Genomic DNA, 57143 nt, shown 5'->3' with positions numbered 1-57143 from the left:
GAGGGCGCGGGCTCGCCAGCCGAGATCAACCTGCGGGCGAACGACATCGCCAACATGGGCCTGGCGCGGGCGGCGGACCTGCCGGTGCTGGTGGTCGGCGACATCGACCGCGGCGGCGTGTTCGCGCACCTGTTCGGCACCCTCGCCCTGCTCGACCCGGCCGACCAGGCGCTGGTCGGCGGGTTCGTGGTGAACAAGTTCCGCGGCGACCCGGAGCTGTTGCGGCCGGGCCTGGAGCAGCTGCGCGCCCTCACCGGGCGGCCCGTGCTCGGCGTGCTGCCGTGGCGCGAGGAGCTGTGGCTGGACGCCGAGGACTCCCTGTCCTACGCCGCCGACGGCGTCATCGGCCGCCCCGAGCCGCCGCGCGGCGACCAGTGGTTGCGGGTGGCCGTGGTCCGGCTGCCGCGGATCTCCAACGCGACCGACGTGGAGGCGCTGGCCTGCGAGCCGGGCGTGTCGGTGAGGTTCGTCACCGAGCCGTCCCGGCTGGCCGACGCGGACCTGGTGGTCGTGCCGGGCTCGAAGGCGACCGTGACGGACCTGGCCTGGCTGCGCGCCACGGGCCTGGCCGACGCGATCACCGCGCACCCCGGCCCGGTGCTCGGCGTCTGCGGCGGGTTCCAGATGCTCGGCGGGCGCGTGTCGGACGAGGTCGAGTCGGGGGCGGGCGACGTGCCCGGCCTGGGGCTGCTCGACGTGGACGTGCGGTTCGAGGCGGACAAGACCCTGGACCAGCCGCGCGGCACGGCGTTCGGCGAACCGGTGACCGGCTACGAGATCCACCACGGGCGGGTGGTCCGCAACGCGGAGGAAGGCCTGGTCACCCTCCCGGACGGCACGCCGGAGGGCGCGCTGCGCGGCCGGGTCGCCGGCACCCACTGGCACGGCCTGCTGGAGAACGACGCGTTCCGCCGGGCGTTCCTGCGGTGGGCCGCGGGCCACGCGGGCCGCACCGGTTTCACGCCCGCGCCGGACACCTGCTTCGCGGGTCGCCGGGAGGCGCAGCTCGACCTGCTCGGCGACCTGGTGGCGGACCACCTGGACGCGGACGCGGTGTCGGCGCTGCTGGAGCGCGGCGCGCCGGCGGGCCTGCCGGTCGTCCCACCGGCGGGCGCGCCACCCGTGTGACGGGACCCGGTGGTGTCGGGCGACCACCGATCCGGCTCAGCGAACCGCCGCGGGTTCGTCGACCACCGGGGCGGGGGTCGCGGGCGAGCGCCGCCGCACCGTGGCCGCGGCCATGCCCAGCACCACCAGGCCCGCGCCGGCCAACCGCGTCGCCGTGGTGGTCTCGCCGAGCAGCAGCCACCCGGACAGCATCCCGGCGACCGGCACCAGCAGCGCGAACGGCACCACCGCGCTCGCCTCGTACCGGCGCAGCAGGAGGTTCCACAGCCCGAAGCCGAGCAGCGTCGACACCCACGCGACGAACAGGACCGCGCCGACGCCCGTCCAGCTCAGCGCCCGCAGCGCGGCCAGGTCCGCCGCCGCGCCCTCGAACACCAGCGACAGGCCCAGCAGCGGCGGCACGGCCACCGCGCTCACCCACACGATGAAGTTCAGCTGGTCCGGCGGCTGGGCGCGGCGGGTGGCGACGTTCGCCAGGCCCCACGCCACCGCGCCCAGCACCACGAGCAGGAACGCCGACAGCGGGCCGCCCACGCCGTAGTCCAGGGCGATCACCACGATGCCCGACGCCGCCACGGCCATCCCCGCCAGCTGCGCGGGTCGGGGCCGCTCGCGCAGCAGCAGGGCCGCGAACAGCACGGTGAAGAACACCTGGCTCTGGAGCACCAGCGACGACAGGCCGGCGGGCATCCCGGCGGCCATGCCCAGGAACACCAGCCCGAACTTGGTCACGCCCAGCGCGAGCGCCACCGCGACGACCCACCGCCACGCCACCTTGGGCGGGCCGACGAACAGCAGCGCGGGCACGGCGGCGGCCAGGAACCGCAGCGCGGAGAAGAACAGCGGCGGGAAGTCGCGCAGCCCCACCTTGATGACGACGAAGTTGACGCCCCAGATGGTGGCGACGAGCACGGCGAGGGCGACGTGGCGTGGCTTCACGCGGACCACTCTCGACGCCACGACCGTTTAGCACTAGCAATTAGTTCTAAGGCTTTTGGTTTAGCATGGCTACATGTTGGATCTCGGTCGGCTGCGCGCCCTGCACGCCGTGGCCACCCACGGTTCGGTCGGCGCGGCGGCGGTCGCGCTCAACTGCACGCCCTCGGCGGTGTCCCAGCAGATCGCCAAGCTGGAGCGGGAGACCCGCACCGCGCTGCTGGAACGCCGGGGTCGCGGCGTCGCGCTCACCGACGCGGCGCACCTGCTGGCCGGCACCGCCGGGCAGGTGCTGGCGCTGGTCGAGCGCGCCGAGGTGGCGCTGGAGGAGCAGCGCGGCGAGGCGGTGGGCCGGCTGCGCGTCGGCGCGTTCGCCACGGCCGCGCGCGGCCTGCTGCCCGCCGCCCTGGTGTCGCTCGCCCGCGACCACCCGCGGCTGGACCTGCGCGTGGTCGAGCTGGACCCGCCGGACGGCCTGGAGGCGGTGGCGCGCGGCGAACTGGACCTGGCCGTCACGCACGACTGGGTCAACGCGCCGCTGCCCGTGCCCGAGCCGGTGTCGCGGACCCGCCTCGGCGAGGACGTCGCCGACGTGCTGCTGCCCGCGGCGCACCCGCTGGCCGACCGGTCGGCGGTGACGCCGGAGGACCTGGCCGGCGAGCGGTGGATCTGCCAGCCGGAGGGCACGATCTGCCACGACTGGCTGGTCAACACCTTCCGGGGCGCGGGCCGGGAACCCGACCTGGCGCACCGCGTCGCGGAGTACGAGACGCAGTTGGCGCTGCTGGCCCGGGGCATCGGGGTGGCGCTGCTGCCCCGGTTGGGCCGGGGCGCGCTGCCGGAGGCGGTGCGCGCGGTGCCGTTCGTGCCCACGCCGACCCGTCGCGTGTTCGCCGTCTGGCGCACCCAGGCGGGTCGCCGACCCGCTGTCACGGCCGCCCTCGCGGCCTTGCGCGGCTGCTGGGAGCAGCGCGAAACGGCCTGAGGCGACGGCGCGGCGCAGTGCCCTCCCGCCCCGCCCGCCCGGGGTGACCGCCCGTGGTGACCGCCGGGTGGAACGCCTGCTCCGGGGCGCCTGCCCGTGGAACGCCTGCCCGGGGCGGCCGCCGGGTGTGCCGACTCGCGGGTGGACCGAGTCACCGGGGGCCTCCCGCGACGACCGCCGCTGCGGGCCCCGTCCCGGTGTCAGCCCTTGTGGCGCTCCAGCAGGTCCTCCAGGAACCCGCCCGCCTCGGCGGCGGCGCGCGCGGGGTCGCGGTCGCGCACCGCGTCCAGCAGGCCGGTGTGCGACACGTGCTCGTCCTCGTGGTCGGTCTCCACGGTGGCCGTGATGCTGGCCCGGACCGCCTCGGTCAGGCCCTGGTACAGCTCGGCGAGCAGGGTGTTGTGCGAGCACTGCACCAGCAGCACGTGGAACGCGGTGTCGCGCTCGACCAGCCGGGCCCAGTCCTTCGCGACCAGCGCCTCGTCCCGCTGGTCCAGCAGCTCCGCCAGCCGGTGCAGCTCGTCGTCGGTGCGGTGGACGGCGGCCAGCCGCGCGCCCTCGACCTCCAGCGTCCGGCGGACCTGGAGCACCTCGCGCAGCTCGCTGCCGCACATCCGGCGGACCGCCCCGGACAGCTCGCTGGTGGCGCGGACGAAGGTGCCGTCGCCCTGGCGGACCTCCAGCAACCCGGCGTGGGAGAGCGCGCGCACCGCTTCCCGGACGGTGTTGCGGCCCACACCCAGGGCGGTGACCAGCTCTGGCTCCGGCGGGATGCGGCGACCCACCGGCCATTCACCGGCGGCGATCGCCCCCCTCATCTGGTCGATCACCTGGTCGACGAGCCCGGCCCGCCGAGTAGTGGCCAATGGCACAGGTCCATCCTTTCATCCGAACATCCCATGTCTGCGATAGTGGTGCGCGTGACGATCCAGCAGACCGAGCCCGACCCGTCACCGTCGATGGTCCACACTGCCACCGAAGCCGGTGCCAATGCGACGATCGCGGCCCATCCTGCTGGTGATGCTGCCGGTCCCGGAGGCCGGAGCAGGCAGGTTGCCCTGGTCGGCAGCACCCTGTTGGCGATCGGCGTAGCGCTGGCCGCCGCGAACCTCCGCCCCGCGGTCACGAGCCTGGCCTCCGTGCTCGGCGACGTGCGCGCCTCGCTCGGCGTCTCCGCGGCCTGGACCAGCCTGCTGACCGCCGTGCCGACGCTGTGCTTCGGCGTCGCCGCGTTCCTCGCGCCGTGGCTCGGCCGCCGCCTGGGCCTGGCCCGCGCGGTCGGCGCGTCGCTGGCCGTGCTGACCCTCGGCCTGCTGCTGCGCGTGGTCGACGGGCCGTCGACGGTGCTCGGCGGCACGTTCATCGCGTGCGCGGGCATCGCGGTCTGCAACGTGCTCATCCCGGTGGTGGTGAAGGAGTCGTTCCCGAACCGCGTGGGCCTGGTGACCGGCGTCTACACCGCCGCCCTCGCCGCCGGCGCGGCGGCCGGGGCCGCCCTCACCCCGGGCCTGGAGTCCCTGCTCGGCTCGTGGCGGCTCGCCGTGGGCGCCTGGGCGGTCCTGTCGCTGGCCGCCCTGCTGCTGTGGGCGGCGGGGGCCCGGCACGGGCGGGAGGTCCGCGCCACCGCCCGCCCGGCGCCGGTCGGCAGGTCCATGCTGCGCCGCCCGCTGGCGTGGGTGATCACGGTGTTCTTCGGCCTCCAGTCGCTGCTGGCCTACACCGTGATGGGGTGGCTGCCGCAGATCCTGGTCGACGCCGCCGGCGTGGACCGCGCCACGGCCGGCCTGCTGCTGGCCGTCACCATGGTGCTCGGCGTGCCGGTGAGCCTCGTCGTGCCGCCCCTGGCCGCCCGCCGACCCGGTCAGTCAGGTCTCGTCGCGGTGCTCGGCGCGCTGTCGGTGCTCGGCGTGCTCGGCCTCGCCCTGGCGCCGTCCGCCGCGCCCGCCCTGTGGGTGGTGCTGATCGGCGTCGGCATGGGCATCTTCCCGCTCGCGATCGTGATGATCTCGCTGCGCACCTCGTCCGGCGCGGACACCGCGCGCCTGTCCGCGATGGCCCAGAGCATCGGCTACCTGATCTCCGCGACGGGCCCGTTCGCGTTCGGGGTGCTGCGCGGCGCGACCGGCACGTGGACGGTCTCGATGCTCGCGCTGGCGGGTCTGCTGGTGCTGCTGACCGCCCTGGGCTGGATCGCGGGCCGACCCCGCACGGTCTAGGTGATAACACCTCACGCGGCCCACGCGATGTGCCGGTGGCGGAGGGAAGCGCAAAGCCCGGCCGTTCGAGGGGTTCGGCCGGGCTTCCGCGTCTCGCTCGTCAGTGGCGCCAGATCGTCGGCAGTGCTCGGTCGTCAGTACTCCAGCGGCAGGTTGAGCAGCGCGTTCTCGACCACCTCGGGCATACCGGGGTGGATCCAGTACTGGCCCTGGGCCATCGACTTCGCGTCCAGCCCGAAGCTCATCGCCTGGATCAGCGGCTGGATCACCGTCGGCGCCTGCGGCCCGATCACGTGCGCGCCCAGGATCTCCCCGGTGGCCGGGTCGGCCAGGACCTTCGCGAACCCGGTCGTGTCCTCCATCGCCCACCCGTACGCGATCGACGCGTAGGCCTGAGAGGCGACCACGTGCCGCACGCCGCGCTCGACGGCCTGCTCCTCGGTCAGCCCGACCGAGGCGATCTGCGGCGAGGTGAACACCGCGGCCGGCACGTGGCGGTGGTCGGCGGCGATCGGCTCGTCCGGGTGCAGCAGGTTGTGCCGCACGACCCGCGCCTCGTGGTTGGCGACGTGCTTGAGCTGGTGCTCGTTGCTGATGTCGCCCAGCGCGTAGACGCCCTCCACGGAGGTCCGCTGGTGCTCGTCGACGACCACCCGGCCGTCCGGGTGCAGCGCGACACCGGTGGCGGGCAGGTCGAGCAGGTCCGAGTTGGGCGTGCGGCCGACCGCGACCAGCAGCTCCTCCGCGTCCACGAACTCCGAGCCGTCCGGGCCCTCCAGGTGCAGCCGCACCACGCCGTCCACGCGCTCGGCCCGCACCGCCTTGCGGCTCAACCGCACGTCCCACTTCTCCGACGCGAGCCGCGTGAACCGCTCGGCGACCTCGCGGTCCTCGCGCCGCAGCAACAGGTCGGACCGCGCGACGAGCGTCACCGCGACGCCGAACGAGGAGAACACGTGCGCGAACTCCGCCGCCACGAAACCGCTGCCCAGGATGGTCAGCCGGGGCGGCAGCGCGTCGAGGCGCATGATCGTGTCGCTGGTGTGGTAGCCGACCGCGCCCAGGTCGGCGACGTCGGGCACCACCGGGCGGCTGCCGGCGGCCAGCACGAACCGGTCGGCCGTGATCGTCTCGCCGGTGCCCGTGTCGAGGACCTTCGGACCCACGAACCGGGCCGTGCCCTGGAACACGGCGACGTTGGCGTTCTCCTCCGCCCGCCACCGCCTGCCGCCCTCGGAGATCGGGTCGATGCGCCCGAAGATCCGGTCGCGCACGTCCGTCCAGCGCACGCCGTCCAGGTGCGCGTCGACACCGAGCCGCGCGCCGGAGGCGGGCGCGGCGGCCACGTCCGCGGTGTGCACGAACATCTTGGTGGGGATGCACCCGACGTTCAGGCACGTGCCGCCGAAGACGCCCTTCTCGACGATCGCGATCCGCTGGTCGGCGAACCTCTCGTCCACGATGGAGTTGCCGGAGCCGGTACCGATGATGACCAGGTCGAAGTGCCTCACGTCGTGCTCCAACCCGCGACGCGGGGCACTTGTTCCCGATACCTCAGTGCGCGTAGGTGGGCACGATGAGCGCCCGCGCCAGGGTGTGGAACGCCAGGTTGAAGCTCACCACGGCGGGCGAGGCGTCACAGTCGACGTCCAGCGCCTCCACGTCCACCGCGTGCACGACGAAGTAGTACCGGTGCGCCTGGTCGCCGGGCGGCGGCGCGGCGCCGCCGAACGCGCGCGTGCCGTAGTCGTTGCGCACGTGGAACGCGTCGCCGGGCAGCGTGTCGTCGGACGCGCCCGCGCCGGTGTCCAGGGACGTCACCGAAGCCGGGACGTTCACCGCGACCCAGTGCCAGAACCCGGACGGCGTCGGGGCGTCCGGGTCGAAGCAGGTGACCACGAAGCTCCTGGTCCCCTCCGGGAACCCCGTCCAGCTCAGCTGCGGCGAGGTGTCGCCGCCCTCGTGGACCTGCGCCTGCGGCAACGCCTGCCCGTCCTCGACGTCGGTCGAGGAGACGGTGAACGACGGCACCCGCGGCAGCAGCGAGTAGGGGTCGGGAGCGACGGGGCGCTCAAGGCTCATCGGGTCCTCCACACGTGATCACGCCGGACGCCACGACCCTATCCCCGCCCACCCCACCCCGCAGCCGGCAACCACCCCACCCCACCCCGCGTGTCCTCCACTCAGACATCGCGTGTCCTCCAGTCCGGCACGGCGTGTCCTCCAGTCCGGCATCGCGTGTCCTCCAGTCCGGCACGGCGTGTCCTCCAGTCCGGCATCGCGTGTCCTCCACTCCGGCACGGCGAGTTCAACGCCCAGGACCCCGAGCGTGGAACTCGGGGTCCTGGATGTGGGACACGCGGTGTCCGAGTGGAGGACACGCGATGCCTCAGTGGAGGACACGCGGTGCTTGAGTGGAGGACACGCGCGGGATTAGGCGGCGGTGGTGGTGGAGGAGGTGGTGGAGGAGGTAGAGGTGGCGGTGGTGGGTTCCAGGGCCAGGGAGAGGACCTCGCCGACGTCGCCGACCAGGTGGACGGTCAGGGCGTCGCGCACCTGCTCGGGCACGTCGTCCAGGTCCGGCTCGTTGCGCTGCGGCAGCAGCACCGTGGTGATGCCCGCCCGGTGCGCGGCCAGCAGCTTCTGCTTGACCCCGCCGATCGGCAGCACCCGGCCGGTGAGCGAGACCTCGCCGGTCATGGCCACGTCGGACCGGACCGGGCGGCCCGACAGCAGGGACGCCAGCGCCGTCGTCATGGTCACGCCGGCCGAGGGGCCGTCCTTCGGCACCGCGCCCGCCGGCACGTGGATGTGCACCCCGCGCTCGGCCAACGCCTCCGCGCCCGCGTCGTGCGACTTCAGGTACGACAGCGCGATCTGCGCCGACTCCTTCATCACGTCGCCCAGCTGCCCGGTCAACGTCACCCCGGCCGACCCGGTGCCCTTCGGGGCCAGCGACGCCTCCACGAACAGCACGTCACCGCCCGCGCCGGTCACCGCGAGCCCCGTGGCCACCCCCGGCACGGCGGTCCGCTCGGCCGACTCCGGCGTGTGCTTGGGCGAGCCCAGGTACCCGCGCAGGTCCGGCACGTCCACCGGCGTCGGCAGCTCGGCCTGGCCCAGCGCCACCCGGGCCGTCACCTTCCGCAGCACCCGCGCCAGCGAGCGCTCCAGCTGCCGCACGCCCGCCTCGCGGGTGTACTCGCCGGCCAGCTTCCGCAGCGCGGCCTCGCTGATCGACACGTCCTCCGGCGTCAGGCCGGCGCGCTCGACCTGCCGGGGCAGCAGGTGGTCGCGGGCGATGGTGACCTTCTCGTCCTCGGTGTACCCGTCGAGCCGGACCAGCTCCATGCGGTCCAGCAGCGGGCCGGGGATGGACTCCAGCACGTTGGCCGTGGCCAGGAACACCACGTCCGACAGGTCCAGCTCGACCTCCAGGTAGTGGTCCCGGAACGTGTGGTTCTGCGCCGGGTCCAGCACCTCCAGCAGCGCGGCGGTCGGGTCGCCCCGGTAGTCCGCGCCCACCTTGTCGATCTCGTCCAGCAGCACCACCGGGTTCATGGAGCCCGCCTCGGAGATGGCGCGCACGACCCGGCCGGGCAGCGCGCCCACGTAGGTGCGCCGGTGGCCGCGGATCTCGGCCTCGTCCCGCACGCCGCCCAGGGCGACCCGGACGAACTCGCGCCCCATGGCCCGCGCGACCGACTCGCCGAGCGAGGTCTTGCCGACACCGGGCGGACCCACCAGGGCCAGCACCGCGCCGGACCGCCGCCCGCCGACGACGCCCATGCCCCGGTCGGCTCGCCTGCGCCGCACGGCCAGGTACTCGACGATGCGCTCCTTCACGTCGTCCAGGCCCGCGTGGTCGGCGTCCAGCACGGCCCGCGCGCCCGCGATGTCGTAGGAGTCCTCGGTGCGGTTGTTCCACGGCACGTCCAGCACCGTGTCCAGCCACGTGCGGATCCAGCCGACCTCGGGCGACTGCTCGGCCGTCCGCTCCAGCTTGTCGACCTCGGTCAACGCGGCCTCGCGCACGTGCTCGGGCAGGTCGGCGCCCTCGACGCGCGCCCGGTAGTCCTGCTCCTCGGTGGCGGGCTTGCCGTCCAGCTCGGCCAGCTCCTTGCGGATGGCGGCCAGCTGCCGGCGCAGCAGGAACTCGCGCTGCTGCTTCTCCACGCCCTCCTTGACGTCCTTGCGGATCGTCTCGGCGACGTCCAGCTCGGTCAGGTGCTCCCGGCCCCACTCGATCAGCTTCTCCAGCCGCCGCGAGGTGTCGGGGGTCTCCAGCAGCCACACCTTCTGCTCGTCGTCCAGGTACGAGGCGTACCCGGCGAGGTCGGCCAGCGCCGACGGCTCGTCGACCTGCTTCACCGAGTCGACCACCTGCCACGCGCCGCGTTGCTGGAGGATCGACGTGACCAGCGCGCGGTACTCGCGGGCCAGCTCGTCGGTGCGCTCGTCGGCGGGCGGCACGTCGGCGATCGTCGCCTCGACCCACAGCGCCGCGCCGGGGCCGGTCGTGCCGGTGCCGATGCGCACCCGCTCGGTGCCGCGCACCACGGCCGCGCGCTCGCCGCCGGACAGCCTGCCGACCTGCTCGATCACGCCCAGCGTGCCGACCTTCGCGTACTTGCCGTCCAGTCGCGGCACCAGCAGCACCTTGGACTGACCACCGGCGGCGGTCGCGGCCTCGACGGCGGCGCGGGCCTCGGCGGTGGCGTCCGCGCCGCTGAGCCGGATCGGCACGACCATGCCCGGCAGCACGACGACGTCGTCCAGCGGCAGCACCGGCAGCGCCAACGTCTCGCCCATGATTCCTCCAAAGTTGAGTCTGATTGGCTCAACCAAGGTGAGCGGGAGATTGTTTCCGGTGGGTGTTCGCCCTGAGCGAGCAGCCCCGGGAGCTGCGGTGGAGGAGTCGCCGGTCGACGACCCCGCACCAGCCGGCGCGCCGAACCGGGGTTCCGCCCATCCGCTAGGTTGCGGCAAAACGGGCACGAGCGTCCGTTCGGGGGTTGTGCCGGGTTCGGCACGCCACCACGATCACGCCGTCGGCTGACTAGGAGATGTGCGCATGGAGCAGGCGAGCTGGGTCCCGTCCTCGGTGGACCTGGACCGGCCGAGCGCGGCCCGGATGTACGACTACTACCTGGGCGGCTCGCACAACTTCGCGGTCGACCGCGAAGCCGCGAAGTCCGTCGAGCAGATCTTCCCGGGGATGCCGGGCGCGGCGCGGGCCAACCGCTCGTTCCTGCGCCGGGCGGTGCGCTACCTGCTGGAGCAGGGCATCGACCAGTTCCTGGACCTGGGTTCGGGCATCCCGACCGTGGGCAACGTGCACGAGATCGCCCAGCAGGCCAACCCGTCGGCCAAGGTGGTCTACGCCGACGTGGAGCCGGTGGCGGTGGCGCACAGCACCGCGCTGCTCGCGGACAACCCGCTGGCCTGCGCGATCCAGGCCGACCTGCGCGACCCGGACTCCGTGCTGGGCAACGACGACGTCCGCCGGATGATCGACTTCGACCGGCCCGTCGGCCTGCTGATGGTCGCCGTGCTGCACTTCGTGCCGGAAGCCGACGAGCCGCACAAGGCCGTCGCGCGCTACCGGGAGGTCCTGTCGCCCGGCAGCTTCCTCGCCATCTCGCACGCCAGCTGGGACGGGATCTCGGCGGAGGGCATCGAGGGCGGCGAGCAGGTCAACGCGATCTACCGCAAGACCGACAGCCCGCTGGTGCTGCGCTCGGGCGAGGAGATCGCCGCCCTGTTCGCCGGGTTGGACGTGGTCGAGCCGGGCGTCGTGCCGCTGTCGGAGTGGCACCCGGACTCCGACGACGCCTACATCAGCGCGTACGCCGGGGTCGGCCGCAAGGCCTGAACGACGCCCCCGGCAACGACCCGGGCGCCCCCGGGCCCGGCCGCCGCCCCGTCACTCCGGCGGGGTCAGGCGGAGGTCCGGGTCGACCGGCGGCTCGCCGTCGAACGGGCCCGGCGGCAGGCCGCCCAGCGCGTCCAGGGTGATCGCGATCTCCCGGGCGTGCGGGTCGGTCCCGGTCGGCGGCACGGTGAACCACTCCCGCAGGTCCTCGGGGACGTCGTAGCGCTCGGCGAGGTCCCGGTAGAGCGCGCCGCGCTGCTCGGCCTGCTCGGCCAGCTGCTGGTACTCGCGCATGGCCAGCCGCATCCGGATCCACCGGTACCGGTCGGTCCTGTCGTCCCGGGTGAAGCGGGTGCGCAGCAGCCTGCCCGCCTCCTGGCCCCGCCGCGCCAGGGCGAGGATCGTCTCGGGCCGCATGAACAGGTTGGTGCCGCCCTCGTCCGGCCGGACGCGGACGTGCGCGATCCGGCCCCGGTAGCCGGGCAGGGCGGACTGCATGGTGTCGCGCCAGCCGAGCGCGGTGTCCAGGATCGCGGACGCGAAGTGCTGCGCGAGCCCGATGCCGCGCCACGGCGCGCCGCCGGTGGAGGCGTCCTGCTCGGGCAGCCACACGTCCCGGTCGTCGCCCGCCGGGTACGACTGGAGGCTCAGGCCGAACGTCGGCCAGCGCGGCAGCAGCTGGTCGAAGAAGTGGATGGGGAAGTTGCTGGTGATGCCGCCGTCGGAGAACCAGTGCACGCGGGGCTCCGGTTCGGCGCGCACCAGCGGCACGGCGGCGATCAGGCCGGGCAGCGGCATGCTCATCCGGACGGCGAGCGCGACGGGCAGGTCGCGCGGCAGGGCGTGGACCGGCTCGTCCGGGTGCAGCGGGCAGCGGTGCCCGGACGGGTCCGCGCCCAGGGATTCCACCGTCCGCCGGGGCAGCACCGCGCCCAGGCACGTGCGGCAGAACAGCCACGGGTCGACCGGCTCGGTGAACGGCAGCCGGTAGGGGCGGCCCTCGGAGAGGTCCGTGGTCATCAGCACCAGGTTGGCGTCCAGGTCGGAGAACGACAGGTTCGGCACGCCGGACAGGTCGTCGAGCCGGTCGGCGAGCCAGTCGCTCAGCGGCGGCACGCCGGTCGACGCCGGCACGCCGCAGCGGCGGTCCCAGAAGTTCGCCTCGAACCGGCCGGTGCCGGGCACCAGCCCGAAGTGGATGGTGGTGGCCATCCGGTCCAGGAATCGCTTGGCGCTCACGCCGTAGACGAGCGCGACGGTGCTGACGAGGGCGAAGCAGAGCACGAGCCACCACACCGCCGCGGTGGCCGCGCCCGCGAGGCTGCGCGCGTCCCACCGGGTGGCCGCCGCGACCGGCGCGAGCGGGATCAGGAGCAGCAGCGCGGTGCCGATGCGCCGCGGCCAGGAGTCCTTGCCCCGCGCCAGTAGCAGCACCAGGAGGACGGACACGCCGACCGCCACCGCGGCGGTGATCGCCACGAGCGCCCACCCCGGTGTCGCGCCCCACCGCACGAACCGGGACCACAGCGTCGGCCCGACCAGCCACAGGGCGAGCGCCAGGGCCAGGACCAGCCGCGCCCCCCGGCCGACCGCGCCGAACAGCGCGAGCAGCAGGCAGGTCAGCGGACTGCGCCCGGTGGTGTCGCGCCGCTGCATGGCGGCGGCGACGATGCGGAACAGCTTGCGGGTGTCCGCGCTGGGCTGGAAGAGCTGGGCCAGCCGCCAGCCCGGCGCGGCGAACCAGTCGACCAGGTCGTGGAGCTTGCGGAACCCGCCCTGCTCGCGCCCCCTCTGGGCGGCGGCGGTGAAGGCGGCGCCGATGGCGCCCGCGGACGCGCCGCCCAGCGACCGGAACCGGTAGTGCTCGGCCAGCTCCACCACCGCCCACGGGTACACCACGCCGCTCGTGGCGCCGCCCCGCATGGTCAGGTCGCAGTACCGGTCGTGCTCCTCGGCCATGCGCCCATGATCCACCAGCGGGGCGCCCGGTGCGCTAGACCGATCGGCTGGTCAGCACAGGCCGTGCTCGACGGCGACGCGCTCGACGTCGGACGGCGTGCCGGTCATGATCGTGCGGGTGTGCTCGGTGATCAGCCCGATCGGCCAGTCCCACCAGCGGGCGCGCAGCAGACGGGCCACGTCCTCGTCCGGGAAGCGCTGCTTCACCACGCGCGCGGGGTTGCCGCCGACCACCGAGTAGGGCGGCACGTCCGACACCACCACGGCCCCGGTGGCGATGATCGCGCCGTCGCCGATGGTGACCCCGGGCATGACGAGCGACTGGTAGCCGAACCACACGTCGTTGCCGACGACGGTGTCGCGGCCGGGCCCCGCGTCCGCGAACAGGTCGGCGGTGCGCTCCTGCCACTCGCCGCCGAAGATCGTGAACGGGAACGTGGACGCGCCGGTGGTGAGGTGGTTCGCGCCGGCCATGATGAACCGGGTGCCGGCGGCCAGGGCGCAGAACTTCCCGATGACGAGCTTCTCCGGCCCGAACCCGTAGAGCACGTTGCGCGCCTCGAACTCGGTGGCGTGCTCCGGGTCGTCGTAGTAGGTGTACTCGCCGACCTCGATCGTCGGCGCGGTGACCAGCGGCTTGAGCAGCACCACGCGGTCGGTGCGCGCCAGCGGGTGCAGGGCGGTCGGATCGGGGGTGAAGGTCAAGGAAAACTCCTTATCGCAACTCGTGTTGCGTTAGAGTGGCATGATCCTCCTGCTAAAGCAACTGGAGTTGCAATTGAGCACACGACCCGGTGGCCGGTCGGCCCGCGTGCGCGACGCCGTCCTCGAAGCCGTGCACGTCGAACTCGTCCACCGGGGCTACCTCGGCATGACCGTCGAGAACGTCGCCGACCGCGCGGGCGTCCACAAGACCACCGTCTACCGCCGCTGGGGCACCGTGGACGTGCTGATCGCCGACGCGCTCGACCGCGGTCGCGACGCCGGCTGGACCGCGCCCGACACCGGCTCGGCCGAGGGCGACCTGATCGCGCTCGCCCGCGAGGTCGTCGACACCTTCACCGACCCCGGGCGCAGCCGCGTGCCGATCGCCCTGGTCGCCGCCGCCCTCCAGTCCGGCCGCGCCCGGCAGGCCAAGCGCGACTACTACACCGCCCGGCACGAGGCCGCCGGCGTGATCGCGGAGCGGGCCGTCGAGCGCGGTGAGCTGCCACCCCAGGCCGACCCCGCCGAGCTGGCCCGGCAGACCTGCGCCCCGCTGTTCTACCGGGTGTTCGTGTCCGGCGAACCGCTCGACCACGCCACCGCGGACCGCGCGGCGCGGGCAGCGCTCGCGGCCGCCCGCGCCGGGCTCTTCTGACCGGTCACGCGGGTTCGCGCCCGGCTCTGCCGAGCGGTCACGCGGGTTTGCGCGCCAGCAGGGTCGAGCACGTCCACTTCGCCCTCCGGCTGGAGCACCCGCGCGGTGACCTCCAGGCCGAGTCCCTCCAGCAGCGCCACCACGTCGTCGGGCCGCCGCAACCACGCCTCGTAGGTCACCGGGTGCCCGTAGCCCCGCTCCGGCTTCAGGCGCCCGTCGCCGGCGTGGAACGAGAGCAGCAGGTGCCCGCCTGGCGCGAGCACCCGGTGGAACCCGGCGAACGCGCCCGGCAGGCCGCGCCCGACGGCGTCGGCGGCGAACCGGGGCTTGACGAACTCGTCGTAGGTCTCGGCGACGGTGTCGTGGGACTCGCGGGTGGTGATCAGGTGGGTGGCTTCGGTCATCCCCCGGACCGCAGGGCCGCGGCCCTGCGGGATCAGATCGAATCCAGGAACTCGTCCACCTCGGCCAGCGCCCGCCTGCGCACCGGCTCGGCCGACAGGAACAGGTCGTGCATCCCGTTCTCGACGGCCACCACCCGGACCCGACCGCCGATCTTCGGCGCCCACTTCCGCATGTGCGCCACGTCCAGCACGGTGTCCGCGGTCATCGCCTCGGGCGTCCACCGCTTGGCGCGCAGGTGGCTGCGGCTCGCGCACAGCAGCAGCACCGGCACGCGCACGTCCAGGCCGCGGTGCAGGCGGGCGTGGCCGCGACGCACCGCGCGCAGCCACCCGGCGTGCACCGGGAACGCCTCGATCGGCTTCCACGCCAGGTCGAAGTCCCACTCGCCGTGGTGGTCGCGGTGGACGCTGTGGCCGTACACCGGGCCGAGGCCGGGCCGGAGCACCGGCCGCGGCGCGATGCGGCCGACGCCCCGGACCAGCGCCGTGCCGACCGTGCGCAGCAACCACGACTCGGCCAGGTCGAGCCACGGGCTGTTGAGCACCAGGGCGTCGAGCACGTCGTCGTCCCGCCGCTCGTGCGCCCACAGGCTCGTGATCAGCCCGCCCGTGGAGTGGCCGACCACGACCAGGCGCCGGTGGCCGTCCTCCTCGCGGATCACCCGGACCGCGGCGTCGACCTCCTCGAAGTGCTTGGTGAGGTCGGTGACGAAGCCCGCCGCCTCGCCCGGTCGCAGCGAGCGGCCGTAGGCGCGCAGGTCCAGGGCGTAGAAGTCGAAGCCCCGGTCGGTGAAGTGCTCGGCCACGTGGGTCTGGAAGAAGTAGTCCGCGAACCCGTGCACGTACAGCACCGCGCCCCGGGTCGCGTGCTCCGCGCGGCGGCGCACCAGCACCGCGCCCAGGTCGCCGCCCAGCGGCAACCCGCGGGCGGAGTAGCCGCTGCCGAGCACGTCCGCCAGGTCGTCGGCCCTGCCACCGGTCTCGTCCACGCCGCCAGTGTGCCCCGCTGTTGCTCCGTTCGGGAACGCCGGCCCTCCCGACCGTGGCACCCTGGGTCCATGGGTGAGGAAATCGAGCGGTCGACCGCGCGCGTGCGCTTCCCCGGCATCAGCCCGCGGGCGTACGAGCACCCGGTGGACCGGGGGGCGTTGGCGGTGCTCAGGGCGGTGCCGGGCATCGGGCCGGTGCTCCAGGCGGTGGCGGGCGCGTTCACCGAGCGCGGTGAGCGGCTGGGCCACCTGGCGTCGAGCATCCGGGTGGGTCCGAAGCAGTACCCGGAGCTGGACCGGCTCCGGCTGGAGGCCGCGGCGACGCTGGACGTCGACCCGGTCCCGGAGCTGTTCGTGCGGCGCGACCCGGTGCCGCACGCGATGACGATCGGCATCGACAAGCCGTTCATCGTGCTCACCACGGGTCTCGTGGAGCTCCTCGACCAGGACGGCCTGCGGTTCACCATCGGCCACGAGATGGGGCACGTGCTGTCCGGGCACGCCCTGTACCGGACGATCCTCCAGCGCCTGATGCAGGTGCAGTACGGGATGGGCTGGATGCCCGTCGGGTACTGGGCGATCCGCGCGGTGATCGCGGCGCTGAGCGAGTGGTACCGCAAGACCGAGCTGTCCTGCGACCGCGCCGGCCTGCTGTGCGTGCAGGACCCGGCCGCCGGTCTGCGCGTCCACGTGGCGATGGCGGGCGGCATGGACCTCCGCCAGGTCGACACGGCCGAGTTCCTCAAGCAGGCCAGGGAGTACGAGCAGGTCGACGACGTGCGCGACTCGGTGCTCAAGCTGATCCGCACCTGGCCGCTGACCCACCCGCTGGCCGTGGTGCGCGCGGCCGAGTTGCAGAAGTGGGCGGCGAGCGAGGACTACCGGACCATCCTCACCGGCGACTACGCGCGCCGCGAGGACGACCGGCCGAGCGGGTCGTTCACCGAGGACGTCCGGGCGGCGGCCCGCTCCTACAAGGAGTCGGCGGCCCAGTCCGAGGACCCGCTGATGAAGATCTTCAACGAGCTCGGCGACGTGGTGGTGGGCACGGCGGACAAGGTGCGTAGCAAGTTCGGTGGAAATAAGGCCGAACAGAGCAACTGACTACGCCTTTGGAACTAGCTTCCCTCTTGGGTGTCATTCGACCAGGAGGAGGGGCGATGCGGCTTGCCGCGTTGTTGATGACGGTGGTGGTGGCGGTGACGACGGCCCTGGCGGGCGTCGCCGCGGCGGACGAGCGCGTGGTGGGCGGTGGCCGGGTGTCCATCGCGGACCACCCGTGGGTGGTGTACCTGACCGATTCGAGTGGTCGCCAGTTCTGCGGCGGCACCCTGGTGGCGCCGGACAAGGTGGTCACCGCGGCGCACTGCGCGGCGAGCACGACGGTGAGCGCCGGTCGGGTCGTGGTGGGCCGCGAGGACAAGCAGGGCAAGCAGGGTCGGGTCGTCCGGTTGAACGAGGTGTGGGTGCACCCGGACTACGTCGCGGCGGACCGGGGCGCGGACGTCGCGGTGCTGACCCTGCGCGAGCGGGTGCCCCAGCAACCGCTGCCGCTGGCGGGTCCGGAGGACGGGGAGCTGTACGCGCCGGGCACCGAGGCGCTGGTGCTGGGCTGGGGTCGCACGAGCGAGCAGGGCTCCCTGTCGCGGTACCTGCTGGCGGCGTCCGTGCCGGTGATGTCCGACAAGGACTGCTCGGCCGCCTACTTCCAGTACGACCCGTGGCACATGGTCTGCGCCGGTTACCCGGCCGGCGGGGTCGACACGTGCCAGGGCGACTCCGGCGGGCCCATGGTGGCGGGCGGCAAGCTGATCGGCGTCACGTCGTGGGGCGAGGGGTGCGCGCGCCGGGGCAAGCCCGGCGTCTACGGCCGGATCTCCTCCCACGCCGGTGCGCTGGCCGAGCAGGTGAACGGCACGGCGTAGCCCGGCGCGGGTGAACGGCGCGCCGGCCGGTCCCGGGGCAGGGGACCGGCCGGCGCGCCGGGGCGCGTCAGAGCACCAGGCCGATCGACATGGTCAGGAACACCGCCGCGCACACCGCGTCCAGCGCCGTGGTCACGCCGGGTCGGCGCAGCGAGCCCGCGACGCGCGCCGCGGCGACCACGATGGTCAGCTCCCACAGCGCGGCCAGGCCGAGGAACACCGCGGCGAGCAGGGTGAGCTGGGGCGCGGGGTCGCCCGAGCCGATGAACTGCGGCAGGAACGCCAGCGAGAACAGCAGCATCTTCGGGTTGGTGGTGTTGGTCAGGAACCCCTGCCGGAACGGCCGGGCGGCGACCGCCGGCGCCTCCTCGGGCGCGGGTCGCAGCAGGCCGCGCGTGATCGACGCGGCCAGGTAGAGCAGGTAGGCGGCGCCGACCCACCGCAGCGCGGTCAGCGCCGCGGGGTAGCGGGCGATCACCGCGCCGACGCCCGAGATCACCAGGGCGACCTGGAGGAGTGCCGCGGTGTGGATGCCCGCGAGCGCCAGCAGGCCGGCGCGCGTCCCGGAGCGCACCGAGGTGCGCAGCAGGAGGAAGGCGTCCACGCCCGGCGTCAGGACCACCACCGCGCACGCGAGGAGGAACGCCGGCAGTTGGGTGAGATCCAGGTTCATGGGAACCTCCCTCATGTTCCGGACAGATGCTCGTGATCTGTCTCACTGACCGTTAAATCTTCGGTGCCAACGGATCCTAACAAGAGATTTTCCGGTTTCCATACCCGGATGATGGCGGTGTGCGCGCTCCGCTACGGTCTGTGCCCGTTCACCCACGCGACGTAGGGGAGTGGTCCATGCGCATCAGCGCGCCGGTCTTCGCCGTGCTCGTCCTGCTCTTCTCCGGGCTCCCCGCGGACGCGGTCGTCGGCGGCCGGGAGGCGCCGCCCGCGCCGTGGGTGGTCGCCCTGTTCGACCGGGCGGGCAACTTCTTCTGCGGCGGCGCGCTGGTGGCGCCGGACAAGGTCGTCACCGCCGCGCACTGCACGGTCGAGCGCTCCGCCCTCGGCAGGCGCGACCGGCGGGCGGAGGAGCTGACCGCCGTCGCGGGCCGCGCCGACCTGGACAGCCGGGCGGGCCGCGCGAGCGGGGTCGCGGAGATCCGGCGGCACCCCGACTTCACCGCCGTCACCTCGGGCGACGACGTGGCGGTCCTCGCCCTGGCCGAACCGCTGCCGTACGAGCCGGTCCGGGTCGCCGAGCCGCGCACCGGGCCCGCCCTGGTCCACGGCTGGGGCCGCACCGGCGAGCTGCGACCGCCGAGCCGCGTCCTGCGCGAGGCCGACGTGCCGATCCGGACCGACGTCGAGTGCGCGGACCTGGTGCCCGCCTACCGGGCGGGCGCGATGCTGTGCGCGGGCTACCCGGAGGGCGGCAAGGACGCGTGCGAGGGCGACTCGGGCGGCCCGCTCACCGTGGCCGGCGAGCTGGTCGGCGTGGTGTCCTTCGGCCACGGCTGCGCGCGCCCGGACCACCCCGGCGTCTACACCGCGCTGAGCCGCTACCGGGCGTGGCTCTGAGACCGTGTGGTACGACGGTGCCGTGCGTTCACCCCAGTACCCGGCGACCCTGCGCCGGCAGTGGTCGGCCGACCTGACCCCCGACCGGCTCTACCGCCTGCTCAAGCTGCGCTGCGACGTGTTCGTGGTGGAGCAGAGGGCCGCGTACCAGGACCTGGACGGCCGTGACCTGGAGCCGGGCACCCGGCACCTCTGGCTGGAGGAGGACGGCTCACCGGAGCCCGTCGCCTACCTGAGGCTGCTGGAGGAACCCGGCGGCGGGTTCCGCGTCGGCCGGGTGTGCACGGCCCGCGCCGCCCGCGGCCGCGGCTACAGCCGCCGGCTGGTGGAGGCGGCGCTCGCCGAGGTCGGGCGGGCCGACTGCGTGCTGGACGCGCAGACCTACGTGGCCGACTTCTACGCCTCGTTCGGCTTCGAGCCGCAGGGCGCGGAGTTCACGGACGAGGACGGGATACCGCACCTGCGGATGCGCCGGTCTCCGTGATCACCCGCACGGCCCGCTCGACGTCGGCCCCGGTGAGGTCGGCGCGGGCGGTCAGCCGCAGCCGGGAGATCCCGTCCGGCACCGACGGCGGCCGGAAGCAGCCCACGACCACGCCCCGGGCCCGGCACGCCTCGGCCCAGTCGAACGCCGCCTCGGCCGAGGGCGCCTGCACCGACACCACGGCCGCGGTCGGCGCGCTGACCCGCAGGCCCGCCTCGCGCAGCCGGGACGCCAGGTCCCGGGCCACGTCCAGGGCCCGCGCGGGCCGGTCCGGCTCCTCCCGCAGCACCTTCAGCGCGGCCAGCGCCGCCGCCGTGCTCGACGGGGCGAGGCCGGTGTCGAAGATGAACGTGCGCGCGGTGTCCACCAGGTGCCTGATCACCCGGCTCGGCCCGAGCACCGCGCCGCCCTGCGCGCCGAGCGACTTGGACAGGGTCAGCGTGGCCACCACGTCCGGCGCCTTGGCCAGGCCCGCGGCGTGCACCGCGCCGCGCCCGCCGTCGCCGAGCACGCCCAGGCCGTGCGCGTCGTCCACGACCAGCGCCGCCTCGTGCTCGCGGCAGGCGGCGGCCAGCTCGGCCAGCGGCGCGAGGTCGCCGTCGACGGAGAACACCGAGTCGGTCACCACCAGCGCCCGCCGCTTGCCGCGGGTGGCCAGCGCGTGGGTCACCTTCGGCACGTCGCAGTGCCCGGCGACCACCACGTCGGCCTTGGACAGCCGCGTGCCGTCGATCAGCGAGGCGTGGATGTGCTGGTCGGCGACGATCGCGGTGCCCGGCCCGGACAGCGCGGTCAGCGCGCCGAGGTTGGCCGCGTAGCCGGAGGAGAACACCAGCGCCGACTGGGCGCCGCAGAAGTTCGCCAGCTCGTACTCCAGCTCGGTGTGCAGCTCGGTGGAGCCGGTGACCAGGCGGGAGCCGGTCGAACCCGCGCCCCAGCGCAGCGAGGCCGCGGCCGCCGCGCCGGTGACCCGCTTGTCGCGCGCCAGGCCCAGGTAGTCGTTCGACGCCAGGTCGAGGTCCGCGGAGTCGGCCGGGCGGGGTCGGACGCGGCGCGCGAGACCGGCTTTGGCGCGGGCCCCGGCACGCGTGTCGATCCAGTCGAACACCGACTCACCTGTGCGCACACTCACGCCGGCAGTGTCGCATCCGGCGGCTACCGTGCCGGCGTGGACCTCTTCCAGCCCGGACCGGCCGACCTGCGGTCGCTGCGCGAGCGGGCGCCGGTGCACCGCGACGGGCGCACCGGGCTGTGGCTGGTCAGCCGGTACGACGACGTGCGCGCGGTGCTGGCCGACCCGCGCCGGTTCCGGCCGGACAACGCGCTGACCGCGGTGGTCCCGGTGCCGGGCCCGGTGCTGCGCGAGCTGGCCCGCTCGGGGTTCTCGCTGCCGCCGACGCTGGCCAACAACGGGACCCCGACCCACGCCGCCCTGCGCCGGCTGGTGGCCCGCTTCCTCACGCCCGCGCGCGTGGCCGCGGCGGGGCCGCGGATCGCCGAGCTGACCGCGGCGCGGCTCGCCGGGCTGACCGGGTCGGTCGACCTGCACCCGGCGCTGGCCCGCGACCTGCCCGCGGTGGTGCTGCTGGAGGTGCTGGGCATCCGCGACGTGGACGTGGCCGCGCTGAAGGCGTGGAGCACCGCGTCGCTGGAGCTGTTCTGGGGCGACGTCACGCCGGAGCGGCAGCGCGAGCTGGCCGGGCCGGCCGCCGCGTTCCACCGGTGGCTGACCTCGCGGCTCAAGGCCGCGGACCCGCGCGGCGACGACCTGTTCGGCGCGTTGCGGGCCGGGGGCGTGCCGCTGCGGGACGCGGCCGGGCTGTGCTACTTCCTGCTGATCGCGGGGCAGGAGACGACGACCCAGCTGCTGTGCGCGGCGTTCCACGCGGTGCTGCGGCACGGCGACCTGTGGTCGCGCCTCGGCGAGCCGGGCGTGGCGGCGGCGTGCGCGGAGGAGGTGCTGCGGCGGGAGCCGCCGGTCACCACGTGGCGGCGGGTCGCGGCCGAACCGGTCGTGCTGTCCGGTGTCGACGTCCCGGCCGGCGCGCCGCTGCTGCTGATGCTCGCGGGCGCGGGCTCGGACCCCGCCGCGTTCGACGACCCCGAGCGGTTCTGCCCCGGCCGCCCGAACGCCCGCGGGCACCTGGCGTTCGGCCACGGCAGGCACTTCTGCCTCGGCGCGGGCCTGGCCCGGCTGGAGGCGGAGGTGGTGCTGCGGGAGACCGCGCTGCGGTTCCCGCGCCTGCGGCTCGCCTCGGCCGACCCGCCGCCGATGCTGGGGCTGCTGTCGTTCCGGGCGCCGCTGAGCGTCGAGGTGGAGCTGGGGGACCCGGCGCTCGGCGGCGCGGCCTCCCGGCAGCTCGTGGCTCAGGGCGGCGTCGGCGGGCGGTAGTCCCGGGTCGGACGGCCGACCGGTGTGATCGCGCTCGCGTCCCCGGGGCTTGGACCCGCCGGCCTCAGGTGCGACGATGCCGGGGCTGTAGGGGTGCGCGAGGAAGCCGGTGGAAGTCCGGCACGGTCCCGCCACTGTGACCGGTTCACCCCGGGAGTCAGGAACTCGCCCCCCTGTCGTCACCACCGGACCCGGGCGTGGACACCCGAGGAAGGACACCGCCGCATGGGCGCGCGTTTCCCCTTTTCCGCCGTCGTCGGACAGGACGACCTCCGCACGGCGCTGCTGCTCAACGCCGTGCACCCCGGTATCGGCGGGGTGCTCGTCCGAGGTGAGAAGGGCACCGCGAAGTCGACCGCGGTCCGCGCGCTCGCCGCGCTGCTGCCCGGGCTGGACGTGGTGCCGGGCTGCCGGTTCGGCTGCGACCCGGAGGTCGCGTCGGACTGCCCGGACGGCCCGCACGGCGGTGGTCCCGAACAGCGGGACCCCGAACAGCGGGACTCCGAGCGGCGGCCGGCGCGGCTGGTCGAGCTGCCGGTCGGCGCGACCGAGGACCGGCTGATCGGCTCGCTGGACCTGGAGCGCGCGCTCACCGAGGGGGTGCGCGCCTACCAGCCCGGCCTGCTGGCCGCCGCGCACCGGGGCGTGCTGTACGTGGACGAGGTCAACCTGCTGCACGACCACCTCGTGGACCTGCTGCTCGACGCCGCCGCCATGGGGCGCGCGCACGTCGAGCGCGAGGGCGTGTCCGTGTCGCACGCGGCGTCGTTCCTGCTGGTGGGGACCATGAACCCGGAGGAGGGCGAGCTGCGGCCCCAGCTGCTGGACCGGTTCGGCCTCACCGTCGCCGTCCGCGCCGCCCGCGACGTGGCCACGCGCACCGAGGTGGTCCGGCGGCGACTGGCCTACGAGGCCGACCCGGAGGGGTTCGCCGCGCGCTGGGCCGACCAGGACGCCGCGCTGGCCGCGCGGATCGTCGAGGCCCGCGCCCGGCTGGCGTCGGTGGCGCTGCCGGACGCCGAGCTGCGCCGGATCTCCGCGATCTGCGCGGCGTTCGAGGTGGACGGGATGCGCGCGGACCTCGTCGTGGCCCGCACCGCGATCGCGCACGCGGCCTGGCGCGGTGCCGACGAGGTGGCCGAGGAGGACGTGGAGGCGGCCGTGCGGCTCGCCCTGCCGCACCGCAAGCGCCGCGACCCGTTCGACGAGCCGGGGCTGGAGGAGGAGCAGCTCGACGACGCCCTGCGGCAGGGCGCCGAGGCCGCCCGGGAACCCGACGGCCCCGACGACGACGGGCCGGACGGCGACGGGCCAGGTGACGGGGGGCCCGACGACGGGGGACCCGACGGCGGCGGGCGGGACGACGACGGCGGCGACGGCGCGGAGCTGCCGGGCCGCCCGCCGGAGCAGTCCACCTCGGACGGTCGGGGTTCGTCGGCCGAGCGCTCGCACGCGCCCGCGCCCGCCTTCCGCGCCCGCCTGCTCCAGGTGCCCGGCGTCGGCGACGGCGCGCCCGGCAAGCGGTCCCGCGCCCGCGCCCGCACCGGCCGCGTGGTCCGACCCTCCACTGTGGACGGATCAGGGCTGCACCTGGTCGGCACGCTCGCCGCGGCCGCGCCGCACCAGGCCGCCCGGGGCCGCAGCGGTCCGGGGCTCGAACTGCGCGGCGCGGACCTGCGCAGGTCGGTGCGCGAGGGCCGGGAGGGCAACCTCGTGCTGTTCGTGGTCGACGCCTCCGGCTCGATGGCCGCGCGGCAGCGGATGTCCGCGGTCAGCGGCGCGGTCGTGTCCCTCCTGCGCGACGCCTACCAGCGGCGCGACAAGGTCGGGGTGGTGACCTTCCGGGGTCGGGAGGCCACCGTCGCGCTGCCGCCGACCAACTCGGTGGACGCCGCGGCGGCCCGGCTGCGCGCCCTGCGCACCGGCGGGCGCACCCCGCTGGCCGACGGCCTGCTGCGCGCCCGCCGCGTGCTGGACGTCGAGCGCGTGCGCGACCCGCGCCGCCGCCCGCTGCTGGTGCTGCTGACCGACGGGCGCGCGACCGCGTCCGGCGTCGGCGGCGACCCGGTGCGCGACGCCCTGCGCGCCGCGGGCCTGCTCGCCGCGGACCGGGTGGCCGCCGTGGTCGTCGACTGCGAGCACGGCCCGATCAGGCTCGGCCTGGCGCGACGGGTGGCGGGCGCGCTGGACGCGGCGTGCCTGCGCCTGGAAGAGCTGTCCGCCGACCAGGTCGCCGGCGTGGTCCGCGCCGCCGCCCGAGCCGCGTAGGAGCGAAGATGCCCCAAGGTCAACCGTCCGCCGTGCCCGCCGACGGGCTCACCACCCGGCAGCGCCGCAACCGGCCCCTGGTCTTCCTGCACACCGGCGAGATGAAGGGCAAGTCCACCGCCGCCTTCGGCCTCGCCCTGCGCGGCTGGAACCAGGGGTGGTCCATCGGCGTGTTCCAGTTCGTGAAGTCCGCCAAGTGGAAGGTCGGCGAGGAGTCGGCGTTCCGCGCGCTGGGCCGCCTGCACGAGCAGACCGGCGAGGGCGGCCCCGTCGAGTGGCACAAGATGGGCGAGGGCTGGTCCTGGTCCCGCAAGCAGGGCACCGAGGAGGACCACGCCGACGCCGCGCGGGAGGGCTGGCGCGAGATCGCCCGCCGGCTCCGGGACGAGCGGCACGGGCTGTACGTGCTCGACGAGTTCACCTACCCGCTGCACTGGGGCTGGGTGGACGTGGGCGAGGTGGTCGAGGCCCTCCGCGACCGGCCCGGTCACCAGCACGTCGTCATCACCGGCAGGCACGCGCCGGCCGAGCTCGTGGCGGCCGCCGACCTGGTGGTGGAGATGACGAAGGTCAAGCACCCGATGGACGCGGGGCAGAAGGGCCAGAAGGGGATCGAGTGGTGAACCGGCTGGTGGTCGCCGCGCCCGCCTCCGGCAGCGGCAAGACCACCGTGGCCACCGGCCTGATGGCGGCGCTGCGCCGGGCGGGCGACCGGGTGGCCCCGTTCAAGGTCGGCCCGGACTACATCGACCCCGGCTACCACGCGGTGGCCACCGGCAGGCCGGGCCGCAACCTCGACCCGGTCATGGTCGGCGAGCACCGGGTGCCCGCCCTGTTCGCGCACGGCGCGCGGGGCTGCGACATCGCCGTGGTCGAGGGCGTGATGGGCCTGTTCGACGGCCGGGTGGACACCGAGGGCCTGGGTTCCACCGCGCACGTCGCCAAGCTGCTGTCCGCGCCCGTGCTGTTCGTGGTCGACGCCCGCGGCCAGAGCCGCAGCCTGGCCGCGCTGCTGCACGGGTTCCGCGGCTACGACCCGACCGTGCGGCTGGGCGGCGTGGTGCTCAACCAGGTCGGCTCCGCGCGGCACGAGCAGGTGCTGCGCGGGGCCTGCGCCGAGGTCGGGCTGGAGGTGTTGGGAGTCCTGCCTCGCGATGACAGATTCCGTCTGCCGTCACGCCACCTCGGTCTGGTCACCGCCGCCGAGCGCGGTTCGGCGGCGGTGGAGGCGGTGGAGGCCATCGCCGACTCCGTCGCCCGGCACGTCGACCTGGACGGGGTGCGCGCGCTGGCGGCGGGCGCGGCCCCGGTGACCGCGCCCGCCTGGGACCCGCGGGCCGAGATCGCCGCGGTCGTGGGTTCGGTCGCGGGCGCTGCCGGGGATGCCGCTGGGAGTGGCGCCGGGGGTGGTGCCGTCGGGAACGCTGCCGGGAGTGGTGCCGGCGGTGCTGCGGTCAGGGGAGCCGGCGGCGGTGGTCCGGTCGGGGGTGCCGCCGGAGGTGCCGCCACGGGTGCCGCGGTCGGGAGTGCTGCCGGCGTCGTGGTCGGGGTCGCGCCCGTGGTCGCGGTCGCGGGCGGCGCGGCGTTCACCTTCGGCTACGCCGAGCACGTGGAGCTGCTGGAGGCGGCGGGCGCGGAGGTGGTCGTGGTCGACCCGCTGCGCGACGAGGCGCTGCCCGAGGGCGTCGCGGGGCTCGTGCTGCCCGGCGGGTTCCCCGAGCAGCACGCGGCCGAGCTGAGCGCCAACGAGCGGCTCCGCGACGAGGTCACCCGGCTGGCCCGCTCCGGCGCGCCCGTGCACGCCGAGTGCGGCGGCCTGCTGTACCTGGCCAAGTCCCTCGACGGCGCGCCGATGTGCGGCGTGGTCGACGCGGACGGCGCGATGACGCCCCGGCTCACCCTCGGCTACCGGGACGCGGTCGCGCCGCACGGGTCGGTGCTCGCCCGACCGGGCGCCAGGGTCACCGGCCACGAGTTCCACCGCACCGCGCTGAGCGTCCCGCACGGCGCGAAACCCGCGTGGCGGTGGCGCGGGCACGACCTGCGCCCGGTGGCCGAGGGTTTCGTGCTCGGCGGCGTGCACGCGTCGTACCTGCACACCCACCCGGCGTCCGCGCCGGAGGCCGTCGCCCGCTTCGTCCGGGCCTGCGCGGTCGGCGCGGTGGCGGCCGAGGCCACTCGATAGTGGAACGCTCGAACGCGGTACGGTCCTTGCCCACCAGCCGAACGCGTCATGGGGAGCAGTGGTGATGACTGGTCGGGTCTCCTTCGTGGGCGCCGGTCCCGGCGCCGCCGATCTGATCACCGTGCGCGGCGCCAAGCGGATAGCCGAGGCGGACGTGGTGGTGTGGGCGCCCGCCGTGGTGGAGGCCGAGTGCGTGCGCGAGCACGCCCGCCCCGACGCGGAGCTGGTCGACTTCTCCCGGGTGCCCGAGTCCGAGGTCGTCGAGCTGTACCGGCGCGCCGCGGCGGGCAAGCTCGGGGTGGTGCGCCTGCACGCGGGCGACCCGGCGGTGTGGGGCGGGCTCAACGAGCAGCTGGACGTCTGCCGGCGGCTCGGCCTGGACACCGAGGTGGTCCCCGGCGTGTCCCAGGTCTCGGCGGCGGCCGCGTCGGTCGGCCGCGAGCTGACCACTTCGGACGTGGCGCAGTCGCTGGTGCTGGTCGGTCCCGAGACCGCCGAGCACGTCGAGGCGTTCGCCGTGCACGGCACCACGATGGCGATCTCCGCGTCCGGCGCGCGGGCGGGCCAGGTGGTCGAGCGGCTGCGCGCCGGCGGCTACCCCGACGACACGCCCGTGGTGGTCGCCTACAAGGTGTCCCTGCCGGACGAGACGGTCGTGCGGACCACGGTCGGCGGGCTGGAGGCGTGCGTCAAGGAGCACAAGCTCTACCGCACCACGCTGTTCCTGGTCGGCGAGGTGCTCGCGCCGCCCGTGGCGCGCAGCCGGTCGGCGGTGGCGGTGGTGGTCGACGGCGGCGAGCCGGTGCGCCGGTCGCGACCGTCGAGGTGGGCGTCGCGCGCGGGCAGGTCCGCGGGCGAGTCGCCGTCGGTGGCCGCGTGGTCGGCGGTGCACGACTGGCAGGAGACCGCGCGCAGCAAGCGCGCCGCGGCCAAGGCGAAGGACGAGCCGGCGCCGGTGGGCGACACCCCGGAGCCCGCCGACTCCCAGGAGCCTCCCCGCACCCCGGAGTCCTCTCATACCCCGGAGTCCTCCCACACCACCCGAGAGTCCTTCCGCACCCAGGAGTCCGCGGACACCTCGGAGCCGGCTGCCTCCGTCGAGGCCGCGGGTCCGTCCGCCCCGGTCGACGGCGCGGACGCCGCCGGGGTCGCGGGGCCGAGGTCGAAGCCGGTGGTCGCCGCCGCCGCGAGGCCCAAGCCGACCACGGTCCGCGCCAGCACGACGCCGCGCAAGCCGACCGCTTCGCGGGCCAAGAAGAACAAGCGCGCCAACTGACGTGGACGTCGTCGCGCTGCACCGGTTCGTGACCGGGGCGGGTCGCTCCTGGGAGGCCGTGACCGCCGTCGACGCCGCCGCGGTCGGCGAGCGGCACGCGCTGAACGTGTGCCGGGCGCGGTCCGCCGTCGTGGTGTCCGGCGCGGACCCCGCGGCGCTGGGGCGCGGCCTGGCCGGGTGGCGGCGCACCCTGGTGGTCTCCTCGGCCGCCGGTGTGTCCACTGTGGACCCGGCGGACGCGGTGGTGCGCCGCTGGGAGTCGCCGGGCGCGGTGCTGTGCCTGGCGGAGCAGGACTTCGCGCCCGCCACCGGCGGCTGGGCGCTGCCCGACGACGACTTCGCGCACCGCCACGGCATGGTGGCCGTCGCCGAGGTGCGCGCCCTGGCGCTGGCCAGGCTCGCCCCGAGGCCCGGCGTGCTGGTGTGGGACGTCGGCGCGGGACCCGGCGCGGTCGGCGTGGAGTGCGCCCGGCTCGGCGCGGCGGTCGTGGCGGTGGAGCGGGACCCGGTGCAGTGCGTGCGGGTCATCGCCAACGCCTCCGCGCACGGCGTGGACGTGCGGGTGGTGGAGGCGGAGCTGGCGGAGGCGGGCGAGCTGCCGGCCCCGGACGCGGTGTTCGTCGGCGGCGGTGGCGCGGACGTGGTGCGGCGGGTCGCGCGCTCGGGGGCCAGGCGGGTCGTGGTGGCGACGCCGCGCCTGGACCGCGTGGTGGCCGCCCGCGACGCGCTGACCGAGGCCGGCTACCAGGTCGAGGGCAGTCAGCTCTCGGTGGCGAGGTTGGCCGGACAACTTTTGTCAGCTGTCAACCCGGTGACAGTGCTGTTCGGGAGGAAAGAGCCGTGATCGGGGTCTTCGCCTCCGGTGAGAGGGGCCGCCGCGCCGCGGTCGAGCTGGCCGGGTTCCTCGGCCCCGACGCGGTGGTGCCGGACGGCCCGGTCGGGCCCGCGGTGCGCCGCCTGTGGCCGCTCCTGGGCTCGGCGGTGTTCTTCCTCGGCACCGGGGCCGTCGTGCGGCTGGTCGCGCCGCTGGTGCGCGACGAGCGGTCCGACCCGGGCGTGGTGTGCGTGGACGGCGGGTTCGCCGTGGCGCTGCTGGGCGGCGCGGACGCGCTGGCCGAGCGGGTCGCGGACGTGCTCGACCTCCAGGCGGTGGTGACCTCCGCGACCGCGGACTCGCCGCTGGACGAGCTGGTGGAGCTGCTCGACGCCACCGTGGAGGGCGACGTCGCCGGGTGCGGCGAGGCGATCCGGCGCGGCGAACCGGTGCTGCTGACCAACCCCCTCGGCTTCCCGCTGCCCGCCATGCCGGACAACGTGCTCGCGAGCGGCCACGACGCGGCGTGGACCGTGCTGGTGGACGACCGGGTGCCCAAGGGCCCGCCGAAGGAGCGGGTGGTGCGGGTGGTGCCGCGCACCCTCGTCGTCGGCGTCGGGTCGAGCACCGGGGTGCCCGCGTCGGCCGTGTCGGCGGCGCTGGCGCGGCTCCAGGACGAGGGCGGCCTGGACCTGCGCGCGATCCGGGCGTTCGCCACGCTCGACCGGAAGGTCGCCGAGCAGGGCATCGCGGACGCCCTGGAGGACTGGGGCTTCTGGCACGACTCGACCACCGCGCCCCTGCTGACCTACCCCGGCGAGGAGCTGGCGGTCATCCCGGTGCCGAACCCGGCGGAGCTGGCCATCGGCATCCCGAGCGTGGCCGAGGCGGCGGCGCTGCGCGGCGCGGTGGAGCTGTCCGGCGGCGGGCGCGTGGAGATCGCCGCCGAGAAGGCCAAGGGCGCCGGGGTCACGGTGGCCGCGGCGCGCGTGCTGCCGCGCGGCAGGCTGGCGCTGGTGGGCCTGGGTCCGGGCGGCGCGGACGAGCGCACGCCCCGGGCGGAGGCCGAGCTGCGGCGGGCCTCGGTGGTGGTGGGCAGCGAGGAGTGCGTGGCGCAGGTGCGGCACCTGCTGCGGCCCGGCACGCGGGTCCGGGTGGACGGCGCGGTGCGGCTCGCCGAGGCGGGCGCGGCGGTGGCGTTCGTCGACGCGGGCGCGGGCCCGGTCGTGACGGGCCCGGTTCGGGCGGATGTCGTCCGTGTGACAGGGGTCACGGGTCAACTGTGAAGCCGCCGGTCCCCTTCGAAAGGTGGTTGTCCGGTCCGGCGTCTTGGTCCTAGCTGTGAGGTGTGCGCCGCACCAGGCGCACCCCTGCTCGGAAGGATCGACATGGCGAAAACCCTGCATCGCCTGATCACGTCGTTGGTCGCGGCCGTGGCCGCGGTGGGTCTGATGACCACGGCGCCCGCCGGGGCGTCCACGTCCGACGACGTCTCCCCGTTCATCGTCGGTGGTTCCCGCGTGTCCACCAGCTCCTACCCGTGGGTCGTCTACCTGGCCACCAGCAGCGGCGGCCAGTTCTGCGGCGGCACGCTGGTGGGCGCCACCAAGGTCGTCACCGCCGCGCACTGCGTGAGCGGCCGCTCCGCGTCCAGCACCCGCGTGGTGCACCGCCGGGACGACAAGCAGAGCACGGCGGGCACCGTGGCCACGGTGTCGCGGATCTGGGTGCACCCCAGCTACCGCACCGCCAGCTCCGGCTACGACGTCGCGGTGCTGACCCTCGGCACCAGCCTGCCCGCGCCCTACCTGCCGCTGGCCACCCCGTCGGACACCGCCCTGTACGCGGCGGGCACGAACGCGACCATCCTCGGCTGGGGCACCACGTCCTCGGGCGGCTCCGCCTCGCGCTACCTGCTCGGCGCGACCGTGCCGCTGACGTCGGACGCCACGTGCCGTTCGGCGTACTCCAACTACAGCGCCACCGCGATGATCTGCGCCGGTCTCACCCAGGGCGGCGTGGACACCTGCCAGGGCGACTCGGGCGGCCCGCTGGTGGCCGGTGGCAAGCTCATCGGCGCGACCTCGTTCGGTCGCGGCTGCGCCCTGGCCGGCTACCCCGGCGTGTACGCGCGCATCGCCAGCTACTACTCGACGATCAGCGCGCAGCTGTAGCGACACCGCGGCTGTGGGGACGTGCGGCCGTAGCGACACCACGGCCGTAGGGACACCGCAGCCGTAGCGGCACCGCGACGTGCCCACGACCGGGTTGCCTCCCGGTCGTGGGCACGTCGTTCTTGTTCGATGGGCGCCGTGCGCCCCCCGCTGCTCGTCGCCCCCTTCCTGCTCGTCGCCCCGCTCCTGCTGCTCATCCCGCTCCTGCCGGTCCTCCTGGCGCTGTCCGCCGTCCCGGCGTTCGCGGCGGCCGGCCTGCACGCCTGCGGCACCTCGGTGCACGGCGACTCCGGCACCGGCTGGTGCTCCGGCCACGGCGTCTTCCGCCTGGTCGTGGCCTGCGACGACGGCGATTTCGCGCGCGGCGCCTGGCTCACCGTCAACGGCGGGCGGGGCACGGTCGGCGTCTCCTGCGTGGCCGGCTCCCCGGCGGTCGGCGCGGAGATCGAGCCCCGGGAACCGTGATGTGACGCACGCTGGTTGGACACCACATGTCTGACGTGGATCCTTCTACCCATGCACGGTGAACAGCACTACCTCGTGGGCCTGGACCTGACCGGGCGTCGGGTCGTCGTCGTCGGCGGTGGCACGGTCGCCCAGCGCCGCCTGCCCAGGCTGGTCGCGGCGGGCGCGCGGGTCGAGGTCGTCTCCCCCGAGGTCACCCCGGCCGTCCAGGGCGTGGTCGACGGCGGCGAGGCCACCTGGCAGGCCCGCGAGTACGCCGACGGCGACCTGGACGACGCCTGGTACGTGCTGGCCTGCACCTCGGACCCCGCGGTCAACGCCCGCGTCGCGGCCGACGCGGAGGCGCGCCGGGTGTTCTGCGTGCGCGCGGACGTGGCGGTGAAGGGCACCGCGGTGACGCCCGCGGTCGGCGAGCACGACGGGCTGCTGCTGGGCGTGCTGGCCGGCGGGCAGCACCGCCGGTCCGCGAGCGTGCGGGACGGGCTGCTCGCCGCGCTGCGCGACGGTTCCCTGGCCGACCACCACGACCAGCCGGCCGGCGTGGCCCTGGTCGGCGGCGGACCGGGCGACCCGGACCTGATCACCGTGCGCGGGCGGCGGCTGCTGGCGCGGGCGGACGTGGTGGTGGCCGACCGGCTGGGACCCCGGGAGCTGCTGGACGAGCTGCCGCCGCACGTGGAGGTCGTGGACGCGGCCAAGATCCCCTACGGCCGGGCCGCGACGCAGGACTTCATCAACGCGACGCTGGTCGACAACGCCAAGGCGGGCAAGTTCGTGGTGCGCCTCAAGGGCGGCGACCCGTACGTGTTCGGGCGCGGGTTCGAGGAGCTGATCGCGTGCGCCGAGGCGGGCGTGCCGGTCACCGTCGTGCCGGGCGTGACCAGCGCGTTCGGCGTGCCGGCGCTGGCCGACGTGCCGGTGACGCACCGGGGCGTGGCGCACGAGGTGGTGGTCGTGTCCGGCCACGTCGCCCCGGACGACCCGAGGTCCCTGGTGGACTGGGACGCCCTGGCCCGGCTCAACGGCACCGTGGTGATCCTGATGGGCGTGGAGCGGGCGGGCGCGTTCGCGGCGGCGCTGCGGGCGGGCCGCCCCGGCGACACGCCGGTGTCGGTGATCCAGGAGGGCAGCACCCGGGCGCAGCGGGTGCTGTCGTCCACATTGGACTCCCTGGGCGACGACGTCGTGGCGAACGGCGTCCGCCCGCCCGCGATCATCGTTGTGGGACCGGTCGCCGGGTTGGCCGGGGAACTGCCGTTCCGGTCCTGAGCGCCCACACCACCCCGGCGGCCACGAGCGCGGCCAGGACGGCGAGCAGGACCAGCGTGAGGCCGCCGGGGTGGACCAGGGGCTCGCCCCGCAGCGCCTGCTGCGTCACCACGGCGAACAGCCCGGCGCAGCCGAGCGCGACCACGCCGACCAACCGCGTCCGCGCCCGCTCGGCCAGCCCGAGGACCGCGAGACCGGCCGCCAGCAGCACCACCACCTGGAGGGCGTGCATGCCGACGAAGTGCGGGATGCGCAGGTCGCCGCCCGTGGTGCTCCACCCGGTCACCGGCATCGACGGCCCGCCGTCCGGCACGCCGACGCTGTGCCCGCCGACGAGGTCGACCGCCCGCCCCGAGGCGTCGGTGGTGGTCACCTGCTTGTCGACCTGGAAGGACATCAGGTAGCCGCCGGCCATGCCCAGGACCGCCAGCCCCAGCCCGGAGCGCACCGCCAACCGGACGTCCGGCGAGGCGAAGCGCTGGAACGACAGCACGAGCGCCAGCGCCACGTTCGCCAGGAACATCACCGGGATGGTCGTGGCGAACGCCTGCTGCACGACCTGGTTGAACGGGTCGTCCGACTGGTTGTAGTGGCTGAACGTGCCGCGCACCGCCTGGAGCCCGACCAGGCCGACGTCCACGAACAGGATCAGCGCGCTGGTGGTGCCCAGCAGCGTCGTCCACCGCTTACCCCGGTGCGGCAGCGACAGCATCCACGACAGCGTCGCCGAGTAGAGCGCCAGCGCCACCGCGAACTTGAGCGGCTTCATCCACAGCGGCGCGCCTTGGAGCTGCCGCCCGTCCACGAGCAGCGCCACCAGGCAGGCGACCGCCGCGACCCCCATCACCACGGCCACCCACAGGGTCGGCCGGTGCCACGTCTTCGTCACCCGGACCAGGGTGGGCGAGGCGGGGTCCCCGGGGCACTGGTGCGGGCACGCCGGACGTGGGTGGGGGCAGCCTCACCGCCTGACGCGCGATTCGGGTGAGGGGGTTCGGGGTCGCCGGTCGCGCTGGTCGGCTGCGGTCGTCCGGGGCGGCTGCGGCGGGCCGTTCGGGGTCGGCTGTGGAGGCCGTGCGGGTCGGCTGCGAAGACCGGCCCGCTCTAGTCTGCACGGCGTGGCGGTGTGGGTGAGGCTGGCCGGGGTCGGTCTGGCCAGGGTGCGGTTCGCGTACTCGCCGGTGTTCGAGACGGTGATGGCGGTGGACGGCCTGCGCACGCCCGGCGCGCACGCCGTGCACCTGCCGTGGGTGCGGTGGGCCGGGGAGCGGGCGGCGGGCATCCCGGGTGTGGACGTGCTCCTGACCCGCCTGGAGGGCCCGGCGAAACCGGCGGAGCTGATGCCCGTGCCGGACGTCCGGATGCCCGACCTGGAGACGGAGCTGCGCGCGGTGCCCGCTGCGGAGGCCGAGGTCATCCGGCGCTGCCACGAGGTGTTGGTGGCGCCGCACTGGAAGCGCATCACCGCCGTGCTCGAAGCCGACATCGCCGCCCGCGCGGCGACGTTGGCGGACAAGGGCGTGGAGGCGGTGTTCAAGGACCTGCACCCGGAGGTCACGTGGACCGACGGCGAGCTGGTGCTGCACCGCAAGCCCGAGCACCGGGTGGACCTGGCCGAGCACGGCTTGGTGCTGTGCCCCAGCGTGTTCTGCTGGCCGAAGGCGTGGATCGCGATCGACCCCGTCGGGCAGGGCGTGCTGCGCTACCCGGCGCGCGGGATCGGCGCGCTGTGGGAGGACCGGACCGCGCCGCACGACGACCTGGCGGCGTTGATCGGGCGCACGAGGGCGCGGCTGCTGACATTGCTGGAAGCGCCGCGCGGCACAGCGGACCTGGCAGCGGCGCTGGACGTGACGGCGGGCGCGGTGTCGCAGCACATCGCGGTGCTGCGGGCAGCCCGCCTGGTCACCACCCGACGCGAAGGCAGACACGTGCTGCACATGCGCACCACCCGCGCCGACAGGCTGTTGGAATGACGGCTCAGGGGTCCGTGAACAGCGGAAGTTTGCCGAAGGTCTCCGCGGGGAGGAGGTCCACCCGGCCGTCTTTGACGACGTTCCAACCGAGCCAGCGCCAGGCGTTCCCGGTGCAGCCGAGGACGCGGTTCTCCAAGGTGTTGTAGACGGCCAGTTCGCCGTCGGGGAAGAAGGCGAACACCAGACCGGTGGCTTGGCCGGTGGTGGCGTCCCAGGTGCGGACGGTGCTGTCGTCGCTGCCGGTGAGGATCTGGGTGCCGTCGGGGGACCAGGCCACCGCGTTGATCCAATCGGTGTGGCCGGTGAGGTGGTGGAGGGGTTCGCCGGTGGTGGCGTTCCAGATCCTGGTGCCGTTGCCGCCGGTGAGGACGCGGGTGCCGTCGGGGGACCAGGCCACCGCGTTGGTCGTACCGGTGAGGTGGTGGAGGGGTTCGCCGGTGGTGGCGTTCCAGATCCTGGTGCCGTTGCCGCCGGTGAGGACGCGGGTGCCGTCGGGGGACCAGGCCACCGCGTGCACCCTGTCGGTGTGGCCGGACAGTTGGTGGACCACTTCGCCGGTGGTGGCGTCCCAGGTGCGGGTGGTGTCGTCGCTGCTGGTGAGGATCCGGGTGCCGTCGGGGGACCAGGTCATTGCGTTGATCCAATCGGCGTGCCCGGTGAAGCGGTGCAAGGCTCTGCCGGTGGTGGTGTCCCAGGTGCGGACGGTGTTGTCGTCGCTGCTGGTGAGGATCCGGGTGCTGTCGGGGGACCAGGCCACGGCGTTGGCTGCGCCGGTGAGGTGGTGGACCACATCGCCGGTGGTGGCGTTCCAGATCCTGGCCTCGTTGCTGCCGCCGGTGAGGACGCGGGTGCCGTCGGGCGACCAGGCCACCGCCTTGACCCGGTCTGTGCGGCTGGTCATGCGAGGAGTGATCCCGGTGGTGGTGTCCCAGATGCGGACGGTGTTGTCGTCGCTGCTGGTGAGGATGTGGTCGCCGTTGGGGGACCAGGCCACCGAGTGCACTCGGTGGGTATGGCCGGTGAGGTAGTGGAGTTGTTCTCCGGTGGTGGTGTCCCAGATGCGGACGGTGTTGTCGTTGCCGCTGGTGAGGATGTGGTCGCCGTTGGGGGACCAGGCCACCGAGTGCACTTTGTGGGTGTGGACCGTGAGACGGTGGAAGACGATTTCGCCGGTGGTGGCGTTCCAGATCCTGACGTCGTTGCTGCCGCCGGTGAGGATCCGGGTGCTGTCGGGGGACCAGGCCACGGCGTTGGCTGCGCCGGTGAGGTGGTGGAGGGGTTCGCCGGTGGTGGCGTTCCAGATCCTGGCCTCGTTGCTGCCGCCGGTGAGGACGCGGGTGCCGTCGGGCGACCAGGCCACCGCGTGCACCCTGTCGGTGCGGTCGGCCAGTTGGTGGACCACTTCGCCGGTGGTCGCGTTCCAGATGTGGGCACCGTTGCCGCCGGTGAGCATGCGGGTGCCGTGTGGGGACCAGGCCACTGCGGTGACCGGGTCGGTATGGTTGCTCCTCTGGTAGACGAGGTGGCCGGTCATGGCGTTCCAGACGTTGATGCCGTTGCCACCGGTCAGGATGCGGATGCCGTTGGGCGACCAGGCCACCGCCTGCACCCCGCGGGCGTGGACGGTGAGGTGGTGCAGGTCTTCTCCCGTGGCGGCGCTCCAGACGCGCACGTTCTTGCTGCCGCCGGTGAGGATGCGGGTGCTGTCGGGCGACCAGGCGACCGCGTTGACCGGGTCGGTGTGGTGGGTTACGTGATGAATGATCTCGCCGGTGGCGGCGTCCCAGATCCTCACGCCGTTGCCGCCGGTGAGGATGCGGGTGCCGTCGGGTGACCAGGCCACCGTGCGTGCCCAGTTGGTGTGGACGATCAAGTGGCTCAGGCGGGCACCGGGCGGGGGTTCGGTTTCCGCCATCGGTGCGATCAACAACCCGGGATCGGTGTCCGACGACGACGTGCAGTCGAGCAGTTTGGTCCTGTAGACCTTCGTCCGGGTGAAGTCGATGTCGTCAGTGTCGCATCGCCGGAGTACCGCCCCCGCGGCGCGGGTGCCGATCCACAGCGAGTTGCTCAATCGCGATCCGTGAAATTCTGTGTTGCTCGCGTCGGCGTCACTGAAGATGGAGTGGGAGAGGTCGACGTTGTGGAAGGTGGCGAGTCGGAGATCGGCACCGGTGAAGTTCGCGTGCTGCATCGGGAGTTTCGCGTTCTCGTTCGCCTCGATCCGCCACCCCGCCAGCTCCGCCCCTGGGAGTTGGATCCTGGCCAGCGGTTGGTGCGGGTACCCGTGGTTCTTGGCGTGCAGGGCGTACGCGAAGGCCAGTTCGGATACTTCGGCTAAGTATTCGTGCCCGATTTCCTGGAGGGCCGACAGCGTCCGGGACCGCGTGTCACCGTGTGCGGCGTCTATGGATTGGCCGAAGAAATCGAGCGTCTCTTGGCTCGGCACGGTGATCGCGATCGAGGTGTACCCGCGTGCGGGAAGTCCCGCGTCGGAGAGCGTGCGGAAGAGGTAGCGAGCAAGGAAGTACTCGAAGAGCGAGCGGTGGGCGAAACGGAACGTGTCGCCCTCCCTCTTGAGGAAGGTTGCGGTGCGGAAGTCCGCCTTCCACAGGTCGGGCACGTGTTCGCGGTAGTGCCGTCGCAGTTCCGGCCTCTGGTCGAGGAGGTCGATGAGCCAGTCGTCGACGTCCGAAGGGCTCCACGCGTTTCGGCCCGACCTCCACAGTGCTGCTGCGATCTCCTCCATGAGCAGGCGCTTGTGGTCGGGGATGAGCGTGTGCTTGCCGGAATCGCGGGAGATCCAACGCTCGACCACCTCGGAGTAGATGTCGATCGAGCGCAGTGCGAGGCCCTGAAGTTTCGCCTTCTCGATGAACTCCACCTGGTCGGCGATCAAGCGCAGGGTGATCGGACGGCGGGCGAGGTCGGGCAGGTCGTGGACCGCCGCGATGGTCTGCAAGAATTCCGAGACCCATTCCTCGCTGCGGCCGAGGTTGGCGGCCAGGTACTCCCGCACTTGTTCATCCTGGAACGGCAGCATGAGCAGTGCCAGGTAATCGCTGCCGCGCAGGCCTTGCCGGGTTTCACCGGTGAAGTAGGCCACTTCGTCGCGGATGGTGCGGAAGTACTGCGTACGGCAAGTGAGCAGCATCCGCGCCGCCGAGCGGTCGGTCATCGCACGCCACAACTGGCGGGTGAAAAGTTGCTGATCGTGCGAGCCCAAGTGGACGAGCACCTCGTCGAGGCCATCGAACACGACCACGACGTTCCCCTTTTCGAACCGCTTTCGCACGATGTCGGCGTTCAAGCGTTCGGGAGCGACGCCCGCTGGACGGGTCGCGTCCAGCATGCTGTCCAGGATCTGGTCCAGGGTCATCGACGTGTCGAGCGCGGCGACGCGCACGTCACGAAGGTCGAAGTGGACCGGCAGCGGCACTGAGGGGTCCTTCTTGTGGAGCTTCAACAACTGCTTGGTGAAGAGCTTTGCGGTGGTGGTCTTGCCCATGCCGACATCACCGAGCAGCGCGCAGAGCCGGGATGCCCCCGGCGCGCTGTCCGTGGCCCAGGCGACGAGCCGATCGACTGCTCGCAGGGGTGGGCTGACGGCGAAATCGGTGTTGCCCAACTGCGACTCCTGCAGAGATGTCTCCGCCAGGTTCGCCGGGACCAGGTGTGGGCTGTCGTCGCGCCGTTGGCTGCGGATGACCTTGTTCACCCAGGTCAAGATCGAGTCGTCGTCTCCGAGTCGTTCGTCGACCGGGGCGGACGGCCCGGACAGGGCACGTCGGATTTCGTTCACCACGTGCTTGACGTAGCTGCTGCGGCGCGAGGTGTTCACCAGCCCATCCCACGGTTCGTCCGCACGCTGCACGTCGTGCCGCTGCAATGGGCCCAGGTAGACCGGGCCATCCGGCAACGAACTGAAGGCGAAGGCCACGATCCTGCCTGGCCGTTCGAGCGCCCGCCTGCGTTCTTCCGGGTTCGCCAGGTACGCGGGGCTCACCAGCACCACGCGGACGTCGGCTTCCGACGCCAACCGATCGCGCGTTTGCCCGACGTCCTCACCCAGACCGACCGACCGCGGGTCCTGGACCTCCCACCGCCGTTCCGGATCTGCCCCGAGCAGGTTGCGGAGCTGCTCCAGGAGCTTCTCTGCGCCTCGCGCGGCAGCACCCGTGGTGGGGTGGAAGCTGACGTACACACGGGTACGGCGGGAATCGCCCAGTTCCGCGACTTCCGGGGGCACCGGTCGCTCACCCCCGGTCCGCTCGGCGGCTTCCCCCGTGAAGGCGACGATGCTTTTCTCGACGAGGTCGCCGCCGCTGAACCACCCGTACCGCCGGTCGGGCGGGGTCTTGCGCGATTCGAGCTCCAACCGCAGGTCGACGCCTGCTTCATCGGCCGCGTTGTTCACGCGGCGCCGGAAGTCCTGAAATGCGTCCTGTGCGCGGGAATCCCCTTCCGGGAACTCCCCCGCCTCCAGCGCCGCGCGCAGCAGGAAGCGCCCGTCCCCGCCGACGAGGTCGCGGATGGTCGTCAGACGGGCGATCTGCATCGTGGTCAACCTCGACCGCAGGGCCTCGATGCGATCGGTGATTTCGTCCAGGCGCAGGAGGGTGGTCACAGCTCCCGGTAACCGTTCGAGGAAAGAGCACGCCGGCGGATAGAGGCAGCGAGGTCGTTCGCGAACCTGGTCCGGCGCGCGCCGGACAGGTCCGCGAAGCTTCGTCCCTCCCTGGTGAAGACCAGGGTCCGCTCGACGCCTCCGAGGTCGTGTTCCGGGCTGAACGCGGGCAGGGGGCTGAGCGCCACCGGCAAGGCGCCTCCGTCGGCGCCCGGTCCCACGAACCGCGGCAGCTCGCGCTCGCGGATGAAGCTGCTGGCGAAGTACTTCGGGCTCAGCAGGAGCAGCCCGAAGTCCGCCTGGTCGAGCCGGTCCAGGATGCTCGGGAGGAACTCCTCCCCGCACGTCAGGTGGCTGTCTTCCCACCACTCGACCGTAAGGTCGGTGAAGCGCAGGGCAGGGAGGAGCTCCTCCAGCAGCGCGGTCTTGAGCACGGCGTCCCGGTGGCACCAGCTCAGGAAGATCCGGATGCGGTCGACCACAACAGCTCCTGACAACCCCGGATCGAACCCCGGATCGCGTGACCCTAACAGCGCTGGTCCCAGGAGAAACCGCACTTAAGCGGGCGGCCCGGCCTCGGCCAGTTCCCCGCCCTCCAGCCGCAGCCACCGCCGCACGCCGATCTCGGCCAGGAACCGGTCATCATGGCTGACCACCACGAACGCGCCCCGATAAGCGTTGAGCGCGCCGGTCAGCTGCTCGACGCTGACCAGGTCCAGGTTGTTGGTCGGCTCGTCCAGCAACAGCAGCTGCGGCGCGGGTTCGGCGCACAGCACGCACAGCAGCGTCGCCCGCAGCCGCTCGCCGCCCGACAGCACGCCGACCGGGAGGTGCGCGCGGTCGCCCCGGAACAGGAACCGCGCCAGCAGGTGCATGACCTCCGAGTCCGACAGCCCCGGCGCGGACGTCCTCAGGTTCTCGGCGGTGCCGCGGTCGAGGTCGAGCAGGTCCAGCCGCTGCGACAGGTACGCCACCCGGCCCTCGGCCCGGATCATCACGCCGCTGTCCGGTTCCCGCAGGCCGGCGACCAGTCGCAGCAGCGTGCTCTTGCCCGCGCCGTTGGGTCCGGTGAGCGCGATCCGCTCCGGGCCGCGGACGACCAGGTCGACGCCGGTGCCCGCGAACACCTCGCGCCCGCCGTGGGCGACGCGCAGCCGCTGGCCGTGGAACACCGTGCGGCCCGCGGGCACCTCGGTGCCGGGCAGGGACAGCGCGATCACGGGGTCCTCGCGCGTGGCGCGGTCGGCCTCGTCGAACCGGCTCTTGGCGGCGTCCACCCGCTGGGCGTGCACGTCCTCGGCCCGGCCCGCGGACGCCTGCGCCCACCGCTTCAGGTTGCCCTGCGCGATGCGCGGGATGTCGGCGCCGCCGCGCGCGCCGCTGCTCGCGCGGCGGGCGGCCCGTTCCCGGGCCTGCTGCATCTCGCGCTTCTCCCGCTTCAGCTCCTGCTCGGCGTTGCGGAGGTTCTTCTCCGCGACCTCGCGCGAAGCCTGCCTGGCGGCCTCGTAGGAGGAGAAGTTGCCGCCGTGCAGGCGGAGCTGCCCGGGGCTCAGCTCGGCGACGCGGTCGACGCGGTCGAGCAGCGACCGGTCGTGGCTGACCAGCAGCAGGCAGCCGCGCCAGTCGCCCACCACGGCCTCCAGCCGCCGGCGCGCCTCGCGGTCGAGGTTGTTGGTCGGCTCGTCGAGCAGCAGCACGTCCGGCCGCCTCAGCAGCTGGGCGGCCAGCCCCAGGGAGACGACCTGGCCGCCGCTGAGCGTGCCGAGGCGCCGGTCCAGCGCGACGTCGCCCAGGCCGAGCCGGTCCAGTTCGGCGCGGGCCCGCTCCTCGACGTCCCAGTCGTTGCCGACCGCGGCGAAGTGCTCCTCGCTCGCGTCGCCGGACTCGATCGCGGCCAGCGCGCGGATGGCCGGGGCGATGCCCAGCACGTCCGCCGCGGTCAGGTCGGCGGTGAGCGGCAGCGACTGCGGCAGGTAGCCGAGCACGCCGTCGACCACGACGGCGCCCGCGGTGGGCGTCAGCTCGCCCGCGACGAGCTTGAGCAGCGTGCTCTTGCCCGCCCCGTTGGGCGCGACCAGCCCGGTGCGGCCGGGACCGGCGGTGAAGGACAGGTCCTGGAAGACGGGTGTGCCGTCGGGCCAGGAGAAGGACAGGGTGGTGGCGGTGATGGAGTTCTTGGACACGTGTGGGAGCCCTCGTGCGCGGTACGGGCGGCCGCCCGTCGGTGGAAGGGTGGACGACGGGAGCACGACCGGTAGCGGCGCCACCGCGTGACGCGGGCACCGCCGGTCGTGGTTCCGGGTATCACCCGGAGACGTCGTCCTCAGCCACCAGCAAAGCGCGAACTCCCTGAAGAACTCGTGGGGCTGCCGAGCTTAGCAGCGCCCGACGCCACGACACCGGCACAGCGAACGGCCGGCCCCCACCTCGCGGTGAGAGCCGGCCGACTCACTCGTTCGTGTAAATCGTCAGTGCTGCGCCACCCGACGCGGGCGACCGGCCGAGCGGTCCCGGTCGGAGCGACCGGCGCGGAAGCCGCCGCGGCGCGGACCACCGACGCCGCCGACGCCGCCGCCACCGGTGCGGCGACCCCGGACCGGCATGACCTCGGGCTCGGCCACGGGCACGCCGCTGGGCACCCGGGCGCCCGTGATCCGGATCAGGTCCTCGTCACCGGGGCGCACCTTGGTCGACGCGGGCCGGATGCCGGCGCGGGCGGTCAGGCCCTGGACGGCGCGCCGCTGGTCGTGCGTCACCAGGGTGACCACGGTGCCCGACTGGCCGGCGCGGGCGGTGCGGCCCGCCCGGTGCAGGTAGTCCTTCGGGTCGGCGGGCGGGTCCACGTGCACGACCAGGCTCACGTCGTCCACGTGGATGCCGCGCGCGGCGACGTCCGTGGCGATCAGCACCGGTGTGGCGCCCTCGCGGAACTGGCCCAGCACCCGCGTGCGCGCGCTCTGCGCCTTGCCGCCGTGCAGCGCGCCCGCCTGCACGCCGACCGACCGCAGCTTCTTGGCCAGCCGGTCGACGTGGTGCTTGGTGCGCACGAACATGATCGTGCGGCCCTCGCGGGCGGCGACCTCGGTCACCACCGACTGCTTGTCCTCGGCGGACACGAACAGCAGGTGGTGCTCCATGGTGGTGACGCTGCCGGTGGGCGGCGCGACCGAGTGGACCACCGGGTCGTGCAGGTACTGGCGGACCAGCTTGTCCACGTCGCCGTCCAGCGTCGCGGAGAACAGCAGCCGCTGGCCGTCCTGCGGGGTCAGGTCGAGGATGGCGCGCACCTGCGGCATGAAGCCCATGTCGGCCATCTGGTCGGCCTCGTCCAGCGCGGTGAACATGACCTCGGACAGGTCGGCCGTGCCCTGCCGCACGTGGTCGGACAGCCGGCCGGGCGTGGCGATCAGCAGGTCGACGCCGCGGCGCAGCGCGTCGACCTGGCGGGGGAACGACGTGCCGCCGACGACCGTGCGGCACCAGAGGCCCAGGGAACGCGCGAACGGCGACAGGGCCTCCTCGACCTGCATGGCCAGCTCACGCGTCGGCACGAGCACCAGCGCGCGCGGCTTGAGCGGCTTGGCCCGGCCACCGGCCAGGCGGGACAGCAGCGCCAGGCCGAACGCGAGCGTCTTGCCCGAGCCGGTCTGGCCGCGGCCCAGGAGGTCGCGGCCGGACAGGGCGTCCGGCAGCGTGGCGGCCTGGATGGGGAACGGGTCGGTGATGCCCGCCTGGACCAGGGCGCGCAGCAGCTCGTCGGCCAGGCCCAGTTCGGCGAAGGAGGGCAGCGGGCCCTCGGGGAGGGTGCTCTCGACGTGTTCTGGAACGGTGGTCGTCAGCTCCGCGACGGGGGCCGGACGACGGTTGCCCTGGCCAGGGCGCCTGCTGCGGGAACTGCGGTACTGCGGGCGCTCGGAACGGCCTTGGGACGTATGCGGCAAAACAAACCTCCGGGACACGGCACGTCTCGGCGGATTGCTCTGCATGTCAGCAGGCGCGATCGCGGGACGGGCCCGGCGCGCGGTCGCGCCGATAGTGGTTGGGAGCACCACCGGCCACTCTGGCGGCCTGGGGCGCTTCGTGGCGCCACCGGGCGGTGCGCTACCCAGTGTAGCTGATCACCCGGGGTGCCGGCGCAACTCGCTCGGCCGGCGGCCCGAACGGGCGAGGAAACGGGCTGTCGCGCAGGCGCCGCCGACGACCGCGGGGAACCGGATGAGCGCACGTGGCGACGCCTTCACCCGGATGCCCGCCCGGTCGAGTTGACGAAGTGCCCACCGGTTGAACGGGCGCCACGCCGACCACGAGGGTCGGGGTGAGCGGGCCCACTCCCTGCCGGCGCAACCCGGCCAGGTGCGGGTGGGACCCGCGAGGACCCGCTCCGACCGGCGGACGCCCTGGTCGGCGGGTTGTCCGGGGTCGCGCGCGCGGACCCGGAGGCCTCCTCGACGAGCGGCACGCGCCCGTCGAGGAGGTGGTGCGGCCGCTGGTCAGCGCAGACCCGCCAGGTCGAGCAGCTCGTCGGTGACCTCGCGCGGTTCGGCCAGCTCCGGCGGCAGCCCGCGCCCGGCGAACCACCCGGTGATGTTGCGCACGTCGCGCTCCAGGAACTCCGGGCCGTGCGGGTTGGCCACCAGGTCGACCACCTGCGGCAGGTCGATCACGACCAGCCGCCCGTCGTCGACCATGAGGTTGAACGCGGACAGGTCGCCGTGCGCCAGGCCCGCCGAGGCCATCACGCCCAGCACGTCCACGAGCTGCCGCCACAGGTCGAGCAGCTCGTCCGGTTCCGGCCGCAGCTGCGCGAGCCGCGGCGCGGCCTCGCCGTCCGCGCCGACGAACTCCAGCAGCAGTTCGGTGCCGTCCCGCTGCACCGGGTAGGGCACCGGCGCGCCCAGCTGCCACAGCCGGGTCAGCGCGGAGAACTCGGCCACCGCCCACCGCTCGGCGATGAGGTTGCGGCCGAACGCGCTGCGGTTGGCCATCGCGCGCATCTCGCGCGAGCGCCGCATCCGGCGCCCCTCCAGGTAACCCGCGTCGCGGTGGAACATCCGGTGGTCGTTGCTGCGGTACCGCTTGGCGGCCAGCAGGCAGGACCGGTCGGAGCCGGGCGTGGCGCGCTCCAGCAGGAAGACGTCCGCCTCCTTGCCGGTCTTGAGCACGCCCAGCTCGCGGTCCACCGCGGACAGGTCGGTGACCAGCCACGACGGGTGCGGTTCGGGCCCCTGCTCGGCGTCGCCCCAGGTGGACCACCGGTCGCCCTCGGGCGGGACGTCCGCGGTCCGCGCGTCCTCCCGCACCCGGGCGAGGCGGTCCTTGGCCTCCTCGGTGAGCCGGCCGCGGCGGGCCGGCGCGACGTCGTCGTCCCGGCGGGCTTCCCGCCCGGCCTTCTTGGTCCGCCGGCGCAGGTCGTCGGCGTGGTCGAAGCCGGTGTCGAAATCGGTGTGCTCATCGTGCTCGCGCACTGGTGATCGCTCCAGGTGAAGGGGGTGATCGCCCCACCCGGCGCGCGGCGTTGCCGGTCGCGTCAGGCGAGCGGGGCGAGCGGACGGGTCGGTGCCACGTCCCGGACGGCAATGGCCATCTGGCACCTCCTCGGGTCCGCCGTGGTCTCCACCACCGGCGCTTCACGCGTTCTCGCACAGGGTGCCCGGCCGCTCGGCGCGGGCGCAACCGGTTTTCTACCGCGGTTCGACGCGCCGGACGACGCGGTAGCCGCCGCGGTTGCCCAACCACGCCTCGGCCAGCTCGCCGATCACCTTGGAGCCGTGCCGCAGCACGCGCTCGTCGTGCCACTGGGTCGCCAGCGGCGCGGTGGCGAGCATCCGGCGGCGGGCCGCGGCGCTGAACCGCACCAGCGCGTCCACCGCGCCGTCGACCTCGTCACCGGCCAGCGGCGGCGGCGCGTCGTCGCTGGGCAGGCGCAGCGCGGTGTCCGCGAACGTCGCGGTCGTCCCGAGGTCGTGGGCGAGCTGGTGCTCCACGGACTCGGCGTTGCCCTGCCTCCTGCGCCACGTCCCGTCCGCCTGCGCCAGCCGGAGGCCGAGCGACCGGGCCAGGCACAACCCCGACCAGACCCGCTTCAACGCCTCCGGGGCGTCGAGCGCGCCTGCCTCCAGGTCTCGCGTGTGGTCGTCGAGCTGCGCCGGTGTGACCACGTCGGCCGGTGTGTCGGGGCTCACGCGGCCATTCTGGCACCGTCGTCACGCGAGGTGAGACGTAGTTGCGGTCCGTCACGCATTTGGCGGCTCACCGGTGCGCGCAGGACCGCCGGCAGTCCTTGGGCGGAACCCCCACCGAGGCGGTGAAGTGGTGACGCGACAACGCCGCCGTGCCGAACCCGCAGCGGTGCGCGACGTGCCGAGGGCGCGCGGTGAGCCGCACGTCGCCGAGGCGCGGCCGGAACTGCGCGGCGCACCCCGGCGGGGCGCGCGCTCGGTCCAGCCGACCGGTTGCCGGACCGCGCCGGCCGGGCGTTGCCGCCGCTGGACCACACCGGCCTGGCACCGCCGCCGGACCACCCCTGCCGGCACCGCCGCCGCTAGACCACCAGGTCGGCCGCGCGGACCCCGGTCGGTTCCAGCCGGAACCCCGCCTTGGTCGCGACCCGCACCAACCCCCTGAGGTCGCCCGGCTCGGCCCGCGACTTCACCAGCGCGTGGGCGAGCCGCCCCTTGTGGGCCTTGTTGAAGTGGCTGACCGCGTTCCGCCGCCCCTTCGCGTCCTCGGTCACCACGCGCACCACCACCGCGCCCGGCACCCGCGCGAGCGAGTTGTAAGGGCTGGACCGCAGGTCCACCACGAAGTCGTCGGACCCGGTCAGCACCGGCTCCAGCGCCGGCCGCCACAGCGCGGCCAGCGGACCGACGGCCGGCAGCGCGCTGCCGCCTGACAGCCGGTACGCCGGGACCGGGTCACCGCCGCCCAGCAGGCCGAACAGCGCCGACGCGACGGCCAGCCGGCGGTGCGCGCGGTCCCGCTCCGCCTTCGTGAACGACGTCAGCGCCAGCGCGTCGTAGAGCACCCCGGTGTACCGGGCGAGCGCGGGCAGCGTGGGGGAGCGCCGCAACTCGGCGTTGCGCGCCACCTCGCCGGACTGGCGCTCGGACAGCCCGAGCGCCACCAGGCTCGCGGGGACGTCGGCGGCGAGGGCGACCAGCGCGTCGACGAGCCCGCCGCGCACGGGGTTCAGCTCCGGGTGCGACAGCAGGTCGAGGTCGAGCGGCGCGCCGGAACCGCCCTCGGCCTTGGTCTCCGACGGTGGCAGCAGTACGAGCACGACGGGCAAGCCTAGTGCGGTCGGTCGGGCAGCACCCTCAGCCGGGTCACCACGGCGTAGTGGTCGGACGGCACCGTGCCGCGCACCGCCGACACCCCGGCCAGCTCGCAGCTGTCCACCTCGAACCACCCCATCCGCTTCTCCCGCACGAGCCCCAGGTCGGGCAGCCCGATGAGCACGTAGTCGAGCCTGCGGCGCGGCCACGGCGTGCACGCGGCGTAGGGGTTGGCGTGGTCCCACGTGTACCCGGGCTGGCCGCTGCGGACCTGCTCCCAGCAGTCGACGAACACCGGCCCCGGCGGCTCGTCGGCCCGCAGCCCGGTGAACGCGCGCAGCTCGTCCGAGGTCGGCTCGGCGTTCAGGTCGCCCATGACGATCGGTGGCAGCGCGCCCGGCTCCCGGGTCCACAGGTGCTCCCTGATCAGGCGCACCTGCCGCAGGCGCGTCCCGCCCTCCTCCGGCCGCCACGACAGGTGCGTGCTGACGACCGGCGCCGAACCCCACGGCGTCTCGACGTCCGCCACCACCGCCGCGCGCGGGTCGAGCGGGTCGGCGTTGAGGGTGAGGGCCCGCCACCGGCTGATGGGCCACCGGCTCAGCACCGCGTTGCCCTGTTCGAGCCCCGTGTCGCCGAGCGGCTGGGTCCAGCCCGCGCTGTGCATCCCGAGCGCGTCCGCGACGACCCGGAGCTGCGACGCGCCGTCACCGGTCGCCCACACCTCCTGGATCGCCAGGACGTCCGGGTCCACCACCCGCAGCGTGTCGATGATGGCGGCCTCGCGCTCCCGCCACGGGCCGAAGCGCCCCCACAGGTTCCAGGTCATCACCCTCAAGTCCGCGCTCCGTCCCTCGATCGCCTGCACCGCATGGTGGCGGAGTTCCCGCCACCACGCGACGCGAGCGGGTCAGCCGGACCGGGCGAGGCAGAACCGGTTGCCGTCCGGGTCGGCCAGCACCTGCCACGTCAGGCCCTCGTGCGAGTGCCGCTCCACCTCCGCCGCGCCCAGCGCCACCAGGCGCCCCACCTCGGCGTCCAGGTCGGTCACGTGCGCGTCGAAGTGCACCCGGTTCTTGCCCGGCGTGGGGTCGTCGACCCGCTGGAACGCCAGGTGCACGCCGCCCTCGGTGGCCGGGGCGAGGATGACGAAGTCGCCGTGGTCCTCCAGCACGGTCGTGCCCAGCGCCTCGGTCCAGAAGCCCACCAGCGGAGCCGGGTCCGCCGTGTCGAAGGTGATCATGCCGATCTCGATGGTCATGCGCGGACGGTAGCCCCGGGCACCGACAACGCCCGTGGTCACCGACGCCCCCCGCGCAACCCGGGAGCGCGGACCGGGCCGCGTTCACTACCCTTGCCGCCAAACCCGCGCCACGAGGAGCACCCACCGTGATCACCAGGATGTCGTCGCTGTTCCTGCGCACCCTGCGCGAGGACCCGGCCGACGCCGAGGTACCCAGCCACAAGCTGCTGGTCCGCGCCGGCTACGTGCGCCGAGTCGCGCCGGGCGGGTACTCGTGGCTGCCGCTGGGCCTGCGGGTGCTGCGCAACGTCGAGCGGGTCGTGCGCGAGGAGATGGACGCCATCGGCGCGCAGGAGATCCAGTTCCCCGCGCTGCTGCCGAAGGAGCCCTACGAGGCCACGAACAGGTGGACCGAGTACGGCCCCAACCTGTTCCGCCTCAAGGACCGCAAGGGCGCCGACTACCTGCTCGGCCCCACCCACGAGGAGCTGTTCGCGCTCACCGTGAAGGGCGAGTACTCCTCCTACAAGGACTACCCGGTCACGCTGTACCAGATCCAGACCAAGTACCGGGACGAGGCGCGCCCCCGCGCGGGCATCCTCCGCGGCCGCGAGTTCGTCATGAAGGACTCCTACTCCTTCGACCTCGCCGACGAGGGCCTGGCCGAGTCCTACCGGCTGCACCGCGAGGCCTACATCCGCGTCTTCGACCGGCTGGGCCTGGAGTACGTGATCGTCTCCGCCACGTCCGGCGCGATGGGCGGGTCGGCGTCGGAGGAGTTCCTGGCCGTCGCGGAGACCGGCGAGGACACCTTCGTGCGCAGCACGGAGTCCGACTACGCGGCCAACGTCGAGGCGGTCACCACGCCCGCGCCCGCGGAGCAGCCGGTCGAGGACAAGCCCGCGGCGCAGGTGCACCACACGCCGAACACGCCCACCATCGCGACGCTGGTCGACTTCCTCAACGCGGCCGACCTCGGCCGCACCTTCACCGCCGCCGACACCCTGAAGAACGTCCTGGTCAAGACCCAGGTGCCGGGGGCGGGCGAGTGGGCGCTGCTGGCCGTCGGCGTGCCGGGCGACCGCGAGGTCGACCTCAAGCGCCTGGAGGCCGCCGTCGCGCCCGCCGAGGTGGCGATGCTGGAGGAGGCCGACTTCGCCCGCAACCCGTTCCTGGTCAAGGGCTACATCGGTCCGGGCGCGCTCCAGGCCAACGGCGTGCGGTACCTGGTGGACCCGCGCGTGGTGCGCGGCACGGCGTGGGTGACCGGCGCGGACAAGGCCGACCACCACGTGGTGGACCTGGTCGTCGGCCGCGACTTCACCCCCGACGGCGTGATCGACGTGGCCGACGTCCGCGAGGGCGACCCGTCGCCGGACGGCGAGGGCGTGCTGGTCGCCGCGCGCGGCATCGAGATCGGGCACATCTTCCAGCTGGGCCGCAAGTACTCCGACGCGTTCGGGCTGGACGCCCTGGGCCCGGACGGCAAGCCCGTCCGGATCACCATGGGCTCCTACGGCATCGGCGTGTCCCGCCTGGTCGCGGTGATCGCCGAGCAGAGCCACGACGACCGGGGCCTGATCTGGCCCCGCAACGTCGCGCCGTTCGACGTGCACCTGGTCGTGGCGGGCAAGGACGAGGCGCTGCTCGCGGGCGGCGAGAAGCTGGCCGGCGAGCTGTCCGCGGCAGGCGTGGACGTGCTGCTGGACGACCGCAAGGCGAGCCCCGGCGTCAAGTTCGCCGACGCCGAGCTGGTGGGCACGCCGACCATCGTGGTGGTCGGCCGCGGCCTGGCCAACGGCGTGGTCGAGGTCAAGGACCGCCGCTCGGGCGAGCGGGTCGAGGTCCCGGTCGACGACGTGGTGCGGCACCTCGTGGAGCTCGTGCGCGGCTGATCGGCGCGACGTCTCACCCCCGAGGGCGAACTCGATCAGGTGTCGAGCACGGCGGCCAGCACGGCCGCCGTGTCGGACAGGTCGGCGAGCACGGTGTGCGCGCCGGCCTCCCGCAGCTCCTCGGCGCTGCTGCGACCCGTCGCCACGCCGACCGCGACGGCGTCGTGGCGCAGCGCGGCCTCCACGTCGTGCGGGGTGTCGCCGACGACCACGGCGCGGAACTCGCGGGCGTGCTTGGCCGTCGCCAGCCGCACCGCCTCCCGCACCAGCTCGGGCCGGTGCTCGGACAGCTGCCCGTAGCCGCCGACCTCGAAGTCCAGGTGCGCGTCCAGGCCGAACGCGGCGAGCTTGAACCGGGCGATCTCGGGCAGGTTCCCGGTCACCAGGGACTGCACCACGTCGTCCCGCCGCGCCAGCGCCTCCACCGCGGCCCGCGCGCCCGGCAGGGCCCGGCCGCGGTCGGGCAGCAGCGCGTGCTCCCGGGTGGCGGCGGCGACCAGCTCGACGTGCACCCGCGCCACCAGCTCCTCGGTGGGCGCGAGGTCGTGCAGGCCCAGCAGCTCCAGGGTGATCCAGCGCTCCGTGCGACCGCCGAACGACGGCGTGCGCACCAGGTCCAACCCGGCCGCCGCGCGCAGCGCCGCCCGGTACCAGTCGACCCCGATCCGGCCGGCGTCGACCAGCGTGCGGTCGATGTCCCACAGCACCAGCGTGTTCACGGCAGCCGCACGCTCCCCAGGATGCGCCGCACGTCGTCCTCTGACGGGCCCTGCGCGACGTGCGGGCCGCCCTGCGCGACGTTGACGGCGAAGACGGCCGTCCTGGAGCCGTCGCGCAGCGCCACCGCGGTGATCGTCGCCTTCGGCGCGTAGCAGGCGTTGGCGGCCTTCGGCGTCACCTCGACGCTGAGCACGACCCGGTCGTCCGACGAGGTCTCGACGCGCGGCTCGCCCACCTCCGGCGGCGTGCCGTTGACCGTGTAGCCGTTCCCGGCCAGCCCGGTCACCACCTCGGCGGCGACCTCCTCGGGCTCGCCCGCGACCGAACCGGACACCGCCTGGGCCTGGATCATGTTCCGCCCCTGGCACTCGAACGGCCGGGACACGTGGGACTCGGTCACCCGCAGCCGACCCACCGAGCCCTTGCCGCCGCGCTCCCAGGAGGGCGGCAGCTCGTAGCGCACACCGGCCTGGTCGTCCTCCACCACCGCCCAGCCCGGCTCGGGCGCGCTCGACGAGGTCGACGAGGTCGGCGTGGCCCGCCCGTCCTCGTCGCCGAGCAGCGCGAACGCCGTCGCGCCGCCGACCACGAGCACGCCGACGACGGCGAGCGCGATCCACAGCGGCGCCCGGTTCGGCCGCCGCGGCGGTGGTTGCTGCTGGTAGACGCCCAGCCCGGAGTAGCTCATCGACCCAGCGGCCGCACGGAGTCGACCATGGCCTGGAGGTCGGCCTCCGCGACCGGCTTCGGCTGGGCGGGCCCGCCCTCCAGGTCGCCGTTGGCGAAGAACACGTGGTAGCCGCGGTCGCCCTTGAGGGCCAGGACCTTGACCATGCCCTTGGTGGCCAGGCACTCGTCGCCGGAGGTGGTGATGGTGGCGTCGACCTGGACGCCCTCGATGTCGCCCAGCTTGACGGCCTTGGGCTCGCCGAGCTTCACCTCGGACTGCGGCGCCGAGCGGTAGAACTGGGTGCCGAGCTTCTGTGCGAAGTCCTTGGCCGCCGCGGTCAGGTCGGTCTGCGGCACGACCACCCCACCCGCGCCGCCGCGGGTGAAGCCGCCGTCGCCGCAGTCGTAGGCGTCGACGAGGGACAGGCCGGTCAACCGCACGTCGACCATGCCCTCGACCGTCGCGCTCCCGGACCTGGGCGACCAGCCCTTGGGCACGTCGTAGCTGTAGGACAGCGCGGGGACCGGCAGGCAGTTCCAGCCCGACTTGACGGGTTCGCAGCTCGCGTTCTCACCGGTCGGCTCGGGAGTGGACGTGGTCGTCGGCCTGCGGCTGCTCGACGTGGTGGGCGGCGGGTTGCCCGTGCTCTGGGCGATCGGCGCCGGGTCGTCCTCCCTCGTCACCAGGAACGCGGTGACGCCGCCGGCGACGAGCAGCACCACGACCGCGCCGATGACCAGCCAGAGCTTGGTCTTGTCGTTCCCGGGCGGCTCCTCGCCGCCGGAGAACACGCCGAGGCCGCCGTAGGACCCGCCGTAGTTCTGCTGCCCGTAGCCCTGGCCGCCGTAGCCGGGTTGTCCCTGGTGTCCCTGCTCGGGCCCGCCGTACCCAGGCTGGCCATAGCCCTGCTGGCCATAGCCCGGCTGCCCGTATCCCTGCTGCCCGGGGTCGGGTTGGCCGTAGCCCTGCCCCGACCCGCCATGACCGGGTTGGCCGTAACCGGCCTGGCCATAGCCGGGTTGGCCGTAGCCCTGCTCGGGTCCGCCGAGTCCCGGCTGCGGTTGGCCTTCGGCTCCCTGCGGGCCCCAGCCGCCCTGGTTGGGCTGGTCCTGGTTGGGCCGGCCGCCCCAGCCGGTCTGCCCATCACCTGGGTGAGTCACCGGCAAACCGTACCTCGCCGTATGCGCCGATCGAGTGGCCCCGGCCAATTCATCACGCGTTGACTTCCGCGCCCGCCACGTCGTAGCCTCAAATTCAACACATGATGAACAAGGGGGAGGGGTCATGGCCGCCTCAAGCAACGCGAACAACCCCAACAACCAACCACCCGCTGTCATCGGGATGACAAAATCTGTCAGTCCTCGATCACCGGTTGTCATCGCGATGACAACATCTGTCATCGGGGCGATCGTCGCTTTCGTGCTCGGTCTGCTGACCTTCGGCGTTCAGGCGACCGCGCACCCGGACGGGGTGCCGCTCGCGGTCGCGGTCGGGGTCGACGCGCCGCCGCAGTTGCGCGGGATCGCCGACCAGTTGGCCGCCACCGGGTCGGAGGAGGTCTCGTGGCGGGTCACCACGCCCGACCGGACTCGTGACCTGCTGTCCCGCCAGGAGGTCTACGGCGTGCTCGAACTCGTGCCCGGCGGCGCGACCGTCGTGCTGTCCGGCGCGGTGAACCCGTCCGGCACGCAGGTCGCGCAGCAGGTGCTGGGCGGTGTCGCGCAGGGCGCCGGCCTCCCGGCGAGGGTGGTGGTGCTCGACCCGGCGTCGGCGGCCGGGCGTACCGCGCCGTTGGCGGCGAGCGCGCTGCTGTGGATCGGCGGGCTGGTCGCCGGGGCGGCGTTCACGCGGCTCGTGCGCCGACCGGACGTGACGAGCCGACTGGTGGGTGTCGTCGCGGCGACCGCGTTGGGCGTCGGCGTGGTGGCGGGCCTGTTCACGCTGTGGGACCCGTCCCTGCCGCTGGGGTGGCGCGTGCTCGGCTACCTGGCGCTGGTCGGCACGGCGTTCGCCCTGGTCCAGGGCGCGCTGCTGCGGCTGTTCGGGCTGCGGGCGATGGCCGTGCTCGGGCCGCTGTACCTGGTGGCGCCCTCGGTCGCGGGTCAGGCGCCCGAGCTGCTCGACCCCGCCTACCGGGCGCTGCTGTGGTCGTGGACGCCGTTCAGGTTCAGCACCGAGGGGCTGCGCGCGCTGCTCCACGGCGGTGAGCCGGCCGCCGCGGGGCTGTGGGTGCCAGCCGCGTTGGCCGCGGTCGGGCTGGTGGCGCTGCTGTGGCCCTCCCGCCGGTCCGCCGGTGAGCGGTCCGCCGGCGAGCGGCTTACCGGCGAGCGGTCCGCCAATGAGCAGCCCTCCGGCCGGCGTGCCGGTGAGCGGTCTGCCGGAGGGGGCGCCGGGCGGCTAGCCGGCGAGGAAGCTCAGCCTGACCTTCCGGACCGGGTTGTCGACGTTGGTGTCGACGAGGCAGACCGACTGCCAGGTGCCCAGCGCGAGCACACCGCCTAGCACCGGGATCGTCGCGTGCGGCGGCACCAGCGCGGGCAGCACGTGGTCGCGGCCGTGGCCGGGCGTCCCGTGGCGGTGCCGCCAGCGGTTGTCCGCCGGCAGGAGGTCCTTCAGCGCGGCCAGCAGGTCGTCGTCGCTGCCCGCGCCGGTCTCCAGCACCGCGATGCCGGCCGTGGCGTGCGGCACCCACACGTGCAGCAGGCCGTCGCCGTCCACGTCGGTGAGGAACTCCTCGCAGTGGCGGGTCAGGTCGAGGACGACCTCTTCGGAGCCGGTGCGGATCTGGATCTCTTCGCTGCGCACGACGCGCATTCTGCCGTTAAAGGCGGTGCGTCCGCGCGCGGTGATCCGGCACGATGCCCCCGTGATCCACACCGCCATCGTCACCGGGGGCAACCAGGGCATCGGCGCCGCGACCGCTAAGGCGCTGGCGGCCCGGGGCGTCCAGGTCCTCGTCACCTACCTGAGGTTCGTGCCCGCGCCGGACCCGAGCCTGCCGAACGCCTACTTCACCGCGCGCGAGTCCGGCGCGGAGGAGGTCGTGGCCGCGATCACCGAGGCGGGTGGCCGGGCGCACGCCGTGGAGGCCGACCTGGCGGACGTCGGCACGCCCGCGCGGCTGTTCGACACCGCCGAGCGGGTCTTCGGGCCGGTGGACGTCCTGGTCAACAACGCCTCCTCCTGGGTGCAGGACACGTTCCTGGCGACCGAGGCCGACCGGTTCGGCCGGGTGCTGCGCGGCGTGACGGCCCAGACGTTCGACGCGCAGTTCGCCGTCGACGCGCGGGCGAGCGCGCTGATGATCGCCGAGTTCGCCCGGCGGCACATCGCGCGCGGCGGCAACTGGGGGCGCATCGTCGGGCTGACCTCGGGCGGGCCGCTGGGGTTCCCCAGCGAGGTGTCCTACGGCGCGGCCAAGGCGGCGATGGACAACTACACCCTGGCGGCGGCGCACGAGCTGTGGCCGCACGGCGTCACGGCGAACGTGGTCAAGCCGGGGGTCGTCGACACCGGTTGGGTGAACGACGCGGTGCGCGCCGCGCACGACGTGTCGCAGCCCGAGGACCCGGCGGGCGTGATCGCGTTCCTGTGCTCGGACGCGGCGGCGAGGGTGAACCGGAACGTCATCACCCTGCACTGAAATTACCCATGGGTAACATCTCGCGCATGAAGGCATCGCGTCTCCGCCTCGGCATGAACCTGTGGCCGCCGTTCCTGTTCGCGGGCATCCGCGTGGTCGAGCTGTCCGACGACTACCGCTACGCGAAGGTGCGGCTGCGGCTGCGGCCGTGGAACCGCAACTACGTGGGCACCCACTTCGGCGGTTCGCTGTTCGCGATGACCGACCCGTTCTGGATGCTCCTGCTGCTGCACCACCTGAGGCGCGACCACGTCGTGTGGGACAAGGCCGGCGAGATCGAGTTCGTCAAACCCGGGCGCGGCACCGTGCACGCGGAGTTCCGGCTGACCGGGGAGCAGGTGGACGAGGTCAGGTCGCTGGCGGCGGACGGCGGCAAGGCGCTGGTGTGGTTCACCGCCGACGTGGTGGACGCGACCGGCGAGGTGGTCGCCCGCACCCGCAAGCAGGTCTACGCCCGGCGCAAGAAGTCCTTGGACGGCGGGGCGCTGCGGGCGGTGTGATGACCCCATGCGCTCAGCGTTCGGCACGACCTTCGACGTCCCCTCCGGCTACCTGAACACCGCGAGCACCGGCGTGCCGCCCACGCCGACCGCCGAAGCCGTGACCGCCGCCGCGGCGCGGTGGGCGAGCGGGCAGGACGGGCCCGGCGCCACGGACGCGTCGGTCGCGGTGGCGCGGGAGGCGTTCGGCCGGCTGGTCGGCGTGCCCGCGGAGCGCGTGGCCGCGGGCGCCTCGGCGTCGCAGCTGGTGTCGCTGGTCGCGGCGTCCCTGCCCGAGGGCTCGTCGGTGCTGGTGGCGCGCGGCGAGTTCACCAGCCTGACCTTCCCGTTCGCGGCCCGGGGGCTGCGGGTGGTGGAGGTGGACCTGGAGGAGGTGCCGGCCGCCGCCGGCGGGCACGACCTGGTCGCGGTGAGCGTGGCGCAGTCGGCGGACGGGCGGCTCGTCGACCTGGAGGGGCTGCGCGCGGCCGGGGCGCCGGTGCTGCTGGACGCCTCGCAGGCCGTCGGGTGGCTGCCGCTGGACCTCGGGTGGGCGGACTGGGTGGTGGGCGTCGGCTACAAGTTCCTGATGTCGCCGCGCGGGTGCGCGTGGCTGGCGTGCTCGCCGGGCGCGCTGGAGCGGACCGTGCCGGCGGCGGCGAACTGGTACGCCGGTGACGAGCCGTGGAACACGGTCTACGGGCTGCCGCTGCGGCTCGCGCCGGACGCGCGCCGGCTCGACCTGTCGCCGGTGTGGCTGTCGCAGGTCGGGGCGGCGGTGTCGCTGCCGTACCTGGCGTCGCTGGACCTGGCCGCCGTGCGCGACCACGCCGTCGGGCTGGCCGACTCCCTGCTGGTCGGGCTGGGCCTGCCGGCGCGCGGGAGCGCGATCGTGTCGCTGGACCTGCCCGCCGCGGCGGTGGACCGGCTGGCGGCGGCGGGCGTGCGGTCCGGCGTGCGGGCGGGACGGATCCGGCTGGCGTTCCACCTGTACAACGCGGCGGCCGACGTCGAACTGGTGCTCGAAGCGCTGCGCTGAGCGGCTTCCGTTACCGTGGGTCTTTGTGTCGGTTCCTCCCGAATCACCTGAAGAGGTGACGCAGCGGATCCAGCCGATCCGGCCCTCGGACACCGCGCCGCTGTGGCGCGCCGAGATCGGGCAGCTGGACTCCCTGATGAGCACCGCTCCGCCCCCGCCACCCCCGCCGAACCGCAGTCGGCGCGGCCTCGTGCTCAAGGGGGTGGGGCTGCTCGGCGTGGCGGTGCTGTCGGGCCTGGTGTGGCTGTTGGTGAGGCCGGACGGGGAGACCACGACGACGCCGACCACGACGTCGACGCCCGCCGGCCAGTTCGCCTTCACGAAGTCACCCCAGGTGCCGGAGCCGCTGCGGGACAGCGACTGCGCGTCCCACGCGTACGGGGACACCAGGACGTTCCTGACGAACACGCCGTGCCAGCAGCTGACTCGCGGCCTGTACACGACCACCACCCCCGACGGGGTGACCGTTTACACGTCCGTGTCAGTGGTCCGCATGAAGACGGCGGAGGACGCCGCCGAACTCAAGGACCTGACCAACCGCAACGGCACCGGCAACGTGAACGACCTGATCAAGGACGGCGCGGTCCAGGTGCCCGGCATGACCACCCTGGGCAACGGCGGCTACGCCTCCGACCAGCGCGACCGCGAAGTGGTCATCATCGAGTCGGACACCGCGAAGCACGGCCCCAACGAGGCCGAGCACAACCACCTGATGAAGAAGATCAGCTTCGACGCCCTGCGCCTGACCGCGGACCTCTCCTGACCCGCGCGAGTCGTACCTCCAGGTCTCGCGTGTCGTACGTCCAGGCCCCTTGAGTTCAACGCCCAGGACCCCCGAGTTGAGCGTTCAGGAAGTCGGATCGTAGCCATGTCGTTCTGTGAGCCAAGGAGTTGATGTGTG

General features: G+C 74.0%; 51 protein-coding genes and 1 riboswitch (1 of these 52 only partly in view). Of the genes, 26 read left to right on the top strand and 25 right to left on the bottom strand.

Annotated elements, in window-relative coordinates; all coding sequences use genetic code 11:
- Nucleotides 1-1128, top strand: partial view of a cobyric acid synthase gene (locus ABD223_RS07255; RefSeq protein WP_344035147.1) — the 3' portion only. Its footprint begins 393 nt before the window's first position; the window shows 1128 of its 1521 coding nt (coding positions 394-1521); its start codon lies beyond the left edge, outside the window; its stop codon occupies nucleotides 1126-1128.
- A gap of 36 nt (nucleotides 1129-1164) precedes the next feature.
- Here the strand turns inward: ABD223_RS07255 and ABD223_RS07250 are convergent, their stop codons facing one another.
- Nucleotides 1165-2067, bottom strand: coding sequence for an EamA family transporter (locus tag ABD223_RS07250; RefSeq protein WP_344035146.1), 903 nt, complete (start codon nucleotides 2065-2067; stop codon nucleotides 1165-1167).
- A 73-nt stretch (nucleotides 2068-2140) separates the two neighbouring features.
- Here ABD223_RS07250 and ABD223_RS07245 point away from each other — a divergent pair, with 73 nt between their 5' ends.
- A complete protein-coding gene (locus ABD223_RS07245) occupies nucleotides 2141-3049 on the top strand; it encodes a LysR family transcriptional regulator (RefSeq protein ID WP_344035144.1) in 909 nt (302 codons plus the stop codon).
- 200 nt (nucleotides 3050-3249) lie between these two features.
- On the opposite strand, the gene ABD223_RS07240 is transcribed toward ABD223_RS07245, so the two are convergent.
- On the bottom strand, nucleotides 3250-3921 hold the full coding sequence (locus tag ABD223_RS07240; RefSeq protein ID WP_344035143.1) for a FadR/GntR family transcriptional regulator: 672 nt from the start codon (nucleotides 3919-3921) through the stop codon (nucleotides 3250-3252).
- Nucleotides 3922-4125: 204 nt separating this feature from the next.
- Between ABD223_RS07240 and ABD223_RS07235 the strand changes: the two genes are divergently transcribed.
- Nucleotides 4126-5265, top strand: coding sequence for an MFS transporter (locus ABD223_RS07235; protein ID WP_344035142.1), 1140 nt, complete (start codon nucleotides 4126-4128; stop codon nucleotides 5263-5265).
- Between the two features lie 134 nt (nucleotides 5266-5399).
- Here the strand turns inward: ABD223_RS07235 and ABD223_RS07230 are convergent, their stop codons facing one another.
- From ABD223_RS07230 to lon, 3 genes are all read right to left on the bottom strand, one after another.
- Nucleotides 5400-6776, bottom strand: a complete 1377-nt coding sequence (locus tag ABD223_RS07230; protein ID WP_344035141.1) for a mycothione reductase — start codon at nucleotides 6774-6776, stop codon at nucleotides 5400-5402.
- A gap of 43 nt (nucleotides 6777-6819) precedes the next feature.
- The gene (locus tag ABD223_RS07225; RefSeq protein WP_344035138.1) at nucleotides 6820-7347 is read right to left on the bottom strand and encodes a YbhB/YbcL family Raf kinase inhibitor-like protein; all 528 of its coding nucleotides are present in this window, start codon (nucleotides 7345-7347) and stop codon (nucleotides 6820-6822) included.
- Nucleotides 7348-7698: 351 nt separating this feature from the next.
- Nucleotides 7699-10077: an endopeptidase La gene (gene lon, locus ABD223_RS07220; RefSeq protein WP_344035137.1), complete on the bottom strand. Its 2379-nt coding sequence runs from the start codon at nucleotides 10075-10077 to the stop codon at nucleotides 7699-7701.
- A 262-nt stretch (nucleotides 10078-10339) separates the two neighbouring features.
- Between lon and ABD223_RS07215 the strand changes: the two genes are divergently transcribed.
- Nucleotides 10340-11140, top strand: coding sequence for an SAM-dependent methyltransferase (locus tag ABD223_RS07215; RefSeq protein WP_344035136.1), 801 nt, complete (start codon nucleotides 10340-10342; stop codon nucleotides 11138-11140).
- A 51-nt stretch (nucleotides 11141-11191) separates the two neighbouring features.
- Here ABD223_RS07215 and ABD223_RS07210 read toward each other — a convergent pair whose 3' ends face one another.
- Both ABD223_RS07210 and ABD223_RS07205 read right to left on the bottom strand, forming a co-directional pair.
- Nucleotides 11192-13099: a patatin-like phospholipase domain-containing protein gene (locus ABD223_RS07210; RefSeq protein WP_344035135.1), complete on the bottom strand. Its 1908-nt coding sequence runs from the start codon at nucleotides 13097-13099 to the stop codon at nucleotides 11192-11194.
- 51 nt (nucleotides 13100-13150) lie between these two features.
- On the bottom strand, nucleotides 13151-13804 hold the full coding sequence (locus ABD223_RS07205; RefSeq protein ID WP_344035134.1) for a CatB-related O-acetyltransferase: 654 nt from the start codon (nucleotides 13802-13804) through the stop codon (nucleotides 13151-13153).
- 40 nt (nucleotides 13805-13844) lie between these two features.
- Here ABD223_RS07205 and ABD223_RS07200 point away from each other — a divergent pair, with 40 nt between their 5' ends.
- On the top strand, nucleotides 13845-14459 hold the full coding sequence (locus ABD223_RS07200; RefSeq protein WP_344035132.1) for a TetR/AcrR family transcriptional regulator: 615 nt from the start codon (nucleotides 13845-13847) through the stop codon (nucleotides 14457-14459).
- On the opposite strand, the gene ABD223_RS07195 is transcribed toward ABD223_RS07200, so the two are convergent.
- Nucleotides 14363-14863: a class I SAM-dependent methyltransferase gene (locus ABD223_RS07195; RefSeq protein WP_344035131.1), complete on the bottom strand. Its 501-nt coding sequence runs from the start codon at nucleotides 14861-14863 to the stop codon at nucleotides 14363-14365. The two genes, ABD223_RS07200 and ABD223_RS07195, sit on opposite strands and share 97 nt — an antisense overlap.
- A 32-nt stretch (nucleotides 14864-14895) precedes the next feature.
- Nucleotides 14896-15852: an alpha/beta hydrolase gene (locus ABD223_RS07190; protein ID WP_344035130.1), complete on the bottom strand. Its 957-nt coding sequence runs from the start codon at nucleotides 15850-15852 to the stop codon at nucleotides 14896-14898.
- A gap of 69 nt (nucleotides 15853-15921) precedes the next feature.
- Between ABD223_RS07190 and ABD223_RS07185 the strand changes: the two genes are divergently transcribed.
- Together ABD223_RS07185 and ABD223_RS07180 are read left to right on the top strand one after the other, a co-directional pair.
- Complete coding sequence (locus ABD223_RS07185; protein ID WP_344035129.1) at nucleotides 15922-16956, top strand: M48 family metallopeptidase; 1035 nt, start codon at nucleotides 15922-15924, stop codon at nucleotides 16954-16956.
- Between the two features lie 56 nt (nucleotides 16957-17012).
- On the top strand, nucleotides 17013-17777 hold the full coding sequence (locus tag ABD223_RS07180; RefSeq protein ID WP_344035128.1) for a S1 family peptidase: 765 nt from the start codon (nucleotides 17013-17015) through the stop codon (nucleotides 17775-17777).
- Between the two features lie 67 nt (nucleotides 17778-17844).
- Here the strand turns inward: ABD223_RS07180 and ABD223_RS07175 are convergent, their stop codons facing one another.
- The gene (locus tag ABD223_RS07175; protein ID WP_344035127.1) at nucleotides 17845-18450 is read right to left on the bottom strand and encodes a LysE family translocator; all 606 of its coding nucleotides are present in this window, start codon (nucleotides 18448-18450) and stop codon (nucleotides 17845-17847) included.
- Between the two features lie 176 nt (nucleotides 18451-18626).
- Here ABD223_RS07175 and ABD223_RS07170 point away from each other — a divergent pair, with 176 nt between their 5' ends.
- Nucleotides 18627-19349 (top strand): serine protease, encoded by a 723-nt coding sequence (locus tag ABD223_RS07170; RefSeq protein WP_344035126.1) that lies wholly within the window; start codon nucleotides 18627-18629, stop codon nucleotides 19347-19349.
- A gap of 22 nt (nucleotides 19350-19371) precedes the next feature.
- Entirely contained in the window at nucleotides 19372-19833 is a 462-nt protein-coding gene (locus ABD223_RS07165) for a GNAT family N-acetyltransferase (RefSeq protein ID WP_344035125.1), read from the top strand.
- On the opposite strand, the gene ABD223_RS07160 is transcribed toward ABD223_RS07165, so the two are convergent.
- Nucleotides 19784-20965, bottom strand: a complete 1182-nt coding sequence (locus tag ABD223_RS07160) for an 8-amino-7-oxononanoate synthase (RefSeq protein WP_344035123.1) — start codon at nucleotides 20963-20965, stop codon at nucleotides 19784-19786. The genes ABD223_RS07165 and ABD223_RS07160 overlap by 50 nt on opposite strands.
- A 36-nt stretch (nucleotides 20966-21001) precedes the next feature.
- Here ABD223_RS07160 and ABD223_RS07155 point away from each other — a divergent pair, with 36 nt between their 5' ends.
- The 10 genes from ABD223_RS07155 to cobA all read left to right on the top strand — a co-directional run bounded on the left by ABD223_RS07155 (nucleotide 21002) and on the right by cobA (nucleotide 32676).
- Nucleotides 21002-22225 (top strand): cytochrome P450, encoded by a 1224-nt coding sequence (locus tag ABD223_RS07155; RefSeq protein ID WP_344035122.1) that lies wholly within the window; start codon nucleotides 21002-21004, stop codon nucleotides 22223-22225.
- A gap of 65 nt (nucleotides 22226-22290) precedes the next feature.
- Nucleotides 22291-22412: riboswitch (cobalamin riboswitch) on the top strand.
- Between the two features lie 38 nt (nucleotides 22413-22450).
- Nucleotides 22451-24493, top strand: coding sequence for a putative cobaltochelatase (locus ABD223_RS07150; protein WP_344035120.1), 2043 nt, complete (start codon nucleotides 22451-22453; stop codon nucleotides 24491-24493).
- A gap of 8 nt (nucleotides 24494-24501) precedes the next feature.
- The gene (gene cobO / locus ABD223_RS07145; protein ID WP_344035118.1) at nucleotides 24502-25116 is read left to right on the top strand and encodes a cob(I)yrinic acid a,c-diamide adenosyltransferase; all 615 of its coding nucleotides are present in this window, start codon (nucleotides 24502-24504) and stop codon (nucleotides 25114-25116) included.
- The gene (locus ABD223_RS07140) at nucleotides 25113-26678 is read left to right on the top strand and encodes a cobyrinic acid a,c-diamide synthase CobB (protein ID WP_344035117.1); all 1566 of its coding nucleotides are present in this window, start codon (nucleotides 25113-25115) and stop codon (nucleotides 26676-26678) included. The genes cobO and ABD223_RS07140 overlap by 4 nt, the downstream gene beginning before the upstream one ends.
- Nucleotides 26679-26742: 64 nt before the next feature.
- The gene (locus tag ABD223_RS07135; RefSeq protein ID WP_344035116.1) at nucleotides 26743-27954 is read left to right on the top strand and encodes a cobalt-precorrin-4/precorrin-4 C(11)-methyltransferase; all 1212 of its coding nucleotides are present in this window, start codon (nucleotides 26743-26745) and stop codon (nucleotides 27952-27954) included.
- A gap of 1 nt (nucleotide 27955) precedes the next feature.
- Nucleotides 27956-28798 carry a bifunctional cobalt-precorrin-7 (C(5))-methyltransferase/cobalt-precorrin-6B (C(15))-methyltransferase gene (locus ABD223_RS07130; protein ID WP_344035114.1) on the top strand — a complete coding sequence of 281 codons (843 nt, stop codon included), beginning with the start codon at nucleotides 27956-27958 and terminating at the stop codon, nucleotides 28796-28798.
- Nucleotides 28795-30054, top strand: a complete 1260-nt coding sequence (locus tag ABD223_RS07125) for a cobalamin biosynthesis protein (RefSeq protein ID WP_344035113.1) — start codon at nucleotides 28795-28797, stop codon at nucleotides 30052-30054. Before ABD223_RS07130 ends, ABD223_RS07125 begins: the two co-directional genes overlap by 4 nt.
- A 102-nt stretch (nucleotides 30055-30156) precedes the next feature.
- Entirely contained in the window at nucleotides 30157-30942 is a 786-nt protein-coding gene (locus ABD223_RS07120; RefSeq protein ID WP_344035112.1) for a S1 family peptidase, read from the top strand.
- Between the two features lie 129 nt (nucleotides 30943-31071).
- Nucleotides 31072-31407, top strand: coding sequence for a hypothetical protein (locus tag ABD223_RS07115; RefSeq protein WP_344035111.1), 336 nt, complete (start codon nucleotides 31072-31074; stop codon nucleotides 31405-31407).
- Nucleotides 31408-31458: 51 nt separating this feature from the next.
- Nucleotides 31459-32676, top strand: coding sequence for a uroporphyrinogen-III C-methyltransferase (gene cobA / locus ABD223_RS07110; RefSeq protein ID WP_344035110.1), 1218 nt, complete (start codon nucleotides 31459-31461; stop codon nucleotides 32674-32676).
- On the opposite strand, the gene ABD223_RS07105 is transcribed toward cobA, so the two are convergent.
- Nucleotides 32621-33565, bottom strand: a complete 945-nt coding sequence (locus ABD223_RS07105) for a hypothetical protein (RefSeq protein WP_344035109.1) — start codon at nucleotides 33563-33565, stop codon at nucleotides 32621-32623. The two genes, cobA and ABD223_RS07105, sit on opposite strands and share 56 nt — an antisense overlap.
- A gap of 229 nt (nucleotides 33566-33794) precedes the next feature.
- Between ABD223_RS07105 and ABD223_RS07100 the strand changes: the two genes are divergently transcribed.
- Nucleotides 33795-34652, top strand: coding sequence for an ArsR/SmtB family transcription factor (locus ABD223_RS07100; RefSeq protein ID WP_344035108.1), 858 nt, complete (start codon nucleotides 33795-33797; stop codon nucleotides 34650-34652).
- Nucleotides 34653-34656: 4 nt separating this feature from the next.
- Here ABD223_RS07100 and ABD223_RS07095 read toward each other — a convergent pair whose 3' ends face one another.
- From ABD223_RS07095 to ABD223_RS07055, 9 genes are all read right to left on the bottom strand, one after another.
- Nucleotides 34657-39279 (bottom strand): WD40 domain-containing protein, encoded by a 4623-nt coding sequence (locus ABD223_RS07095; RefSeq protein WP_344035107.1) that lies wholly within the window; start codon nucleotides 39277-39279, stop codon nucleotides 34657-34659.
- A complete protein-coding gene (locus tag ABD223_RS07090; protein ID WP_344035105.1) occupies nucleotides 39276-39761 on the bottom strand; it encodes a TIR domain-containing protein in 486 nt (161 codons plus the stop codon). Before ABD223_RS07090 ends, ABD223_RS07095 begins: the two co-directional genes overlap by 4 nt.
- A gap of 75 nt (nucleotides 39762-39836) precedes the next feature.
- Nucleotides 39837-41462, bottom strand: coding sequence for an ABC-F family ATP-binding cassette domain-containing protein (locus ABD223_RS07085; protein ID WP_344035104.1), 1626 nt, complete (start codon nucleotides 41460-41462; stop codon nucleotides 39837-39839).
- 285 nt (nucleotides 41463-41747) lie between these two features.
- A complete protein-coding gene (locus ABD223_RS07080; protein ID WP_344035103.1) occupies nucleotides 41748-43220 on the bottom strand; it encodes a DEAD/DEAH box helicase in 1473 nt (490 codons plus the stop codon).
- A gap of 549 nt (nucleotides 43221-43769) precedes the next feature.
- Nucleotides 43770-44744: a serine protein kinase RIO gene (locus ABD223_RS07075; RefSeq protein ID WP_380645681.1), complete on the bottom strand. Its 975-nt coding sequence runs from the start codon at nucleotides 44742-44744 to the stop codon at nucleotides 43770-43772.
- A 216-nt stretch (nucleotides 44745-44960) separates the two neighbouring features.
- Entirely contained in the window at nucleotides 44961-45461 is a 501-nt protein-coding gene (locus ABD223_RS07070) for a hypothetical protein (RefSeq protein WP_344035102.1), read from the bottom strand.
- Nucleotides 45462-45820: 359 nt separating this feature from the next.
- Nucleotides 45821-46558 (bottom strand): peroxide stress protein YaaA, encoded by a 738-nt coding sequence (yaaA, locus tag ABD223_RS07065; protein ID WP_344035101.1) that lies wholly within the window; start codon nucleotides 46556-46558, stop codon nucleotides 45821-45823.
- Nucleotides 46559-46569: 11 nt separating this feature from the next.
- Nucleotides 46570-47382, bottom strand: a complete 813-nt coding sequence (locus ABD223_RS07060) for an endonuclease/exonuclease/phosphatase family protein (RefSeq protein WP_344035100.1) — start codon at nucleotides 47380-47382, stop codon at nucleotides 46570-46572.
- An 81-nt stretch (nucleotides 47383-47463) separates the two neighbouring features.
- Entirely contained in the window at nucleotides 47464-47814 is a 351-nt protein-coding gene (locus tag ABD223_RS07055) for a VOC family protein (protein ID WP_344035099.1), read from the bottom strand.
- Nucleotides 47815-47942: 128 nt separating this feature from the next.
- On the opposite strand from ABD223_RS07055, the gene ABD223_RS07050 reads away from it, so the two are divergent.
- Nucleotides 47943-49691, top strand: coding sequence for a proline--tRNA ligase (locus ABD223_RS07050; protein WP_344035098.1), 1749 nt, complete (start codon nucleotides 47943-47945; stop codon nucleotides 49689-49691).
- 35 nt (nucleotides 49692-49726) lie between these two features.
- Here the strand turns inward: ABD223_RS07050 and ABD223_RS07045 are convergent, their stop codons facing one another.
- The 3 genes from ABD223_RS07045 to ABD223_RS07035 are packed head-to-tail and all read right to left on the bottom strand — an operon-like array spanning nucleotide 49727 to nucleotide 52241.
- Complete coding sequence (locus ABD223_RS07045) at nucleotides 49727-50410, bottom strand: HAD family hydrolase (protein WP_344035097.1); 684 nt, start codon at nucleotides 50408-50410, stop codon at nucleotides 49727-49729.
- Complete coding sequence (locus ABD223_RS07040) at nucleotides 50407-51099, bottom strand: DUF8017 domain-containing protein (RefSeq protein ID WP_344035096.1); 693 nt, start codon at nucleotides 51097-51099, stop codon at nucleotides 50407-50409. The genes ABD223_RS07045 and ABD223_RS07040 overlap by 4 nt, the downstream gene beginning before the upstream one ends.
- Nucleotides 51096-52241, bottom strand: a complete 1146-nt coding sequence (locus ABD223_RS07035) for a DUF8017 domain-containing protein (RefSeq protein ID WP_344035095.1) — start codon at nucleotides 52239-52241, stop codon at nucleotides 51096-51098. The genes ABD223_RS07040 and ABD223_RS07035 overlap by 4 nt, the downstream gene beginning before the upstream one ends.
- 259 nt (nucleotides 52242-52500) lie before the next feature.
- On the opposite strand from ABD223_RS07035, the gene ABD223_RS07030 reads away from it, so the two are divergent.
- Complete coding sequence (locus ABD223_RS07030) at nucleotides 52501-53583, top strand: ABC transporter permease (RefSeq protein WP_344035094.1); 1083 nt, start codon at nucleotides 52501-52503, stop codon at nucleotides 53581-53583.
- Here the strand turns inward: ABD223_RS07030 and ABD223_RS07025 are convergent.
- The gene (locus tag ABD223_RS07025) at nucleotides 53479-53886 is read right to left on the bottom strand and encodes a YjbQ family protein (RefSeq protein ID WP_344035093.1); all 408 of its coding nucleotides are present in this window, start codon (nucleotides 53884-53886) and stop codon (nucleotides 53479-53481) included. The genes ABD223_RS07030 and ABD223_RS07025 overlap by 105 nt on opposite strands.
- A 61-nt stretch (nucleotides 53887-53947) precedes the next feature.
- On the opposite strand from ABD223_RS07025, the gene ABD223_RS07020 reads away from it, so the two are divergent.
- From ABD223_RS07020 to ABD223_RS07005, 4 genes are read left to right on the top strand one after another with little or no spacing between them, the layout of a single operon-like run.
- Nucleotides 53948-54724 carry an SDR family NAD(P)-dependent oxidoreductase gene (locus tag ABD223_RS07020; RefSeq protein ID WP_344035092.1) on the top strand — a complete coding sequence of 259 codons (777 nt, stop codon included), beginning with the start codon at nucleotides 53948-53950 and terminating at the stop codon, nucleotides 54722-54724.
- A gap of 26 nt (nucleotides 54725-54750) precedes the next feature.
- Nucleotides 54751-55224, top strand: a complete 474-nt coding sequence (locus ABD223_RS07015) for a DUF4442 domain-containing protein (protein WP_344035091.1) — start codon at nucleotides 54751-54753, stop codon at nucleotides 55222-55224.
- A gap of 7 nt (nucleotides 55225-55231) precedes the next feature.
- Nucleotides 55232-56242 (top strand): aminotransferase class V-fold PLP-dependent enzyme, encoded by a 1011-nt coding sequence (locus tag ABD223_RS07010; protein WP_344035090.1) that lies wholly within the window; start codon nucleotides 55232-55234, stop codon nucleotides 56240-56242.
- A 55-nt stretch (nucleotides 56243-56297) separates the two neighbouring features.
- Nucleotides 56298-57005, top strand: coding sequence for a hypothetical protein (locus ABD223_RS07005; protein ID WP_344035089.1), 708 nt, complete (start codon nucleotides 56298-56300; stop codon nucleotides 57003-57005).
- Nucleotides 57006-57143: the final 138 nt, after the last annotated feature.

Origin of the sequence: Saccharothrix xinjiangensis (genome assembly GCF_039527585.1) — a bacterium.
Lineage (GTDB): Bacteria > Actinomycetota > Actinomycetes > Mycobacteriales > Pseudonocardiaceae > Actinosynnema > Actinosynnema xinjiangensis.
Note: the sequence above shows the minus strand (reverse complement) of the source record. Positions and strands in the feature narration are given on the sequence as shown.

Excerpts from the sequence above, each read along its gene's own strand:
- ABD223_RS07060 (WP_344035100.1), bottom strand. The coding sequence starts at position 47,382 with ATGACCTGGAACCTGTGGGGGCGCTTCGGCCCGTGGCGGGAGCGCGAG.
- ABD223_RS07210 (WP_344035135.1), bottom strand. The coding sequence starts at position 13,099 with ATGGCCGAGGAGCACGACCGGTACTGCGACCTGACCATGCGGGGCGGC.
- ABD223_RS07215 (WP_344035136.1), top strand. The coding sequence starts at position 10,340 with ATGGAGCAGGCGAGCTGGGTCCCGTCCTCGGTGGACCTGGACCGGCCG.
- cobO (WP_344035118.1), top strand. The coding sequence starts at position 24,502 with ATGCCCCAAGGTCAACCGTCCGCCGTGCCCGCCGACGGGCTCACCACC.
- ABD223_RS07120 (WP_344035112.1), top strand. The coding sequence starts at position 30,157 with ATGGCGAAAACCCTGCATCGCCTGATCACGTCGTTGGTCGCGGCCGTG.
- ABD223_RS07010 (WP_344035090.1), top strand. The coding sequence starts at position 55,232 with ATGCGCTCAGCGTTCGGCACGACCTTCGACGTCCCCTCCGGCTACCTG.
- ABD223_RS07245 (WP_344035144.1), top strand. The coding sequence starts at position 2,141 with ATGTTGGATCTCGGTCGGCTGCGCGCCCTGCACGCCGTGGCCACCCAC.
- lon (WP_344035137.1), bottom strand. The coding sequence starts at position 10,077 with ATGGGCGAGACGTTGGCGCTGCCGGTGCTGCCGCTGGACGACGTCGTC.
- ABD223_RS07015 (WP_344035091.1), top strand. The coding sequence starts at position 54,751 with ATGAAGGCATCGCGTCTCCGCCTCGGCATGAACCTGTGGCCGCCGTTC.
- ABD223_RS07170 (WP_344035126.1), top strand. The coding sequence starts at position 18,627 with ATGCGCATCAGCGCGCCGGTCTTCGCCGTGCTCGTCCTGCTCTTCTCC.
- cobA (WP_344035110.1), top strand. The coding sequence starts at position 31,459 with ATGCACGGTGAACAGCACTACCTCGTGGGCCTGGACCTGACCGGGCGT.
- ABD223_RS07200 (WP_344035132.1), top strand. The coding sequence starts at position 13,845 with ATGATCCTCCTGCTAAAGCAACTGGAGTTGCAATTGAGCACACGACCC.
- ABD223_RS07225 (WP_344035138.1), bottom strand. The coding sequence starts at position 7,347 with ATGAGCCTTGAGCGCCCCGTCGCTCCCGACCCCTACTCGCTGCTGCCG.
- ABD223_RS07180 (WP_344035128.1), top strand. The coding sequence starts at position 17,013 with ATGCGGCTTGCCGCGTTGTTGATGACGGTGGTGGTGGCGGTGACGACG.
- ABD223_RS07040 (WP_344035096.1), bottom strand. The coding sequence starts at position 51,099 with ATGAGCTACTCCGGGCTGGGCGTCTACCAGCAGCAACCACCGCCGCGG.
- ABD223_RS07135 (WP_344035116.1), top strand. The coding sequence starts at position 26,743 with ATGACTGGTCGGGTCTCCTTCGTGGGCGCCGGTCCCGGCGCCGCCGAT.
- ABD223_RS07195 (WP_344035131.1), bottom strand. The coding sequence starts at position 14,863 with ATGACCGAAGCCACCCACCTGATCACCACCCGCGAGTCCCACGACACC.
- ABD223_RS07115 (WP_344035111.1), top strand. The coding sequence starts at position 31,072 with ATGGGCGCCGTGCGCCCCCCGCTGCTCGTCGCCCCCTTCCTGCTCGTC.
- ABD223_RS07175 (WP_344035127.1), bottom strand. The coding sequence starts at position 18,450 with ATGAACCTGGATCTCACCCAACTGCCGGCGTTCCTCCTCGCGTGCGCG.
- ABD223_RS07055 (WP_344035099.1), bottom strand. The coding sequence starts at position 47,814 with ATGACCATCGAGATCGGCATGATCACCTTCGACACGGCGGACCCGGCT.
- ABD223_RS07185 (WP_344035129.1), top strand. The coding sequence starts at position 15,922 with ATGGGTGAGGAAATCGAGCGGTCGACCGCGCGCGTGCGCTTCCCCGGC.
- ABD223_RS07150 (WP_344035120.1), top strand. The coding sequence starts at position 22,451 with ATGGGCGCGCGTTTCCCCTTTTCCGCCGTCGTCGGACAGGACGACCTC.